60 protein-coding genes (2 of these 60 cut by a window edge) are annotated in these 54,319 nt (G+C 64.3%); 30 read left to right on the top strand and 30 right to left on the bottom strand.

Features of this window, described 5'->3' with window-relative positions; translation table 11 throughout:
• Positions 1 to 899, top strand: the 3' portion of a protein-coding gene (gene polA / locus C84B14_RS02545; protein WP_353221722.1) for a DNA polymerase I. The gene continues 1,834 nt to the left of window position 1, outside the view; only the last 899 of its 2,733 coding nucleotides appear in the window; the start codon falls outside the window, past its left edge; its stop codon occupies positions 897 to 899.
• A 958-nt stretch (positions 900 to 1,857) separates the two neighbouring features.
• On the opposite strand, the gene C84B14_RS02540 is transcribed toward polA, so the two are convergent.
• Positions 1,858 to 2,058 carry a hypothetical protein gene (locus C84B14_RS02540; RefSeq protein ID WP_348766220.1) on the bottom strand — a complete coding sequence of 67 codons (201 nt, stop codon included), beginning with the start codon at positions 2,056 to 2,058 and terminating at the stop codon, positions 1,858 to 1,860.
• Positions 2,059 to 2,127: 69 nt separating this feature from the next.
• Positions 2,128 to 2,742 (bottom strand): ribosome biogenesis GTP-binding protein YihA/YsxC, encoded by a 615-nt coding sequence (gene yihA / locus C84B14_RS02535; RefSeq protein WP_348766221.1) that lies wholly within the window; start codon positions 2,740 to 2,742, stop codon positions 2,128 to 2,130.
• 175 nt (positions 2,743 to 2,917) lie between these two features.
• Between yihA and C84B14_RS02530 the strand changes: the two genes are divergently transcribed.
• A complete protein-coding gene (locus tag C84B14_RS02530; protein ID WP_353221721.1) occupies positions 2,918 to 3,832 on the top strand; it encodes a c-type cytochrome in 915 nt (304 codons plus the stop codon).
• A 39-nt stretch (positions 3,833 to 3,871) separates the two neighbouring features.
• A complete protein-coding gene (locus C84B14_RS02525; protein WP_353221720.1) occupies positions 3,872 to 4,516 on the top strand; it encodes a thiol:disulfide interchange protein DsbA/DsbL in 645 nt (214 codons plus the stop codon).
• Between the two features lie 582 nt (positions 4,517 to 5,098).
• Here the strand turns inward: C84B14_RS02525 and C84B14_RS02520 are convergent.
• On the bottom strand, positions 5,099 to 6,322 hold the full coding sequence (locus C84B14_RS02520) for a L,D-transpeptidase family protein (RefSeq protein WP_353221719.1): 1,224 nt from the start codon (positions 6,320 to 6,322) through the stop codon (positions 5,099 to 5,101).
• Between the two features lie 4 nt (positions 6,323 to 6,326).
• Entirely contained in the window at positions 6,327 to 7,271 is a 945-nt protein-coding gene (locus C84B14_RS02515; RefSeq protein WP_353221718.1) for a L,D-transpeptidase Cds6 family protein, read from the bottom strand.
• A gap of 212 nt (positions 7,272 to 7,483) precedes the next feature.
• Here C84B14_RS02515 and C84B14_RS02510 point away from each other — a divergent pair, with 212 nt between their 5' ends.
• From C84B14_RS02510 to mtnA, 4 genes are read left to right on the top strand one after another with little or no spacing between them, the layout of a single operon-like run.
• Complete coding sequence (locus C84B14_RS02510) at positions 7,484 to 8,971, top strand: mannose-1-phosphate guanylyltransferase/mannose-6-phosphate isomerase (RefSeq protein WP_353221717.1); 1,488 nt, start codon at positions 7,484 to 7,486, stop codon at positions 8,969 to 8,971.
• Positions 8,972 to 8,975: 4 nt separating this feature from the next.
• Positions 8,976 to 10,331 (top strand): phosphohexomutase domain-containing protein, encoded by a 1,356-nt coding sequence (locus C84B14_RS02505; RefSeq protein WP_353221716.1) that lies wholly within the window; start codon positions 8,976 to 8,978, stop codon positions 10,329 to 10,331.
• 36 nt (positions 10,332 to 10,367) lie between these two features.
• On the top strand, positions 10,368 to 10,703 hold the full coding sequence (locus tag C84B14_RS02500; RefSeq protein WP_353221715.1) for an NIPSNAP family protein: 336 nt from the start codon (positions 10,368 to 10,370) through the stop codon (positions 10,701 to 10,703).
• Complete coding sequence (mtnA, locus tag C84B14_RS02495; protein WP_353221714.1) at positions 10,700 to 11,737, top strand: S-methyl-5-thioribose-1-phosphate isomerase; 1,038 nt, start codon at positions 10,700 to 10,702, stop codon at positions 11,735 to 11,737. The genes C84B14_RS02500 and mtnA overlap by 4 nt, the downstream gene beginning before the upstream one ends.
• A 39-nt stretch (positions 11,738 to 11,776) precedes the next feature.
• Here mtnA and C84B14_RS02490 read toward each other — a convergent pair whose 3' ends face one another.
• The 9 genes from C84B14_RS02490 to C84B14_RS02450 form a co-directional block, all read right to left on the bottom strand.
• Positions 11,777 to 12,166 (bottom strand): nuclear transport factor 2 family protein, encoded by a 390-nt coding sequence (locus C84B14_RS02490; RefSeq protein ID WP_353221713.1) that lies wholly within the window; start codon positions 12,164 to 12,166, stop codon positions 11,777 to 11,779.
• 78 nt (positions 12,167 to 12,244) lie between these two features.
• The gene (locus tag C84B14_RS02485) at positions 12,245 to 12,604 is read right to left on the bottom strand and encodes a MerR family transcriptional regulator (protein ID WP_353221712.1); all 360 of its coding nucleotides are present in this window, start codon (positions 12,602 to 12,604) and stop codon (positions 12,245 to 12,247) included.
• Positions 12,605 to 12,653: 49 nt separating this feature from the next.
• A complete protein-coding gene (locus C84B14_RS02480) occupies positions 12,654 to 13,217 on the bottom strand; it encodes a 1,2-dihydroxy-3-keto-5-methylthiopentene dioxygenase (protein ID WP_348766232.1) in 564 nt (187 codons plus the stop codon).
• A 51-nt stretch (positions 13,218 to 13,268) separates the two neighbouring features.
• Positions 13,269 to 14,015: an acireductone synthase gene (gene mtnC / locus C84B14_RS02475; RefSeq protein WP_353221711.1), complete on the bottom strand. Its 747-nt coding sequence runs from the start codon at positions 14,013 to 14,015 to the stop codon at positions 13,269 to 13,271.
• Positions 14,012 to 14,635, bottom strand: coding sequence for a methylthioribulose 1-phosphate dehydratase (locus C84B14_RS02470; RefSeq protein WP_353221710.1), 624 nt, complete (start codon positions 14,633 to 14,635; stop codon positions 14,012 to 14,014). The genes mtnC and C84B14_RS02470 overlap by 4 nt, the downstream gene beginning before the upstream one ends.
• A gap of 613 nt (positions 14,636 to 15,248) precedes the next feature.
• On the bottom strand, positions 15,249 to 15,866 hold the full coding sequence (locus C84B14_RS02465; RefSeq protein WP_353221709.1) for a glutathione S-transferase family protein: 618 nt from the start codon (positions 15,864 to 15,866) through the stop codon (positions 15,249 to 15,251).
• Between the two features lie 49 nt (positions 15,867 to 15,915).
• The gene (locus C84B14_RS02460) at positions 15,916 to 16,980 is read right to left on the bottom strand and encodes a phosphotransferase family protein (protein ID WP_353221708.1); all 1,065 of its coding nucleotides are present in this window, start codon (positions 16,978 to 16,980) and stop codon (positions 15,916 to 15,918) included.
• A gap of 34 nt (positions 16,981 to 17,014) precedes the next feature.
• The gene (locus C84B14_RS02455) at positions 17,015 to 17,710 is read right to left on the bottom strand and encodes a TetR/AcrR family transcriptional regulator (RefSeq protein ID WP_353221707.1); all 696 of its coding nucleotides are present in this window, start codon (positions 17,708 to 17,710) and stop codon (positions 17,015 to 17,017) included.
• 16 nt (positions 17,711 to 17,726) lie between these two features.
• Positions 17,727 to 18,428 carry a histidine phosphatase family protein gene (locus tag C84B14_RS02450; RefSeq protein WP_353221706.1) on the bottom strand — a complete coding sequence of 234 codons (702 nt, stop codon included), beginning with the start codon at positions 18,426 to 18,428 and terminating at the stop codon, positions 17,727 to 17,729.
• Positions 18,429 to 18,543: 115 nt separating this feature from the next.
• Between C84B14_RS02450 and C84B14_RS02445 the strand changes: the two genes are divergently transcribed.
• Together C84B14_RS02445 and C84B14_RS02440 are read left to right on the top strand one after the other, a co-directional pair.
• Complete coding sequence (locus tag C84B14_RS02445; protein ID WP_353221705.1) at positions 18,544 to 19,365, top strand: SDR family oxidoreductase; 822 nt, start codon at positions 18,544 to 18,546, stop codon at positions 19,363 to 19,365.
• A gap of 34 nt (positions 19,366 to 19,399) precedes the next feature.
• Complete coding sequence (locus C84B14_RS02440) at positions 19,400 to 20,461, top strand: saccharopine dehydrogenase family protein (RefSeq protein ID WP_348767583.1); 1,062 nt, start codon at positions 19,400 to 19,402, stop codon at positions 20,459 to 20,461.
• Here C84B14_RS02440 and C84B14_RS02435 read toward each other — a convergent pair.
• Entirely contained in the window at positions 20,453 to 21,268 is an 816-nt protein-coding gene (locus C84B14_RS02435) for a M90 family metallopeptidase (protein WP_353221704.1), read from the bottom strand. The two genes, C84B14_RS02440 and C84B14_RS02435, sit on opposite strands and share 9 nt — an antisense overlap.
• A gap of 68 nt (positions 21,269 to 21,336) precedes the next feature.
• Between C84B14_RS02435 and C84B14_RS02430 the strand changes: the two genes are divergently transcribed.
• Entirely contained in the window at positions 21,337 to 21,939 is a 603-nt protein-coding gene (locus C84B14_RS02430; RefSeq protein ID WP_353221703.1) for a hypothetical protein, read from the top strand.
• 22 nt (positions 21,940 to 21,961) lie between these two features.
• Here the strand turns inward: C84B14_RS02430 and C84B14_RS02425 are convergent, their stop codons facing one another.
• Entirely contained in the window at positions 21,962 to 22,852 is an 891-nt protein-coding gene (locus C84B14_RS02425; protein WP_348767580.1) for a 5'-nucleotidase, read from the bottom strand.
• A gap of 375 nt (positions 22,853 to 23,227) precedes the next feature.
• Here C84B14_RS02425 and C84B14_RS02420 point away from each other — a divergent pair, with 375 nt between their 5' ends.
• From C84B14_RS02420 to C84B14_RS02395, 6 genes are all read left to right on the top strand, one after another.
• Positions 23,228 to 24,631, top strand: coding sequence for a DcaP family trimeric outer membrane transporter (locus C84B14_RS02420; RefSeq protein WP_348767579.1), 1,404 nt, complete (start codon positions 23,228 to 23,230; stop codon positions 24,629 to 24,631).
• 128 nt (positions 24,632 to 24,759) lie between these two features.
• Positions 24,760 to 26,562, top strand: a complete 1,803-nt coding sequence (locus C84B14_RS02415; protein ID WP_353221702.1) for a tetratricopeptide repeat-containing sulfotransferase family protein — start codon at positions 24,760 to 24,762, stop codon at positions 26,560 to 26,562.
• Positions 26,563 to 26,601: 39 nt separating this feature from the next.
• Positions 26,602 to 27,609 carry a ligase-associated DNA damage response exonuclease gene (locus C84B14_RS02410; protein ID WP_353221701.1) on the top strand — a complete coding sequence of 336 codons (1,008 nt, stop codon included), beginning with the start codon at positions 26,602 to 26,604 and terminating at the stop codon, positions 27,607 to 27,609.
• Between the two features lie 239 nt (positions 27,610 to 27,848).
• Entirely contained in the window at positions 27,849 to 29,339 is a 1,491-nt protein-coding gene (locus C84B14_RS02405; protein ID WP_353221700.1) for a patatin-like phospholipase family protein, read from the top strand.
• The gene (locus C84B14_RS02400; RefSeq protein WP_353221699.1) at positions 29,336 to 30,373 is read left to right on the top strand and encodes an ion transporter; all 1,038 of its coding nucleotides are present in this window, start codon (positions 29,336 to 29,338) and stop codon (positions 30,371 to 30,373) included. Before C84B14_RS02405 ends, C84B14_RS02400 begins: the two co-directional genes overlap by 4 nt.
• 34 nt (positions 30,374 to 30,407) lie before the next feature.
• Complete coding sequence (locus C84B14_RS02395; protein ID WP_353221698.1) at positions 30,408 to 31,511, top strand: DUF302 domain-containing protein; 1,104 nt, start codon at positions 30,408 to 30,410, stop codon at positions 31,509 to 31,511.
• A gap of 30 nt (positions 31,512 to 31,541) precedes the next feature.
• Here the strand turns inward: C84B14_RS02395 and C84B14_RS02390 are convergent, their stop codons facing one another.
• The 3 genes from C84B14_RS02390 to C84B14_RS02380 form a co-directional block, all read right to left on the bottom strand.
• Positions 31,542 to 32,513: a D-Ala-D-Ala carboxypeptidase family metallohydrolase gene (locus C84B14_RS02390; RefSeq protein ID WP_353221697.1), complete on the bottom strand. Its 972-nt coding sequence runs from the start codon at positions 32,511 to 32,513 to the stop codon at positions 31,542 to 31,544.
• Complete coding sequence (locus C84B14_RS02385) at positions 32,510 to 34,315, bottom strand: L,D-transpeptidase family protein (RefSeq protein ID WP_353221696.1); 1,806 nt, start codon at positions 34,313 to 34,315, stop codon at positions 32,510 to 32,512. The genes C84B14_RS02390 and C84B14_RS02385 overlap by 4 nt, the downstream gene beginning before the upstream one ends.
• Positions 34,316 to 34,406: 91 nt before the next feature.
• On the bottom strand, positions 34,407 to 34,994 hold the full coding sequence (locus C84B14_RS02380; RefSeq protein ID WP_353221695.1) for an LON peptidase substrate-binding domain-containing protein: 588 nt from the start codon (positions 34,992 to 34,994) through the stop codon (positions 34,407 to 34,409).
• A 133-nt stretch (positions 34,995 to 35,127) separates the two neighbouring features.
• Here C84B14_RS02380 and C84B14_RS02375 point away from each other — a divergent pair, with 133 nt between their 5' ends.
• The 8 genes from C84B14_RS02375 to C84B14_RS02340 all read left to right on the top strand — a co-directional run bounded on the left by C84B14_RS02375 (position 35,128) and on the right by C84B14_RS02340 (position 41,546).
• Complete coding sequence (locus tag C84B14_RS02375; protein WP_353221694.1) at positions 35,128 to 35,586, top strand: PaaI family thioesterase; 459 nt, start codon at positions 35,128 to 35,130, stop codon at positions 35,584 to 35,586.
• Positions 35,583 to 36,038, top strand: coding sequence for a PaaI family thioesterase (locus tag C84B14_RS02370; protein WP_353221693.1), 456 nt, complete (start codon positions 35,583 to 35,585; stop codon positions 36,036 to 36,038). The genes C84B14_RS02375 and C84B14_RS02370 overlap by 4 nt, the downstream gene beginning before the upstream one ends.
• A gap of 314 nt (positions 36,039 to 36,352) precedes the next feature.
• Entirely contained in the window at positions 36,353 to 37,246 is an 894-nt protein-coding gene (gene tesB / locus C84B14_RS02365; protein WP_348766993.1) for an acyl-CoA thioesterase II, read from the top strand.
• Positions 37,247 to 37,357: 111 nt separating this feature from the next.
• Positions 37,358 to 38,404: a glycerophosphodiester phosphodiesterase gene (gene glpQ / locus C84B14_RS02360; RefSeq protein ID WP_353221692.1), complete on the top strand. Its 1,047-nt coding sequence runs from the start codon at positions 37,358 to 37,360 to the stop codon at positions 38,402 to 38,404.
• 91 nt (positions 38,405 to 38,495) lie between these two features.
• Positions 38,496 to 39,128, top strand: coding sequence for a YbfB/YjiJ family MFS transporter (locus tag C84B14_RS02355; protein WP_353221691.1), 633 nt, complete (start codon positions 38,496 to 38,498; stop codon positions 39,126 to 39,128).
• Positions 39,125 to 39,655, top strand: a complete 531-nt coding sequence (locus C84B14_RS02350) for a YbfB/YjiJ family MFS transporter (RefSeq protein ID WP_353221690.1) — start codon at positions 39,125 to 39,127, stop codon at positions 39,653 to 39,655. Before C84B14_RS02355 ends, C84B14_RS02350 begins: the two co-directional genes overlap by 4 nt.
• A complete protein-coding gene (locus C84B14_RS02345; RefSeq protein WP_353221689.1) occupies positions 39,656 to 40,885 on the top strand; it encodes a YbfB/YjiJ family MFS transporter in 1,230 nt (409 codons plus the stop codon).
• A 43-nt stretch (positions 40,886 to 40,928) separates the two neighbouring features.
• Positions 40,929 to 41,546, top strand: a complete 618-nt coding sequence (locus C84B14_RS02340) for a LysE family translocator (protein WP_353221688.1) — start codon at positions 40,929 to 40,931, stop codon at positions 41,544 to 41,546.
• A 31-nt stretch (positions 41,547 to 41,577) separates the two neighbouring features.
• Here the strand turns inward: C84B14_RS02340 and C84B14_RS02335 are convergent, their stop codons facing one another.
• The 6 genes from C84B14_RS02335 to C84B14_RS02310 form a co-directional block, all read right to left on the bottom strand.
• Positions 41,578 to 41,904: a hypothetical protein gene (locus tag C84B14_RS02335; protein ID WP_353221687.1), complete on the bottom strand. Its 327-nt coding sequence runs from the start codon at positions 41,902 to 41,904 to the stop codon at positions 41,578 to 41,580.
• On the bottom strand, positions 41,901 to 42,242 hold the full coding sequence (locus C84B14_RS02330) for a hypothetical protein (RefSeq protein ID WP_353221686.1): 342 nt from the start codon (positions 42,240 to 42,242) through the stop codon (positions 41,901 to 41,903). Before C84B14_RS02330 ends, C84B14_RS02335 begins: the two co-directional genes overlap by 4 nt.
• Positions 42,235 to 43,635, bottom strand: a complete 1,401-nt coding sequence (locus C84B14_RS02325; RefSeq protein WP_353221685.1) for a WS/DGAT/MGAT family O-acyltransferase — start codon at positions 43,633 to 43,635, stop codon at positions 42,235 to 42,237. The genes C84B14_RS02330 and C84B14_RS02325 overlap by 8 nt, the downstream gene beginning before the upstream one ends.
• A 116-nt stretch (positions 43,636 to 43,751) precedes the next feature.
• Positions 43,752 to 44,129: a DUF2237 family protein gene (locus tag C84B14_RS02320; protein WP_353221684.1), complete on the bottom strand. Its 378-nt coding sequence runs from the start codon at positions 44,127 to 44,129 to the stop codon at positions 43,752 to 43,754.
• Positions 44,126 to 44,539: a DUF4174 domain-containing protein gene (locus C84B14_RS02315; RefSeq protein WP_353221683.1), complete on the bottom strand. Its 414-nt coding sequence runs from the start codon at positions 44,537 to 44,539 to the stop codon at positions 44,126 to 44,128. Before C84B14_RS02315 ends, C84B14_RS02320 begins: the two co-directional genes overlap by 4 nt.
• Entirely contained in the window at positions 44,529 to 45,338 is an 810-nt protein-coding gene (locus C84B14_RS02310) for a phytanoyl-CoA dioxygenase family protein (protein ID WP_353221682.1), read from the bottom strand. Before C84B14_RS02310 ends, C84B14_RS02315 begins: the two co-directional genes overlap by 11 nt.
• 49 nt (positions 45,339 to 45,387) lie before the next feature.
• On the opposite strand from C84B14_RS02310, the gene C84B14_RS02305 reads away from it, so the two are divergent.
• The gene (locus C84B14_RS02305) at positions 45,388 to 45,840 is read left to right on the top strand and encodes a DUF4442 domain-containing protein (protein ID WP_348766983.1); all 453 of its coding nucleotides are present in this window, start codon (positions 45,388 to 45,390) and stop codon (positions 45,838 to 45,840) included.
• A gap of 62 nt (positions 45,841 to 45,902) precedes the next feature.
• Positions 45,903 to 46,424, top strand: a complete 522-nt coding sequence (gene msrB / locus C84B14_RS02300) for a peptide-methionine (R)-S-oxide reductase MsrB (protein WP_353221681.1) — start codon at positions 45,903 to 45,905, stop codon at positions 46,422 to 46,424.
• Between the two features lie 136 nt (positions 46,425 to 46,560).
• Here msrB and C84B14_RS02295 read toward each other — a convergent pair whose 3' ends face one another.
• On the bottom strand, positions 46,561 to 47,040 hold the full coding sequence (locus tag C84B14_RS02295; protein ID WP_353221680.1) for a DUF2147 domain-containing protein: 480 nt from the start codon (positions 47,038 to 47,040) through the stop codon (positions 46,561 to 46,563).
• Between the two features lie 157 nt (positions 47,041 to 47,197).
• Between C84B14_RS02295 and C84B14_RS02290 the strand changes: the two genes are divergently transcribed.
• Positions 47,198 to 47,950, top strand: a complete 753-nt coding sequence (locus C84B14_RS02290; protein WP_348766980.1) for an NYN domain-containing protein — start codon at positions 47,198 to 47,200, stop codon at positions 47,948 to 47,950.
• A gap of 74 nt (positions 47,951 to 48,024) precedes the next feature.
• On the opposite strand, the gene C84B14_RS02285 is transcribed toward C84B14_RS02290, so the two are convergent.
• Together C84B14_RS02285 and C84B14_RS02280 are read right to left on the bottom strand one after the other, a co-directional pair.
• The gene (locus tag C84B14_RS02285; RefSeq protein WP_353221679.1) at positions 48,025 to 48,879 is read right to left on the bottom strand and encodes a superoxide dismutase family protein; all 855 of its coding nucleotides are present in this window, start codon (positions 48,877 to 48,879) and stop codon (positions 48,025 to 48,027) included.
• A 59-nt stretch (positions 48,880 to 48,938) separates the two neighbouring features.
• Entirely contained in the window at positions 48,939 to 49,325 is a 387-nt protein-coding gene (locus C84B14_RS02280) for a DUF3015 family protein (protein WP_353221678.1), read from the bottom strand.
• Between the two features lie 157 nt (positions 49,326 to 49,482).
• On the opposite strand from C84B14_RS02280, the gene C84B14_RS02275 reads away from it, so the two are divergent.
• Entirely contained in the window at positions 49,483 to 50,382 is a 900-nt protein-coding gene (locus tag C84B14_RS02275) for a haloalkane dehalogenase (protein ID WP_353221677.1), read from the top strand.
• A 15-nt stretch (positions 50,383 to 50,397) separates the two neighbouring features.
• On the opposite strand, the gene C84B14_RS02270 is transcribed toward C84B14_RS02275, so the two are convergent.
• Complete coding sequence (locus C84B14_RS02270) at positions 50,398 to 51,129, bottom strand: ParA family protein (RefSeq protein ID WP_353221676.1); 732 nt, start codon at positions 51,127 to 51,129, stop codon at positions 50,398 to 50,400.
• 103 nt (positions 51,130 to 51,232) lie between these two features.
• Here C84B14_RS02270 and C84B14_RS02265 point away from each other — a divergent pair, with 103 nt between their 5' ends.
• Together C84B14_RS02265 and C84B14_RS02260 are read left to right on the top strand one after the other, a co-directional pair.
• Positions 51,233 to 51,724, top strand: coding sequence for a metallophosphoesterase family protein (locus C84B14_RS02265; protein WP_353221675.1), 492 nt, complete (start codon positions 51,233 to 51,235; stop codon positions 51,722 to 51,724).
• A 54-nt stretch (positions 51,725 to 51,778) separates the two neighbouring features.
• On the top strand, positions 51,779 to 52,576 hold the full coding sequence (locus tag C84B14_RS02260; RefSeq protein WP_353221674.1) for a crotonase/enoyl-CoA hydratase family protein: 798 nt from the start codon (positions 51,779 to 51,781) through the stop codon (positions 52,574 to 52,576).
• Between the two features lie 137 nt (positions 52,577 to 52,713).
• On the opposite strand, the gene C84B14_RS02255 is transcribed toward C84B14_RS02260, so the two are convergent.
• Positions 52,714 to 53,340 (bottom strand): PEGA domain-containing protein, encoded by a 627-nt coding sequence (locus C84B14_RS02255; protein ID WP_353221673.1) that lies wholly within the window; start codon positions 53,338 to 53,340, stop codon positions 52,714 to 52,716.
• A 195-nt stretch (positions 53,341 to 53,535) separates the two neighbouring features.
• Positions 53,536 to 54,319: the 3' end of a S9 family peptidase gene (locus C84B14_RS02250; protein ID WP_353221672.1), read on the bottom strand. It continues 1,427 nt past the right edge of the window; 784 of the gene's 2,211 nt are visible here — the last part of the coding sequence; the start codon falls outside the window, past its right edge; it ends in the stop codon at positions 53,536 to 53,538.

The raw sequence follows: 54,319 nt of genomic DNA, 5'->3' as shown, positions 1-54,319 counted from the left end.
GGCGAGAGTTGTCCAAGCTGCGCTCGACCTATGCCGAGAAGCTGCCCACCCAGATCAATCCGAAGACCGGGCGGATCCATACCTCCTATCATCAGGCGGTCGCCGCGACCGGTCGGCTGTCGTCGTCGGATCCGAACCTGCAGAACATCCCGATCCGCACCGAGGCCGGGCGGCGTATTCGGGAGGCGTTCATCGCGCCCGAAGGCCAGCAGATCCTGGCGGTCGACTATTCGCAGATCGAACTGCGCATCATGGCGCATCTGTCCGGCGACCCGGGGCTGCTGGCGGCCTTCAACGAAGAGCGCGATATCCATTCGGCGACGGCTTCGGAAGTATTCGACACGCCGCTGGCCGATGTCAGCACCAATCAGCGCCGCGCGGCCAAGGCGATCAACTTCGGCCTGATGTACGGCATGTCGGCATTCGGCCTGGCCAAGCAGCTGGAAACCTCGCGCGAGGAAGCCGGCGCCTATATCGACCGTTTCTTTGAACGCTTTGCCGGCGTGCGTCGCTATATGGACGAAACCCGCAAGCTCGCCAAGGCCGAGGGCTATGTGGAAACGCTCTACGGACGCCGGCTGTATCTGCCCGAAATCAACGCCCGCAACGGCGCGCGCCGCCAGGGCGCGGAACGCGCGGCGATCAACGCGCCGCTACAGGGCACAGCGGCCGATCTGATCAAGAAAGCCATGATCGATGTGGACGCCTGGCTGCAGCAAACCGGCGAGCCGGCCCGCATGATCATGCAAGTGCACGACGAGCTGGTCTTCGAAGTGCCCACCGAGCAGGCCGAGCGGCTGGGCAAGGCGATCAGTGAGCGAATGGGCCGGGTGGCAGAACTGGACGTGCCGCTGCTCGCCGAGGCGGGTATCGCGGCCAATTGGCAACAGGCGCACTGAGGCCCGATCGCGATTTGAAAATTTTTTGCGAAAAGCGGGAACTCGCCGGGAAACCCCCGGTCTTATTTCCCGTGAGCATTGCGATGCTCGACCGCTTTTCTCCCTGAGCGGTAACCAATATCCGGTTTCCCCCCCAAGAACCGGAATACTTGCCCCGACGGCGTTCCCCCCGCCGTCGGGGTTTTTTCTTTGTGCTCAAGCCCGCGTACGAATATCCCCATGCCGGATTTTTGATCCGGCACCAAGACAGCTGACCGCGTCAGCTGTTCTCAACGCCGGCGAAAAATAACGACCGGCATCTATCCGTCGTGTCTTTCGGTGGCTTCGCGGCCGTTGGTCGTGGCGTGCGTGCTTTCGCACAGACGTTATCAACCCGAAAAATCATCGATTGGATAATCTTTTCTTGGGCCGGATTGATAATAGCGCTGAACAAGATACCGGGCGGGCGAAAAAAAATTGCCCGGGCCGGGAACCTGTTTGCGTTCCTGCGGGTCTGACCCTCTACAAGCGCAATGCTTGACCGCTTTTCTCCCTGAGCGGTAACCGAATCCGGTTTCCCCCCAAGAACCGGTCTATTGCCCCGACAGGCTTCCCCCAGCCGTCGGGGTTTTTTTTGCGCGCATTCAGCAGGTTGGCTCTCCCCAGAGCGGTCCGCTGTCGCGACGCAAAATTTTTTTTCAACTTTTTTGGAACAAACCGCTTGGCCGCCGGTCTGACCTTATGCAAGCGCTATACTTGCCCGCTTTTCTCCCTGAGCGGTAATACGATCCGGTTCCCCCCAAGGCTGGATCGGTCGCCCCGGCGGTATTCCCCCTGCCGCCGGGGCTTTTTTTATTCCCTGAGCAATCAAACTCTTGTTGTGGCTATTTTATGCCACAGAAAAACCGGCGCGTCGATTAAAACGGCCGGTTTTCCGATGAGCGGTAGTCACCGCGCGAAATGCGCGTATCCGTCTGCTTCAGCTGCGCGGTACCACCATGCGCCGATTGAGATCCTCTCGTACGCTCAGAAGGATCAGCTCATGAAACAGGGACTTGATTGCCGGCGAGCGTTCGCCGCCGCAGTCCCAGGCCAGCTGCACGTGGCCGGAATCGATATCGATGATCTCCAACTGGGGGCGGCCCTCTCGATCGAGCCAGGCCCGAATGTCATATCCCATGTGTCAGCCCTCCTTAAGGATGCACTTCGAGCATACATGAGAATGATTCTTATTTACACGCGTGTATTGCTAATCCACCACCTGCTCATTTACGCCATCGGCAAATGCCGCGATAGCCGAGCGGGCTTCGTCGATGCCCAGGCGCTTGGTGGCCGAAAACAGCTGTGCGCTGGCATCGGGCATATCGCGCGCAACCTGGCGTAACGTATTGACCTGCTGGTTGCGCGACAGTTTGTCGGCCTTGGTCAGCAGCAGATGAAAGCCCAGCCCCTGCGTCTCGCCCCAGCCGATCAGCTGGCGATCGAATTCCAGCAGCGGGCGGCGTGCGTCCATGATCAGCACGACGCCGGCCAGCGTCGTGCGGTTGGCCAGATAGCCTTCGATGAGAGATTGCCAGGCGGCCTTGACCGCGGGCGGAACCTTGGCGAAGCCATAGCCGGGCAGATCGGCGAAACGCAGCCGCTCGCTGGTAAAGAAGTTGATCGCCTGGGTGCGGCCCGGCGTCTTGCTCGTACGTGCCAGACCGGTTCGCTCGCAGAGCGCATTGAGCGCGCTGGACTTGCCGGCATTGGAGCGGCCGGCAAACGCGATCTCCGCGCCGGCCGGCTCGGGGAAGGCGCGCGGGTTGGGGGCCGAGCATACAAAGCGCATCGCTTTGAAATCGGCGGGCGTAATGCTTGTCATGAAGGACGAACCGGCAGGAAAAAAGTGAAGGAATGTCAGCCGCGGCCGCGCACAAGACTGTGGCGTACGCAGCGGGTGGTATACAATAAAAGACTATATCCAGTGGGCAGCCAGAATCCGATCGAGTTCGGATAGCGCCATTGTGCTGCCGTTTTGCGTCGGAGACGACTACGACATGACCAAGCGCCTTTTTGTGTTGTTCGGCTTGATGATCTGTGCCGGGGCCGTCGCTGCCGAGCCGTTGGTTGACGGTGATGTCGAGGCCGGCAAGACCCGCTCTGCCCAGTGTGCGGCCTGCCATGGCCCGCAGGGCAACATGGAGTCGGCCCAGTTTCCGAAGCTTGCCGGCCAGGGCGCGCCCTATATCTATGAACAGCTCAAGCTGTTCAAGTCCGGTGAGCGCCAGAACGCGATCATGGCCGGTCAGGCTGCCGGCCTGAGCGACGAGGACATGAAGAATCTGGCCGTCTACTACGCTGCGCAGCAGACCCGACCGGGCGCTGCCGATGTGTCGACCGCGCCGGCCGGTGCCATCCTCTATCACGCGGGCGATGCCGAAAACGGCGTACCGGCCTGCTCCGGCTGCCACGGCCCGAGCGGGCTGGGCAACGAAGCCGCGAAGTTTCCGCGTCTTTCCGGTCAGTCCCCGCAATATATCGCCACCCAGCTCAAGGCCTATCGTAGCGGTGATCGTTCGGGCTATCGCAATGCCACCATCATGAATGGCGTGGCCGAAAATCTCAGCGATGACGACATCCAGGCACTGGCCTCCTATGTGGCCGGTCTGGGCCCGGCAACCGGCGACAAGAAAGGCGGTGGGCACGGCGCACTGATGCAGCATGCCGGTGGCCCTGCCGGCGCCGCAGCAGGCCAGGCGATGACCGGCGGCGACGCGGAAAGCGAAGCCTCGCCGGAGGATGTCGAGGCCAGCGAACAGCAGTCGCAGGACGCCGACGCAGCGGCCAAGCAGGAAGCCGGCGCCGCTGCCGGCGACGAGGCCGCAAGCACCGACGACGGCGCGGACGACAAAGAGGCCGATGCCGGCGAAGACGACGGCGCTGCCAGCGAAGCAAACGACAACGCGCAGTAACCGTCGGGTTTCGCTGCGCCGGAAAGAGGTCGGGCACGAATGAAGATGTGGCGTATTGCGGCGGGCTTGGCCCTGCTACTGATCGTGGGCGTGGTGCACGCCCAGGGGCTGATGATTTCGCGCTATGTGGAAGGCGAGCATTACCTCGCCGCCAAGCAGCCGATCGCCCCGCCCGACGACGGCAAGATCCACGTCACCGAGTTCTTTCTTTACAGCTGTCCGCACTGTTATCACCTCGAGTCGGATCTCAACGACTGGCGCGCCCAGCTGGGCGACGACGTGGAATTCTCGCGCGTGCCGGTATTGTTCAGCGCCGGCGGTGAGCCCTATGCGCGTCTGTATTACACCGCCGAAAAGCTCGGCGTGCTGGAACAGGTGCACGACAAGATCTTTGCTGCCATCCATGAGCAGGGGCGGCGGTTGCTCAGCGAGTCGGCCATGCGCGATTTCATGGTGTCTCAGGGCGTCGACGGCGAGCGTTTCACCCAGGTGTATGAAAGCGACGAGATCACGCAAAAGCTGCGTGAAGCCGCCCAGGCCATGCAGGCTTATCCGGTGACGGCGACCCCGGCCATTACGGTTGCAGGCCGCTACTACATCACCGGACGTACGGCAGGCAGCAACGATCGTATGCTTGAGGTCGCGGATTACCTGATCGCACAGCAGCGCAAGGCGCGTCGGTAAGCCACGCGGCAGTCGCCGGCAACCGTTGCCGAAGCTGTCGGCTGACGCGGGCATTGTCCCGATCCCGGTCGCATCGATACCGTCGCGCTCGGCGGCCAACAGCGCTTGGCCCACCCAGCATCCGATGACACGGACGCGTTCAACGCAGGCGCGTGAGCGCCAGAGTGTGTGCCGCGCCATGGATTGAAGGCTCGATTGCTGCCCGACCTCAGCCTTCGGTCTAAAACTGTTTGATTACAAGCTTGCCTGCGTTATCCGCTGCTGGCCGTGCGGCAGTTCTTGCGCTTGGCTCGGCGACCGGGCAGCGTGCCGGCAGAGACGACGTCAGCGAGAGCTTATTGCTCGCGCACCAGAACAGCTGACGTAGCCAGCCGTTTCCAACATCATCGAGAGAAAGGCCGGCCCCTGTGCGTCATTTCTTTTAATGGCTTTGCAACCCGGTGGCCGGGCCGCGCCTGCTATCGCATACCCGAGCTATCAATCCGACAAATCATCGATTGAAGAATCTATTTCGGGCCCGCTTCATAACCTCGGACCGGCCACGAGAGGCCGTTCACACCTGCAGGCGGGGTATGGCGGGGGTCAGTCCTGTTCGGTTTCCAGCACGATCTGCCACTCGCCATCGTCGCTTTGGTGCCAGTACTGCACCTTGCGGTCTTCGGCGTGGTAGTTGTTGCTGGTATAGGCCTGGTTGAACATCACCTTCATCATTCGATCCTCGCCGGGATAGCGCATGATGCTGATATCGCTCAAATCCACCTCGATCTTTGTCTTGGTGGCGTTGATGCGTTTCTTTTCGATGGCGAAGTCTTTCTTGTCCAGGCCCTTGTCGCTGACAAAGCTCGGCGCGTAATAGGCAAGATAGGATTTCGTATCGATCGCCTGCCAGCTATGCCGCCAGGATTCGATCGTGGCCAGCATCGCGCTGCGCTGCTGCTCGACTTCGGCGGCCGATACCCAGTTTAGGCCGGTGGTCATGATCACCGGCGTCTTGCCAACGGTCACCTGCTCGCGAATCGATTCGAAGTCGTCGTTGGCGATCACCACACAGCCTTCGCTGGCACGCGGGGTGCGCGAATAGGTGGTACGCGGCACGCCGTGCAGCCAGATACCGTAGCCGGTGCGTCCATGCAGCCGATCGAGCGCGTTCGGATAATTCACGGGCAGGGCGCCCACGCCGTAGAGCTCGGGCAGCTTGTTGTCGTCGATATAGCGGGTGATGTGGTAAATGCCGATGGGCGTGCGCATGTCGCCCTCGACCTGTTTGCCGGCGCCGCCGCGACCGATGGTGGTATAGAAGTCGGACACCAGCCGGGGCACGCCCTGTTCGTTCTCGAACAGATAGAGGCGGTTGTTCGACAGGTCAACCACGACCACGTTGTCGTACTCCGGCGATAGCTGCAGGATCACGTCCGGGACCTTGCCGTCGGTGGCCGCGGATACCCGGTGCGCCCAGCGGCTCTTGGCTTCGTCGAGCAGGGCATCGCGCTGATCGCGCATCTTTTCGCTGATCGCCGGGTCGATGCTGCGCCCGGTGCGCGCCACCATCAGTTCGCCGTAGACGAGCTGGGCAAGGCGAAAATTCGGGCGCGCCTCGATCAGATCGGACAGATCGTTGATGGCACTGTCGTAGTCGCCCTTCTGGGCCAGATTGAGCACGGCCAGCAGCTGGGCCTCGGCGCTGGAGTGCACCTTGCCACCGCTGCGCGCGGCCTGGGTTTCGGTACCGGCCGCGAAGGCGCTTGCCGATAGCATCAGCCCGCATGCGATCAACAAAAAGCTATGAATGGCGTGGCGTACCGACATGACGCTAGTTCGTCCCCGTGGTTTCGCGCAGGATGCGCCAGCCCGCCGGGGTGCGGGTGAGCACCATCTGCTTGTCGACCCGGTCGCTATAGCGGGGCGATTCGTATTCCTGGGTGAAATCGATCTGCACCGCGCCATTGGCCAGACGCGTGATCGAAGGGTCCTCGATACGGATATGAATATCCTCGGGCTTGTTCAGGCGTGCCTGGCGTAATTCGAGCCATTCCTGCCGAGTCATGCCGTCCCCCGGGTCGTACTCATCCGCATAGAAATCGGTGTAGGCGTCGAAATCCTGCGCCGACCATGCCTGCGCCCAGGCACGCACGGTCTGGATGATGCTGCGGCTGGCCTGATCGCTGATCGTGTCGCTGTTGGAATTCGGCGTCGCGGGCCGCTTCGCAGGCGCCGGCGTCGGCGCATTCCCCGGCGCGACCGACTCCTGTGCATAATATAGACGATCGAGCATGGTCAGCGGTAGCTTGGTGTCGTCGTCGTCGGTGCCCAGCGCCTTGCGATAGGCCAGTTCGGCCAGGGCGGTATACACATCGCCCAAGTTGCGGTGCGCGGTCGCATAGGCCGGCTGTGTGGCCAGCGCCTTTTCCAGCCACTTGCGGGCCTTGTCGTATTCGCCCTGGTCGGCATAGAGCACGGCCAGGTTGTTGGCCGGCTCCACACGCAGGGGGTAATCCGCCGCGAGCTTTTCGTATTCGGCGATCGCTTTCTCGACATGCCCCTGGCCGGCGCGCGCGCGCGCATGCATGAAGCGCGCATCGCGGTTGCCGGGATGGGCTTCCAGATAGGTCTGGGACAGGCGCGCCGCGGCATCGAACTTGCCGGTATCGATTTCTTGCTGGAGCTCGTCGAGCGTGACCGCCGTGGCTGCCGCCGACACGAAAAGCAGCGCACCCAGCAGGGCCGCGAACGGCTTTGTCGCTATGCGTCGTGTCACGAGTGCATCGTCCTGTCCTGCTGAGAAGCGTAAGAGCGCACGCCAGCGTACGATTCGCCCGGTCGTGGTCTCGACTTCAAGAAATTATACTAGACGCCGCGCCCGCGCTCGCATCGCGCGCGGCTAACGCATCATTTTTGTTATAAAACCCGCGGCGCGCCGGCTTTAGCCGCGCTCCCTATTCACTATTACGGCGCACCTGGAGAAACCTGATGCTGATTCCCGTTTTGCTCGCAGGCGGCATCGGTACCCGATTGTGGCCGCTGTCGCGCGAGAGCCGGCCTAAACAGTTTCTGGCCCTCAACGGCGAAGCCAGCCTACTCGAACAGACGCTGGCGCGCGCAGCGCGGCTGGGCGAGGTCGGCCCGGCGCTGTTGATCGGCAACGTCGAGCACCGCTTCGTGATGGCCGAGCAACTGCGGGCGAGCGGGATGCGAGGTCAGGTCATCCTCGAGCCTTCGCGGCGCGATACCGCGCCCGCGGTCGCCGCTGCCGCGTTTCAGGCGCTGGCCGAACACGGCGACAACGCGGAACTGCTGGTCATGCCGACCGATCATGCCGTGGCCGACGCCCGGGCGTTCGAACAGGCGGTCGAGCGCGCGCGCGCCCGGGCCGCGCGGGGCGGAATGACGCTGTTCGGCGTACGCCCGGCCCGGCCCGAGCCCGGGTTCGGCTATATTCAAGCCGGCGAGACCCTCGACGAAGGCGTGCGTCGCGTACAGACGTTCGTGGAAAAGCCCGACCGGGCCCGTGCGGCCGTTTATCTCGAAAATCCCGACTATTACTGGAACAGCGGCATGTTCCTGTTCAGAGCGCGCGATTACCTGGCGTCACTCGCGCGCCAGGCGCCGGCGATTCATGCAGCCGCGAAGGCCGCCCATGCCGGGGCGCATATCGATATCGACTTTCTGCGCCTGGACGAAGGCGAATTCGAACAAAGCCCGTCGAAATCGATCGACTATGCGGTGATGGAAGGCGCGGACGATGCGGTGATGGTCGAGCTTGACGCCGGCTGGAGCGACCTGGGCAGCTGGTCGGCGGTGGCCGACGCCGCGGGGGCCGACGCGCAGGGCAACAGCGTGCAGGGCGATGTGGTCATCGAAGACAGCCAGGGCTGTATTTTGCACAGTCAGGATCGGCTGCTGGCCACGATCGGGCTGCGCGACACCATCGTCATCGAAACGGCAGACGCGGTGCTGGTGGCCGATCGCGGCAGCGAACAACGCATCCGCGAGCTCGTCACGCGTCTCACGGACAGCGGCCGCGAAGAGGCGACCGCCTATCGCAAGGCCTACCGGCCCTGGGGCAGCTACGAACAGATCGCCGTGGGCGAGCGTTTTCAGGTCAAGCATATTCGCGTGACGCCGGGCGGCCGGCTGTCGCTGCAGAAGCATCATCATCGAGCGGAACACTGGATCGTGGTCCACGGCACCGCCAAGATTACCTGCGACGGACGCGAAAGCCTGCTCACCGAAAACGAATCCACCTTCATCCCGCTGGGTGCCGTGCATCGGCTGGAAAACCCGGGCAAGGTCGATCTCGACCTGATCGAGGTGCAGTCGGGCAGCTACCTCGGCGAAGACGATATCGTAAGATTCGACGACGTCTACGGCCGTAGCGACAGTGAACCGCAGGATGGGAACACGGTCCCAGGCACCGCGGCTGCCGCCGATTCCACCCTGCACGCAACCAAGGAGTGACCCGATGGGCCAGTATTATCCGTTCTTCAAGGCCTATGACGTACGTGCCAAGGTGCCGGACGAGCTTGATGCCGGGCTGGCCAGGCGTATCGGCCGGGCCTTCGTGGCCGAGCTGGGGGCCAAGACGGTGGTGGTAGGCCGCGACATGCGCCTGTCCAGCGAGGAACTCGCCGATGCGCTCATCGATGGCCTGACCGAAGGCGGCGCGGATGTGCTGGATATCGGCCTGTGCGGCACCGAAGAAGTGTATTACGGCACGTTTTCCCAAAACGCGGACGGCGGCATCATGGTGACCGCCAGCCACAACCCCAAGGATTACAACGGTCTGAAGTTCGTGCGCGAACAGGCGCGGCCGATTTCCAGCGATACCGGCCTGTTCGATATCGAAAAGCGCGCCTACGACAACGACTTTGCCGCGTCGGCGCAAACCGGCGAACGCCGGCCGCTGGATCAGCGCGACGACTATGTCCGCTTTCTGCTCGATCAGATCAAACCCGAGCAGATGAAGCCGCTCAAAATCGTGGCCAACCCCGGTAACGGCTGTGCCGGGCTGGTCGCAGCCGCGCTCGAAGGTCATCTGCCGTTCGATATCGTGCGCGTGCATTTCGAGCCCGACGGCCATCTGCCCAACGGTATTCCCAACCCGCTGCTGCCCGAAAATCGTGAGGCCACGGCCACCGCGGTGCGCGAGCACCATGCCGACTTCGGCGTGGCCTGGGACGGCGACTTCGACCGCTGTTTTTTCTTCGACGAGCGCGGCGAATTCATCGAGGGCTACTACATCGTCGGCCTGATAGCCGAAATGCTGCTCAAGATGAACCCCGGCCAGGCGATCGTGCACGACCCGCGCCTGACCTGGAACACCCTGGCCCAGGTCGAAGAGAACGGCGGCAGGCCCGTGCAATCGAAGTCCGGCCACTCGTTCATGAAACAGACCATGCGTGAGGTCGATGCCCTCTACGGCGGCGAAATGAGCGCGCATCATTATTTCCGCGATTTTTCCTATGCCGACAACGGCCATCTGCCCTGGCTGGTACTGGCGCAGCTGATTTCGGAAACCGGCAAGCCGTTGTCGACGCTGGTCGAAGAGCGCATCGCCGCCTTCCCGGCCTCGGGCGAGATCAATCGCGAGATCGGCGACCCCGATGCCGCGCTCGCGGATCTGGAATCGCATTACGGCGCCGCCGCGCAAGCCGTCGAACACGTCGACGGCCTGTCGATGGACTTTGGCGACTGGCGCTTCAATCTGCGCAAGTCCAATACCGAGCCGGTGGTGCGGCTCAACGTCGAGGCCCGCGGCGATATCGAACTGATGCGCGCCAAGACCGACGAACTGCTCGAACGGCTCGGCCAGCACTGAATTTGGCCCTTATCCGTTCTCGATAGGAGTTAGGCGATGGTGACCTGCTATCTGCGTTACGAGATCGACCCGCGCCAAACGCGCGAGTTCGAGCACTATGCGCGTCTATGGATACCGCTGGTCGAGCGTTTCGGCGGCCGCCATCACGGCTATTTCCTGCCGCACGAGGGGGCCAACGATATCGCCGTTGCGCTGTTTAGCTTCGCGAGCCTGGCCGACTACGAGACTTACAGAGAGCGCGCCGCGTCGGATGCCGACTGTCAGGCTGCCTTTGCCTATGCCCGGCAAACGGGCTGTATCCGGCGCTATGAGCGCAGCTTCATGCGGCCGGTATTCGATGGCCCATCCACCGCCGACACATTCGTTGTATGAAAGATCGTGACTGTCTGGCCCTGCGCGTACGCAGCGGCCGGTTGATGCTGCTGGACCAGTCGCGCCTGCCGCACGTGCAGGACTGGTTCGCGGTAGATGATGTCGCCACCCTGGTCGAGGCGATTCATGCGCTGCGAACCCGCGGCGCGCCCATGATCGCCATTGCGGCCGCGCTGCTGGTCGCGGTACGCGTGGAGGCGGGCGACGACCGCGATACCGTGGGCCAGGCGATCGCGCGTCTGCGCGAGGCGCGGCCGACCGCGGTGAACCTCATGCATGCGATGGATGCGCTGGCGCTTGCGCTCGACGCCGACGATTGGCGGGCCGCCGTCGTGACAAGTGCCGAGGCCCTGTTCGACGATGATCGCGCCCTGTGCGACGCCATGGCCGAGCGCGGCGCGGCGCTGATCGGCCCCGGCGAACGTATTCTCACCCACTGCAATACCGGCGGGCTGGCCACGGCCGGGATCGGCACGGCGCTGGGCGTGATACGCCGTGCCCACGAGCGTGACCCGGGTATTTCGGTCTGGGTGGATGAAACCCGCCCGCTGTTGCAGGGCGGGCGCCTGACCGCCTGGGAGCTGGGCGAGCTGGGTATCGACTACCGGCTGATCACCGACAGCATGGCCGCCAGTTTCATGGCGGCCGGCGAAGTCGATCGGGTGCTGGTCGGCGCCGATCGCATCGCCGCGAACGGCGATTTCGCCAACAAGATCGGCACCTACGGGCTCGCGGTGCTGGCCCACCATCACGATATCCCGTTTGCGGTGGTCGCCCCGCACACCACGGTCGACTCCGGCTGTGCCAGCGGCGCCCAGATCCCTATCGAACAGCGCAACGCGGCGGAAGTACGCGGCGTGACCGGCGCGGCCGGCGAGCTGGCCTGGGCGCCGGCCAATGCCGCCGTGGCCAATCCGGCCTTCGACGTCACGCCGGCGGCGCTGATCGATCACTGGATTCTGGATACCGGCGTGTTTGATCGACTCGAGGTCGAGGCCGGCGTGTTCCAGTTCGGTGGGGCCGCGGTGGGCTGAAAAAGGCTGTCCGCGACGCCTGCAAGGACAGGGCGCCGCTCAGTCATCGTGATATGCCGCGGGGAGGGCGGCCGTGTCCTCGAACATCTTGTAGCGTGTGATCCGGCCGTCTGCGATCTCGCAGACCAGGGCCCATTCGCATTCGAACACCCGCTCGCTGCGACGTACGCGATGGCGCATGCGTCCGTGTGCGAACACGATATTGTCGTTTTCGGCCCAGTGATAGAACTCGAACGCCTCGGTCTCGAACAGTTCGCCGAGGGTGCCCAGAAACGTGCGTACACCGCTCGGACCGTGGAATACGCCGTAGATCGGCACCGTTTGCGGGCCCTGGGCTTCGAAGACGGCCTTGTCGTGAACCTGTATTAGCGCGCCATCGATATCGGCATTGGCCACGCAGGCGAAGAACTGGCGGACGGGGTGGGTCATGGTGATGCTCCAAAACGCTTGAGAACAATCACGGTACGACTTGGAGTGAACTCCAGGTCAAGCGCGTGATGCCGAGCGCTAGAGCGGCCCTTCCTGACCCTGATACCAGGCGATCTTGGTGCGGATGAGGCTCAAACTATCCTGTGCCCGGGCCAGTCGCTGTTCGAGTGCCGCGGCGTGGTCTTCGAGCAGCGCCCGGCGGCGTGCCGCGGTGGCCGCGCCCTGATGACGCAGCTGCGCATACTCGCGGATCTGAGCCAGCGGCATGCCCGTGTCCTTGAGCCGGGTCACGAACGCAATCCAGTCCAGATCGCGTGTGTCGAACACCCGATGCCCGCTGGCATTGCGCGCGATCCGGCGCAGCACGCCGATCTTTTCGTAATAGCGCAGCGTGTCGGCCGAGACCCCGCTACGGCTCGCGAATTCGCTGATATTCAAGACGGCTGTATAAAAACGGGCGCCGCAGCTCGACAGCGCCCGCGGGCGGTCAGCCCTGGCCGAGCATCTGTTCGCCGGCGGGGCGGAAGTCCTTGGCGATTTCCGTGCCGGTGAAGTTGGCCACCCAGCCTTCCTGGTTGTTGAACAGGCGGATGACCTTGAAATGCGGCTTGTCGCCCATGTCGAACCAGTGCGGCGTACCCGCCGGCACGCTGATCAGGTCGTCGGCTTCGCAGAGCGTGGCATAGACGCGATCGCCGATATGCAGGGTGAAAAGCCCGGCCCCGTCGACGAAGAAGCGGACCTCGTCTTCGCTATGCGTATGCTCATCCAGAAACTTGGCCCGCATGGCGTCTTTCTGCGGATGTTCCGGGTGCAGGCCGATCACGTCCCAGGTGGCATAGCCGAACTGGGCCTGCAGGCGTTCGATATCGCTCGCATAAGCCGCGCCGATCTGTTCTGCATCGGCATCGGCCGGCAGTTCGTGCTCGGCCGGCCAGCGTTCGAACAAGACGCCCACCTTTTCCAGTTCGGCAGCGATCTTGTCTGCGTCGGCCGTATCGATCAGCGGCTGTTGGGTATCGTTTTCGTTGTAGACGGTCAGTCGACTCATCGGTTTGCTCCTGTGTGCTGTGGCGCGCCGGCGCGGGGCACGCGACCCGGCTCAGACCAGTTCGATATCCTCGAACGATGCCACCACCGGGTGTCTTTCGCTCATTCTAGCCTTTTCCTGGGTATTTTCATCGCGGGCCACCCAGCAGGTCTGCAGGCCGGCGTTGGCGGCCGCATCCAGCTCTTCGCCCACGTCGGACAAGAACAGCAGCGAGGCCGGCAGTTCCCCCAGTTCGGCGGCGATCGCCTTGTAACTACGCATCTTCTTCTTGGCCCCGATGCGGGTATCGAAATAGCCGGAAAACAGATCGCTCAGGTCGCCGTGGTCGCTGTAGGTGAACAACAGCTTCTGCGCGGCGACGGAGCCGGAGGAATACACGTACAGCGCGCGTCGATCGTCGGCCCAGGCCTGCAGCGTGGCCACCGCGTCCTCGTAGACATGGCCGGTGAAATCGCCGTCGGTATAGCCTTTTTCCCAGACCAGCCCCTGCAGCGTCTTGAGCGGCGTGGCCTTGCGGTCTGCATCCATCCATTTCTCGAGGATCGTGATCACCCGGTCGAGATCCGCCTCCGGTTCCTCGGCTTCGGTGCGTACGTCGTCGATCAGGGCCGCGACCGCAGGCTCCTGGGCATGCGCGCGTACGAACGGCGGCAGATAGTCACGCGCGTAGGGGAACAATACGTCGTGCACGAAGGCGATATCCGAGGTTGTGCCTTCGATATCGGTGATGACGGCGCGTACGTCCGGCGTTGGCTCTTCCAGGCGCAGCCGGTCGTGATCGCCCATGAATTCGCTCATCGTGTGGTCTCCAGTTGTCGGCGCTGCAGTTCGCAGGCGAGCAGAAATTCCCAGCCTTCCAGATGCCGGCGTGCGCTGGCCAGGTCGGCGCCCCAGGCATAGATGCCGTGCCCGCGCACCAGAAAGCCGAACGCCGGGGCGGCCTCTTCGAAGCGTGCCTCGAGCGCCGCCGCCAGCGTTTCCATGTCCTGGCTGTTATCGAGCACGGGCAGATCGATCGCGGCCTCGTGGGTCAGGTTGCCGGTAATGCTTTTTTGCATTTCATAGCCTTCGAAACGCAGCCGCTGCGGCGTGTCGATACGCGAGAGCAGGGTATTGGCGATCGAATGCACGTGCAGCACCGCGCCAATGGCGGGATCGCGCCGATACAGGGCCAGATGCAGCCCGGTCTCGGCCGAGGGTTTGCCCTCGGCCAGCAGCTCGCCATGAATGGTCATGGGCAGCAGTTCGGCCGGCGTCAGCGCAGTCTTATCCACGCCGGAGGCCGTGATCAGCACGCGTTCGCCGTCCAGACGCCGCGAGAAATTACCGCCCGTGGCCGGGCAATAGCCGCGCGATGCGAACCAGCGTACGGTCTCGCAGAGCGCCTGTGCGGCAGCGGTGGTAGCGGCGGCGTCCATTCGTAGGCGTCTCGATTCGTGCCTGAATCGCGCATGCTAGCGCTGTGGCCGCGGCCTCGCCAATGCCGGGATGCGCCGATAACCCGAGCGTTGGTGCCTTTCGGGTTCGGAGTCAACGGGACCGGTGAAGTTAGATCTCGGGTTTTGCACAGTCGCGCAAGTGAGTTTGACCGGCTTTAAGCGGACAAGAACCCAGCAGTGTGAAACCGACGGTCCGACAAACTCGTGACTGCTGAACGACGTGCGGCTTGAATCGGTCGCTGTCTGAATCAACTGAGAGGGTGAGTTTTGGCTTGGGGTTTCGCGCCGCTGCGCGAGTGACTTTCATTTGCTTGTCCAGGTAAGTAACCAAAGCAAAAGACACCCTGTCTTGCGCCGGCGCTGCGCGCCGATGCCCTGCGCGGCTCCGGCCGAACGCGGGCCAGCCGGAAACTCGCTTCGCTCAAACATCCGGCCGGCCCTAGGCAATTAACAAGGCCGCGTTCGGCCTCCGCTGCTCGGCGCTACGCCCAAGGGGCCAATACAGACAAGTTCGCTGGCGCTCGCTCAAGGTCACCACTTTTGTAGATCGGCTTAGCGAAGCGTAAGCCGACAAGAACGCCGCCAACCCGTATCAGGCCTTGGCACTCGCCCGTGCCGACACCGCATCGTGCCAACGCTTGAGGTGCGTGTGATCCTCGCCGATACGCAGCTTGACCACGCGAGCGAAGTCGACGGTGCACAGGGCGGTGATATCGGCTACCGAGTAGGAATCGCCGGCGATGTACTCGTTGTTGGCCAGGTGTTCGTTGAGAAAGCCGAACATCTTGCCGGCGCGTTCGAGGCTGATTTCGCCGAATTCCTGGGAGCACTTCTCGCGATCGGCGAAGGCGCCGGTGATGTTGCGAAAAGCCATGGCCACGGGGAACAGGAAATTCAGCTCCATGCGCCGGTTCCACATCTCGATGATGGCCTTGTCTTCAGCGCCGGTGCCCATCAGCGGCGGCTCGGGATGCGTTTCTTCGAAATAACGGCTGATCGCCATCGATTCGGCGATACAGACGCCGTTGTCCAGCTCCAGCGTGGGCACGCCGCCGAGCGGGTTCTTGCGCTTGTATTCGTCGCTGAGGTTTTCGGCGGCGACGAGGTCGAGGTCGATGATCTCGATATCGTTGAAATCGATGCCTTTCTCGGCCATGAATACGCGCACGCGGCGTGGGTTGGGGGCGCGGTCGCTCTGGTAAAGCTTCATATCGATACTCGCGGTGGGATCGTTGTTGTGATTACGCCGGGTAACCGTATCAGGCCGCGCGGATCACGCGTTCGCACTGCTCGTGCAGCACGTTCACGGCATGGCCGAAGGTGGCAAAGCGTTTGTCGCGGGTCTTGCCTTCGACATAGCGCTTGTAGATCTGCTGCAGGATGACCGCCAGGCGGAACAGGCCGAAGACCTGGTAGAAGGGCCAGTCGTCGATGGCGTGGCCGGTCTTTTCGCGATAGCGATCGAGCATTTCGTCGCGGGTGAGCATGCCCGGCAGATGGGTCGGGCCCATACGGATATCGCGCATGGGCTGCGGATCGTCGGCCTGGACCCAGTAGGCCATGGAGCAGGCGAAATCCATCACCGGATCGCCCAGGGTGGCCATTTCCCAGTCGAGCACGCCGATGATGTCGTTGAGTTTTTCGTCGAAGACGACGTTATCGAGCTTGTAGTCGTTATGGATGATCGCACGCCGGGTGACGTCGGGTATGCGTGCCTCGAGCCATTGCATGAGCGCTTCGCAATCGGGCACATCGTCGGTGCGGGCATTGCGGTAGCGCTTGTTCCAGCCGGTGATCTGGCGCTCGATATAGCCCTCGGGCTTGCCGAAATCAGCCATGCCGGCGGCGTCGACGTCGGTGGTGTGCAGCTGGGCCTGGACGTCGAGCAGCTGCTCGCACAGCCGGGTGGCTTCGGCAGGACTCAGCTCAACGCCCTCGGGCAGATCGCGGCGTACGATCACTCCGCGCAGGCGCTGCATCACATAGAATTCGGCACCGATCACGGCTTCGTCGGTACAGTGCACGATCGGCTCCGGCGCGTATTCGTAGACGCCGTGCAGGCGTGAAAGCACGCCGTATTCCCGCCCCATGTCGTGGGCGGATTTCACCTGGCTGCCGAAGGGCGGGCGGCGCAGAACGTATTCGTTGCCGTCGACGGCGAGTAGGTAGGTAAGATTCGAGGCGCCACCGGGGAACTGGCGGATGGTCATCTCGCCGTGTTCGGGTACCAGCACCGGCGCGTGCTCGCGACACCACGCGGTCAGTGCGGCGGCGTCGATGCCTTCGCCCTCGCGAATATCGCGGGCCTGGTCCAATGCGCTCATCCGAATCTCCTCAGCTGTGCGTTGTTGTAGTCGTTCACGCGCGGGTCGCCAAAAGGGCCTCGGTCGCGGCGGTCACGGTATCGGCATAGGCAGCCACGTCGAGCCCGCGCTCGCCGTGCTTGTGGCGTTTGAGATACCAGTCCTGAAGCATGGCTTTGACGAGGCCGGCGGCAATATCGGCGTTCATCTCGCCGTAGTGGCCGTCGGCCTGCCCCTGGCGGATGATGTCGGCGAAGATCTGTTCGGAATTGCGTTCGGCCGCGACCGCCTGGCGGCGCTCGTCCGAGGCCAGGTGATGGGCTTCCATGTACAGAAAGAAAAACCATTCGCGCAGCGCTTCGGTGGTCAGCAGGTGCGCTTCGATGGCGGTGGCGAGCCGGCTGCGGCTGTCGTCGATGTCTTCCAGCGCGCTGGCCATGACCCGCCGGAGCGTGCGCGAAACCCAGGCCTGAATAAGGCGCGCGAGCTCGTCCTTGCTACCGATATAGGCATACAGACCGCCCAGCGACAGGCCGCTCTCGCGGGCCAGCTCGCGTAGCGTCATCGCGGCAAAGCCTTTGCGGTTGGCTAGCCGCAGGGTGGCCTCGATAATACGGGTGAGATTGTCGGTGGCTGCCTGCGCGCTGCGCACGGCAATCGCGCCTTCGCGGGCCTCGACGATCTGGGCACAGAGGCTGCGGCTGTCCAGATGGTGGCGTGCGGTAAAGCTTTCGAGCGAGGGTCGTTCCATGGCGTAACCTTCGGCGCTAGCGAAACGTCACCAGGCCGTCGTCCCCGGCGGCGCGCAGCGCAGCGATATCGTTGAAGCCGAGCATGCGCCAGCCATCGCGGGTCGAGCGCAGTTCTGCGACCGCGGCGTTGTAGATGCTCCAGTTGAGTTCGATGGCCTTGTCGTCCGGCGCGCCGGTCGCGGTGGCAATGGATATCGCGATCGGCCCGCCCGAGCTGCACAGACCGATACGGGCATCCCGGGGGTATTCGTTGCGCAGCCGCGCCAGCGCTGTCTGGACCCGTGCCTTGAAGGCCTGCCAGGATTCGCAGCCGTCGTGGTCGTGCGCGGTGCCGGCCAGCCAGTGTCGGGTGACCTGTTCGAACACCTTCTGGAACAGTCGCCGATCGGTCTTCAGCTGGTCGCGTGCGGCGCCGAGCTCCGGATTTTCTTCGAAAACGCGGGGCGTGTAGGCAGCAAAGATGGCGTCCGCGTCGTACTCGTTGAACGCCGGGTCCGTATGTATGGCGGGCGCTGTTTCGTAGCCGGCATTAACCAGTTCGGCGGTGCGCTGCTGGCGTTGCAGATCGCCAGCGAGCATGACGTCGAAGTGTTGCCCGGCCGCGGCCAGGTGGCGGCCGACCAGGCGCGCCTGACGTTCGCCGGTTTCGGACAGGCGGTCGTAGTTGGCCGCGCCGAAACTGGCCTGACCATGACGGATGAGTACGAGCTGGGTCATGGCGCGACTATAGGCAGGCGATGTTCGAACGGTCAATGTATAACGGACGTTCGTTATATTTTCGCTATGCTGTAAGCGAGCGCACCTTCGGCACGCCACGGCTGGCAGGCTATCCATGATTCAGAAAACACGCAATTCCGATGTTGTCCGGCGTATCGCCATCACCGGGGCCGGCAGTGGCCTGGGCCGCGAGCTGGCGCTGCGCTATGCCCGCGAAGGCTGGCGGGTGGCGGTCACCGATATCCAGGAGGGGCGTGCCCGTCAGGTGGCCGGCGAGGTCAATAGTGCCGGCGGCGAGGCCATCGCACAGACCTTGGATACCCGTGAGCCAGAGCATTTCGATGCCCTGCTCGAACGCATTCGCGAAGAATGGGGCGGATTGGACGTGTTCGTGAACAACGCCGGTGTATCCAATGCCGGCAGCGTGGTCGATACGCCGCTCGACGACTGGGACTGGATGCTGGATATCAATCTCATGGGCGCGGTACGCGGGGCACGCGCCGCGCTGCCCATGCTGCGCGAAAGCCGGGGCCATCTGGTCAATATCGCCTCGTTTGCGGCAATCGCCAATGCGCCTGGCATGGCCGCCTACAACGCCGCCAAGGCCGGGGTGCTGTCGCTGTCGGAATCGATCCGCGGCGAGGAATACGACCATGGCGTGGGCGTGACCGTGGCCTGTCCGGCGTTTTTCGCGACCAATCTGCTCGACTCGTTTCGCGGTACCCACGATCGCCAGCGCGCAATGGTGGAAAAACTCATGCGCCGTGCGCGTGTCAGTGCTGCAGACGTGGCCGATGACATTTATGATGCGGTGCGCGAGAACCGGTTCCTGGTGATCTCGCACCGCGATTCGCGTTGGCAGTATCGTTTCAAGCGGCTGTCGCCGGAACGCTTTTTCTTCGCTGTCCGCAAGGCGACGCGCTCGTTTACCGGCTGATCTGCGGCCCGCTGCCGCACGCAAGAGACCGACGATGACCCAACCGACGTTCATGATCTACGGCGCCTATGGCTATACCGGCGAGCTGATTGCCCGCCAGGCCGTCGCCGAGGGGTTGATGCCCGTGCTGGCGGGCCGCCGCGCCGAGGCACTTGCGCCGCTGGCAGACGAGCTGGGGTTGGATTACCGCGACTTCGGCCTGCACGAGGCCGCTGATATTGCGCCGCATCTGGATGGTATCGACGTGCTGCTGCATTGCGCCGGGCCGTTCTCGGCCACCGCCCCGCAAGCCATGGCGGCCTGTATTTCCGCGGGCGTGCACTATCTGGATATTACCGGCGAGATCAGCATCTTCGAGCATTCCTTCAGCCGTCACGATCATGCCGCGAAGGCCGGCGTCGTGATCTGCTGTGGGGTGGGTTTCGACGTCGTGCCGACCGACTGTATTGCCGCCTACCTCGCCGAGGCCATGCCGGACGCGGTCGAACTGGCGCTGGGTTTCGATTCACGCTCGGGGTTTTCGCCGGGTACGGCCAAGACCTCGGTCGAAGGGCTCGCCGATGGCGGCAAGATCCGGCGCAATGGTCGCATCACCACCGTGCCCTTGGCCGCCAGCGTGCGCGAGATCGATTTCGGCGATGGCCCGAAACAGGCGATGACCATCCCCTGGGGTGATATTTCGACCGCCTGGCATACCACCGGTATCGACGATATCGAAGTCTATATGCCGATGTCGCCGAAGCGTATCAAGCAGGTGCAGCGCCTGAACTGGGTCAGGCCGTTGCTGGGCCTGTCGCCGGTGCAGAGCTTTCTCAAGAAGCGGGCCGCGAGAATTGCGGGCCCGGACGAATCGCGACGCGAGCAGGCCACCACCCACGTCTGGGGCGAAGTGGTCAACGCCCGTGGCGAGCACCGGGTTGCGCGGGTACACGTCGCCAACGGCTACAACGTAACCGTGCATGCCAGCCTGGCGATTGTGAAGCAGTTGCTGGCCGAAGCGCCGGCCGGGGGCAGCTATACGCCTTCGCGGCTCGCCGGCAAGGCGCTGGTCGAGCGCCTGCCAGGCAGCTCGAGCGTCGAAATCAGCTCAGAATAAGTCTTCGAACGCGGGTGGCTGGCGCGCGGTATCGATATCGAAGTATGCCGCCATCGTGCGATAAAGCTCGCTGTGATGACTGGCCAGTTCGGCGCCGCGCTGAAAAAAGGCTTCCACGGCGACGGCGAAGAATTCGGCCAGGTTCTGGGCGCCGTAGATATCGATGACCGGCGAGCCCTGCTCGCGCAGCTGCTCGAAAGCTTCGCCGAACACATGCGTCCAGCGGTCGGCGTCGGCCATGGGTGGCGCGCCTTCCTGGGCCGGGGCGGCGAAATCCAGCAAATGGGCGAATTCGTGCAGCACAACGTTGTGGGGGGCGCCGGCCAGCGCGGCTTCCACATCGGTCCACGACAGCACCACCCGGCTGTCGTCCCAGGCTTCGCCTGAGGCCAGCAACGGCAGGTCATCGACGAGGCCGTTTTCATCCGGTTCGGTCTGGTGGATGTAGAAGGCGTCGGGATAGATCAGCACCTCGCCGGGCAAGGCAAACGTGCCGGGCGTTGCGCCCAGACACAGCAGGCTGGCCTGGCCGGCAATGGCCAGACGCATGTCGTGCGTGACGTCCAGGCCCTGGCAGCCGATAAAGCGTACGTCGGTTACGAGCCGCGCCGCCAGCCGTGGCAGGCGTTCGAGCTGGCGGGCATCGAGCAGGCCACGCCAGGGCAGCAGTGCCAACAGCCGGGCGCGCTCGCCTTCGTTCAGGCGGGCCGGGGCGCGCACGAGCAAGCGCAGGCGGGGATAGGCGATAATACCGGCCGCTGCGATGAGGCTGCCGACAAGCACGGTGATCGCGGCGACCGTATTCATACGGTATCGATCCGAGCGCCCGCGGCGGTTCGGCAGGCTATCGATTGCATAAGGATGGAAAAACCCCGGTGAGCTGGTCCCAAATCGCGCTGAGCATATTCTCGACCGTCACGTCGTTCATCATCTGGTCGTTTCTGGTCTATGTATTCTACGTGCTGCGCAATCGCAGCCTTGAGCACAAGCTCAAGCAATTGATTCAGCCCGAGCGCAGCGTGCCCGACGAAGATCGGGTGCATATCGTGTGTGCCAACGCCACCGCTGTACGGGTGACGGTACGCGATGTGCGCCTGATCACCGACGACGACGTGCACGTCAGCCTGGCCTATATCGGCGATACCGGCGATGTCGTGAGGCCGCGCCGGCCCAACGACATCATCGCCCGGCGGCGCAATCCGGTGATCACGCGGCATGAAAAGGCCGGGCTGATCGAGCGCAATTTCGTGGAGTTGCCGGCACAGAGCGCGGGTATGTGGGCGCTGACCGCCGATCAGGTGGAAAACCCGAAGTGGCACTTCGTGGAATGCCTGCTGGTGATCGACTATCCCACCCTGCTGAACACCCGCAAGCTCATGGTGGTCTACGCCAAGCAGGCGATCGTCGACAGCATCAACGACGATTTCAACCGCTATATCGTCGATGCCTGTCGTCGCATTCAACAAGGGCGCGCTTGATCAAGAGGACGCCAGCCGTACGCTATTCATTAGCTACGCCATGCGGTACATGGCCGGCGGCCACGCGCTGCGAGGCGCTGCCGATATGGGTTGCCTGATCGTCGAAGAAAATATCGGCGCCGAAGGCTTCCAGGAACTCGGCCTTGGTCATACCCCCCAGGAACAGCGCTTCGTCGATACGGATATGCCAGGCCCGTAGCGTACGGATCACGCGTTCATGAGCGGGCGCGCTGCGTGACGTGACCAGCGCGGTGCGAATCGGGCAATGGGCCGGGTCGAATTCGGCCTGAATCCGGGTCAGCGCCTCCAGGAATGCCTTGAACGGCCCGCCCGGCAGCGGTTCACCCGCTGAGCTGACTTCGCTGGCGGCAAACGCTTCCAGCCCCTGTTCCTTGAAGATGCGTTCGGCGTCGTCGGAAAACAGCACCGCGTCGCCGTCGAAGGCGATCTTGAGTTCGCCGTCTTCGTGCGCAAGTGAATGGCCCGGCACGATGGTGGCCGCCGCACAGCCGGCCTTGAGGGCAGCGCGTACGTCGTCCGGGTCGGCAGACAGAAACAGATCGGCGCCGAACGCATTCACATAGCGATAGGGGGAACTGCCGCTGGTAAACGCCGCTCGGCTTATCGGCAGTTTGTGATGGGCGATGGAATTAAACACCCGCAGGCCCGTATCGGCGCTGTTGCGCGACAGCAGGATGACCTCTACGCGCTCGCTACCTGCCTCGTTCAGGGCCAGCAGCTTGCGTACCAGGCCGAAGGCGACGCCCGGCTCCAGTACGTCTTCCTCGTGTTCAATCTGGTAGTTGCAGTAGGCCTCGCGGCCGTCGGTTTCGAAGACGCGATGGCTTTGCTCGAGATCGAACAGCGCGCGCGAGGAAATGCCGATGACCAGTTTTTCGGGGTGCGTGTCCATGCGTTCAAGTGTAGCGCCATTGCGCGCGCTCAGCGCGCACGACGTGCTCCAGATCGGTGCGTGTAACCGTCTGAGACTAAAGTCCCGGTGCGTTCCAAAACCGCGACCCGGGTGCCCGTAGGGCGCGCGTCGCTGCTGCCGAGGGGCCGCACAAGCCTTGCTTCATCGAAAATAATAAGGAAATGTTAATTTTTAATTGCGTTTTCTTGCGTGGTTGGCAGGCGCCTTGCTTGCTGTGGCGGCTGGCGCCGTGTTCGCGCCCGCCCGGCAGTGGCTTGGCAAAACCCTGTGTTTGTAGGGTAACGTACAGCTCTAGCCGGATCGTGGTGGGACACGGTCAGGGGGATCTAGCTTTTTATCTCAGGGAGAAACGAGATGGGGACGAGTACGTTCAAATCCAGCACGGTTCGTGCGTCTGTGCGTGGTGCGATCGGCACCGCCGTTGCGGTACCACTGCTGTTTTCGGCCATGCCGGCCATGGCCCAGAGCCAACAAGAGCAGATGCAGCAGCTGCGTGACCAGATCCAGCAGATGCAGCAGCGCTTTGACGAGCTGCAGGCACAGCAGGAAGAAATGAAGCAGACGCAGGCATCGCCGCGTTCGGACAAGCAGCTGGTGCGCAAGTCCGAAGACAGCGATGGCTTCATGGTGGGCAACACCAACGTGAAGATCGACGGCTACTTCAAGTTCGATGCCATCTACGATTTCGAAGACGACCACGGCGCCTCGCTCGGCCCGTCCGATGCCATCGGCACGCTGGATAGCAAGGGTACCGATCGCCCCGGCGACGCGGACCTGGGTGCCACCATCAAACAGACGCGCCTGCGCCTGCACACCACCACGCCGACCGAATACGGCGACGTGGGCGGCTATATCGAAATGGATCTCTACGGTCAGCCGTACGACTCCAGCTTTGACGGCAGCGTCGGCCCGCGCGTGCGTCGTGCCTATCTGACCTTCGGCAACTGGTTGATCGGTCGCGACTGGTCCACTTTCTCCGACTTCAACTACGGCACCACGCTCAACTTCTACGGCCCGCAGGCCCAGCTGTTCGAACGCCAGGCCCAGGTGCGCTACACCATGGATGCCGGTGACAACACCAGCGTCGATTTCTCGCTGGAGAATCCGGGCGGCGGCACCGTGATCGCTGGCGACGACGCCGATCCGGATTTCCGTGGCCTCGAAGACGGCACGGGGACGGAAAACACCCTGCCGGACATGGTGATTCGTCTGAAGAACTCGAACGGCCCGTTCAGCGTGCAGGCCGCCGCCATCGGCCGTTATCTCAAGGCCGACGTGAACGACGTCACTGGCACCGGCGATTCCGACGAGGATTCCGTGGTCGGCTACGGCCTGAACCTCGGTGGCTCGCTGACCCTGCCCACCAAGACCACGCTCATGGTCTCCAGCGTCTACGGCAAGGGCATCGGCAAGTACGCCTATCTGCCGGCCGGCGGTGCGGATGCCTATGTCACCAGCGACGGCGATCTGGAAGCGATCGAGCGTTACGGCTTCATCGGCACCATCTCGCAGGAGCTCACCTCGACGCTCACGACGAACCTCATCTACGGCAAGGCCTACTCCGAGAACCCGGATGACTTCGTTGGCAGCACCGACGGCCTGCACGACAACTCGTCGTCGGCGCACGTGAACCTGCTCTATACGCCGGTGGACCCGCTGACGCTGGGTATCGAGTACAACCGGGTCGAATACGAAAGGCAGAGCGGTACCGACGCCACCGCCCAGAACGTACAGTTCTCCACGATCTACAACTTCTAGATCGCGGCTGTATGACGCGCCCGGCACTCGTGCCGGGCGCCTTGAAGCCCCGGTTCGCCGGGGCTTTTTTGTGCCCCGCGTTTGTGAACGCGGCGGCGAGGCGTTTCGCCACAGGTTAGGATGATCCGATGACCCGCCGTGCTGCATCCCGAACCCATGCCGGCCCCAGGGCCCAGGCTAGCGCGCTGGCCGAGGGCGTGGCCCTGCATCGAGCCGGTCGGCTGGCAGAGGCCGAAGGCTGTTATCGACGCATCAAACGGCGCGACCCCGACTACGCCGAAGCACTGCGCATGCGAGCGCTCGTCGCCCATCAGCAGCGCGAGCCCGACAGCGCGGTCAAGCTGTTGCGCCGCGCCGTCGAACACCAGCCCAGCAACCCGGTTTACCACCACAGCCTGGGCGGTCTGCTGCGGGCGCTGGGCGATTCCACGGGCGCGATCGCGGCCTTTCGGCGGGCCTGGGCGCTGCAGCCCGACCGGGCAGAAAACGGCCTCGATCTGGGCGATGCGCTGGCCCAGGCCGGCGACAGCGAGGCCGCACTGGCGGTCTACGCAGAGGTCTGCCGTGCCCGGCCGGCGTTGCTGGCCCCCTATCTGCGCAGCGCAAACCTGATGTTCGAGCGCGGCGACCCCGAGGGCGCCGCGGCCCGCCTGCGCGAGGCTGAAAGCCGGGCAGCGGCGGATGGCACGACCCAGGGCGAACTCGCCGCGGCATGGGCGGCGATCGGCGCCTACGAACAGGCCGCCAAGCTCTACACCGAGCGCCTGGCACAGGCGCCGGATGACGCACAGGCCAGGGCCGGGCTGGGCAGTGCCTGCCAGAGCCTGGGCCAATTCGAGGCGGCCACGGCGCATTTCGAGCAGGCGCTGGATCTCGACGCGGGTCTGGGCTGGGTCTATGCCGCGCTGATGAGCAATCGACGCTACGTCTTTTCCGACGCTCGCCTGGCCACCATGCAACGCCTTGTCGCCGATCCGGATCTGGACGCGCGTGCACGCAGCCAGCTGCACTTCGCGCTCGGCCAGCATTTCGATGCGGGCAAGGCAGCCGCACAGGCCTTTGCCCACTTCGAGGCCGGCAACCGGTTGCATGCGCGTCGTGAACCCTTCGATCGCAGCGTGTTCGATGCCCGTATCGAGCGCATCCTGAGCCGTTGCTCGCGCGACTTTTTCCAAGCCCACGATGGCATGGGCCACGACAGCGAACGGCCGCTGCTGATCGTGGGCATGCCGCGCTCGGGTACGAGCCTGGTCGAACAGATCGTGGCCAGCCATCCGCAGGCCCATGGCGCTGGTGAACTCAACGATATCCGGCGCATGGTGCGCGAACTGCCGGTGATCACCGGCAGCGATAAACGCTACCCCGAATGCCTCGATCGACTGACCCCGCAAGCGGCGACAATGCTTGCACAGCGCTATCTCGGCGGGCTCGAAGCCCGCGCGCCGGCGGCGGTTCGTGTGACCGACAAGATGCCCTTCAACATGCTGTGGCTGGGTTTGATCGCCTTGATCCTGCCCAACGCCCGGGTGATCTATTGTCGGCGCGACGCGATGGACAACGCGCTCTCCTGTTATTTCCAGCTGTTCAGCCGCGGCCTGCGTTTTGCCTACGATCTGGGCCATGTCGGCCACGTCTATCGTCAGCACGAGCGACTGATGGCGCACTGGTGCGAACACCTGCCGCTGTCCATGCTCACCGTGGACTACGAAGATCTGGTGCGCGAGCCGGAAAGTCAGAGCCGGCGGCTGATCGAGTTCACCGGACTGGACTGGGACGAGCGCTGCCTGGATTTTCATCGGCATGCACGCGGTGTACGTACCGCCAGTGTCTGGCAGGTGCGCCAGCCCGTGTATCAATCCTCGTTGGCCCGCTGGAAGACTTACGAACCGTGGCTCGCCCCACTGCGCGAAAGCCTGGCAGGCTCTGCCTAGCACGGCGTACGAGCGCGCGCACCAACAAAGAGGACCGCGATGGCCGCCGTAATCGAACCCACTGACAAGGGCCTGTACTGCGCGGCAGGGGATTTCCATATCGACCCGTGGCGGCCGGTCGAGCGGGCGCTGATTACCCATGCCCATGCCGACCATGCCCGCAGCGGCCACGGCCACTACTGGGCCACCGCACAGAGCGCGCCCATCCTTTACAAGCGCCTGGGCCGCGGTATCGAACTCACGCCTATCGAGTACGGCGACGAACTCAGCTTTGGCGAAGCCCGCGTATCGTTTCACCCGGCCGGACATGTGCTGGGCTCGGCCCAGATCCGTGTAGAAGTCGACGGCGAGGTCTGGGTGGCCTCGGGCGACTACAAGCGCGATCGCGATCCTACCTGCACGGATTTCGAAGTCGTGCCCTGCGATACCTTCATCACCGAGGCTACGTTCGCGCTGCCCGTGTATCGCTGGGCCGACACCGCCGACGTGGCGGCCGATATACGTGCCTGGTGGCAGGCAAACGCGAATGCCGGCAAGACCAGCGTGTTGTTTTCGTACTCGCTGGGCAAGGCCCAGCGTCTGCTCGCCGAACTGGCACGCCTGACCGACGAAACGGTCTATCTGCACGGCGCGCTGGTGCCCTTGACCGAGATCTATCGCGAGGCCGGCGTTGCCATGCTACCCACCGAGCCGGTGAGCGCCCAGGATCGCAAGGCCGATTTCGCCGGCGCGCTGGTCATGGCGCCGCCGTCGGCGGCCGGCTCGCGCTGGATGCGGCGCTTCAAACACCACGAAACCGGTTTTGCCTCGGGCTGGATGCGTATTCGCGGCAATCGCCGCCGACGCGGCTACGACCGCGGCTTCGTGCTCTCCGATCACGCCGACTGGCCGGGGCTGATCCGTACCATCGAGCAAACCGGTGCCCGCCGCGTGTTGGCCACCCATGGCCGCACCGACGTGCTCGTGGCTTATCTGCGCGAGCGCGGCATCGATGCCGCGCCGCTGGTCACCGAATACGCTGACAGTCTCGAGGCCGAGGACGGTTGAGACCGGCGTTCTCGATCTGCCGATGTTCGGTACGGGTACGTTATGCTGGCCAGATTGTCAGACATGATCGAAAAGGCGAGACGCATGTCTCAAAACACGGCTGCCACCAGGCGCAATGCAAGGCCGACACGCGTTTCGCCGGCGCGTGCCTGCATCGCTGACGCTCAGCAAGGCCCGGCGCTGCCCAGGCTGGGCGATCGTATGGGCGTGGCCATACAGCCGGTCGGGCCCGGGCGGTAATGAGTAGCGCACTGGGGGCAGACACGTCGAGTCCGGTGGGCGCCGATGCCGCAGCCGATCGCGACGAGCGCGAGCGCCTGCAGCTGCAGCGCATGGAACGGGCGCTGGTACGCGCCTGGCTGGCCGCACCCTCGACGGTCGCGCAATCCGACTACGAATGCCTGCGCTATGCCCTGGGCATGGCCCGCCTGCATGTATTTCGTATTCCCGGCACGCGGCGCGATATCCACGTCGATGCCGCGCGCATCATGCCGCTGCGTGCCTGGCTTCTGGAACATCTTTACGATCGGCTGCGCGGCTCGGCGACCGCCGAACAGAAGCTGTTGTACTGCCACGAAGCGGTGGCCGAGGCGCGCAGCCGTTGTATCGAGCTGCGCCGCCAACTGCTGGCCGACCACGGCGAGGAGTGTGACGGCGCCGCGCTCGACCGCGAGGCCGGCAAGCGCTCGCTGGTGATCGTGGCCGGCGGCGGGGGCGGCTCCGGCTATGTCTATGCCGGCGCCTTCGCGCGTCTGATGGAAGACGGGCTGATCCCGGACTATATGGTGGGCAATTCCATCGGCGCGATTCTGGGCCTGTTTCGTGCACAGCGCCGGCATGCCGACGTATCCGACTATCTGGATTTTGCCCGCAAGCTCAAGAACGCCGATATCTTCACGGCCGCGCGACGGCGCAGCGAATTCTGTCTGCCCGGCCTGCTGCATCTGCACCTGCGGGCATTGCATCAACGCATGTCCACCGGCGATCTGCGCCGGCCGCTGCGTCTGGATGAAATGGAGATTCCGCTGGATCTGGTGGTGGCCGGTATTCGTCGACGGCCCTACGAACGCCTGCCCTCGGACGTGCGCGCACCCAACGAAGGCGCCGAACGCTGGCTGCCCATGTGGATGCGGGTCGCCGCGCGTTTTGCCCGCCTGCTGCAGTTCTTCAGCGCCGACGTGGTGGAGCCGATCGTGCTCGGACGCGATACCGACACCCGCCAGGTGCATGCCGTGGATGCGGCCGGATTTTCGGCGGCCGTGCCCAGTATTCTGCAATACGAGCCGGGGCCCGGCGCAGGCGTGACCCGTGAGATATTTGCCGAGCTCATGGCCACCCGAGAACTGGCCGCGATCGTCGACGGTGGCATGGCAGACAACGTGCCGGCACGGGCAGCCTGGCGCGGTGTGGCCGCCGGGCGTGCGGCGACCCGCAATGCCTATTATCTGGCCTTCGATTGTTTCTTTCCTCGCGTCGACGCCAAGAATTTATGGCTATGGCCGATCACCCAGACCGTACAGATGCAGATGCGGGTCAACCGTGTCTATGCCGACACCATGGTGCGCTTCGATCACACGCTGTCGCCGTTGAATATCGTGCCCAGCCCCGACGCCCTCGATCTGTCGGTGGGCTGGGGCTACCAGGAAATGGAGACCCGTATGCCCGAGGTGCGTGAAATGCTGCGCACGGTGAGCCTGTTCGCGCACGAGCGCGAGGCACGCCCCTCGTGAGCGATCACGATCACCCCGATACGCCGCGGCCGTTTGCGATCGTCAGCGGCGATCGCACGTGGAGCGAGCGGCTCTTTCTGCTCTGGGATCTGGCCATCATTGGCCTGGTATCGCTCAATCTCGCGCTCATCATCTTCGATGCGCTGTTTGCGATCGGCCCGCTGGCCGGCGTGTTCGAGGCCACTGCGCCGGGGCTGCACGGCTGGTATGAAACCTCGGTGCACGAAAACTTCGTGGCCATCGATCTGGTGTTCGTCGCGATTTTCCTGGCCGACGTGCTCGCCGGCTGGGCGATCGCCATCGTCCAGAAGCGCTATTACCGCTGGTATTTCTACCCGTTCGCGCGCTGGTACGACGTGCTCGGCTGCATTCCGGTAGCCGGGTTTCGCTTTTTGCGCGTACTGCGCGTTATCACCATTCTCATGCGCCTGCAGCGGCTGGGCGTGATCGATATCCGCAACTGGGCGGTCTACAAGACCTTCATGGTCTACTACGACATCGTGGTCGAAGAAATCTCCGACCGGGTGGTCATCAAGGTGCTCTCCGGCGCCCAGGAAGAGCTGGAAAGCGGCGGCCAGGAGCTGTCCCATCGGGTGGTGCGCGAAGTCATCCAGCCGCGCCAGCAGCGTCTGGTGAATGCCACCAGCACCCATATCGAAAACGCGATCATGGCCGCCTACAAGGCCAATCGCGACGAACTACAGGCCTATGTGGCCAACGTGGTCAACCGCGGCGTGAACAACAACAGCGCGCTGCGCAATCTCGAACGCGTGCCCATGCTGGGCAGCTTCGTGACCCATGCGCTCGACGAGGCCATTACCGAAACGGTGAACAACATTCTCGACGAAGCCGTCGAAGGACTGTCGTCCCAGGATTTCGATGCCCTGGTCCAGAACATCACCGACAGCGTGGTCACCCGCCTGCTGGCCGACGATATCGGCCAGAATTCGGAGCTACGCGACGCGGTGATCGAGATCCTCGATCTGGTCAAGGAACAGGTGGCGGTGCAGCGCTGGCGCGAGCATTTCGAGTAGGATCGAGTCTGGATTCGCGATCTGTGGGGTTTTCATGACGCGTGCATCGCTGACAACAGCGCGACGTTTCGGCCTGATCGGCCTGCTGATTCTCGTGGCTGTGGTCATGTCGGCCTGTGAATGGAGCGAGCTGCTCGACGGCGAGGAAGACAGCGACGAAAACGACGCCACGCCGCCGGCCGCCGAAACCAATGTTCCCGGCCTGAGTCTGGCGGTATCGACGCGCGGCTTCGATGCCACCCGTTCGGCGCTGCTCGATGCCATCGCCGAGCGCGCCAACCTGAGTGCGCGTACCGAAGTCGATCACCAGGCCAATGCCCGCAACGCAAACCTGAGCCTGCGCCCGACCACGGTATTGTTCGTGGCCGACGCCAACCGCGAAAGCGCGCTGATCGCCGCCGATGCGCGAGTGGCGTTGGATCTGCCAGCACGCGTGCTCGTTTATCGCGATCGCGACGACGATATTGGCGTGGCCTTCAGCAACGCGGCCTATCTGGCCGCGCGCTACGACCTCGACGGGGTCGAAAACGGCACGCTGGACGCCCTCGATGACGATCTCGAAGCCGTTGTTCGTGCCGCTGCCAACGCCGATCTGGACGCGAATGCCGGCGCGGCCGGTATTGCCGAAGGCGAAGGCATCGAAAGCGTGACCAGTAGCGACGATTTCACGACCGTGGTCAATCGCTTGAACAGCGCCATTCAGTCGCGCGAAGCGCTCACCCAGGTGGATACAATCGACTTTGCCAGCCGCTCGCTGGGGCGCGACGTTGGGCCGAGCACGCTGTTCATTTTCGGCAACCCGAATGCGGGCACGCCGCTGATGCGCTCGAATCAGACCATCGGTATCGATCTGCCCCAGAAAATGCTGGTCGCCCAGGCCGACGACGGTACGGTTACGGTCTACTACAACCGCCCGGCCTTCATCGCCGCTCGCCACGATATCGATGATCGCGACGACCGTATCGACGCCATCGCCGATCTGCTGGCCCAGATCGCCGGCGAAGCCGCGGGCACGTCGGCCGGCACGAACGAGAGCGTGGGTGAAGCCAACACGCCGGCCGGCGGCACGACCCAGCTCGGCGACGATAGCGTAGCGCGACCGGCGAACGACTTGTCCGCGACCGAAGACGGCGCCTGAAAGAGCGCTGAAACCGAGAACAGCCCCGGCTTACCAGCGTACCCGCGTGCCGCGTACGTCGATATGCACGAAGGGGCCGTGGCGGGAATTGGCCGGGTATACGCTCATACCACCGGCCAGCGACGGCTTTGCGGCCACCACGGTTTCCACCAGATCGGCCAGCCAGCGTGCATCGGCGCTGTCCACAACGCCGTCTTCGTTGAGATCGTCCATGCGGCCGTCGCCGTTCGCGTCCACGAAGATATCGGCGGCGCTGCCGAACAGGTGCTGGCTATAGACCGTGGTGTTGCCGATATCGGCGTTGTACCAGGGCGTGCGATAGCCGCTCATCACCGTAATGGTGTCGAGATCGAAACCGGCATCGGCGAGCGCGGCGTGTAGCCGTTCGAGTTTTTCCAGCAGCCGCGGGCGCACGAGCACGTATTTGGGCCAGTGCTCGGGCTGTTGATGACACAGGAACTGGCCGAGGGTGAAATGCTCGGATAGGGCCACATCCTGATTGGCGCGGGTGACCTGGATCAGGCCGTCGGGCGGCGCGGAGCTGGCCCGGCCGCGCAGGCCGTGCGGCTCGTAACGCCCGATACGATAGCCGTCGAGCGCCGATTGGCGGGCATCGTAGGGTTTTTTCACGAACACGTTGAGCCGTTGCCGGCTCATGTTGTCGCGGTTGTATATCACCAGCGGATACAGGCCGGGCTCGTTCGGCGCCTGCCAGCGCCAGCGAGCGGCCGACACGGTTTCGAGTACGCCCGCGCCCGATGTCTGCAGGACCAGCTCCGCGCCCGGGGGCAAGTCCCGGGCGGCGATGTCGATACGCTCGCCCGGCATCGCGAACGCGGCCCGGAGCGAGGGCGGCTGTGGCGTGCCGTCGATGGCCAGCGCGAATTGCGCTTCGCTGCGCTGCTCGCCCATAGCCAGGCTGTCGTCGAGCACCAGACGCGCCTGGGCGGCCGACGCGCACAGCGCCAGGCAGAACATCAGCGCTGCGAGGCTAGGCTTCAACTGGCTTCGGCCCGCGCGAGGGTATTGTCGGGCACGCTGCGATCGACCTGGCGCATGGCTTTTTCCACGCGCGGATCGTTGTCGTAGACGTCGGCACGGAAATTCACGCCTGCCTCATCGACGAAGGCGGTCCAGTAGGCCAGATAGACCGGGATCGATTCCTCGAGATCCACCCGCTGGCGATCCTCTTCGTGGAGCGCGCTGTCGATACGGGCGGTATCCCAGTCGGGTTTGCCGGCCAGCACGAACGCCGCCAGCTGGTCCGGATGCTGGACGCGTACGCAGCCGTGGCTGAAATCGCGTTCGTTGCGGGAGAACAGCTGTTCTGCCGGGCTGTCGTGCAGATAGACCGCGTACTGGTTGGGAAACATGAACTTCACCAAGCCCAGCGCGTTGTGGCTGCCGCCGCGCTGGCGCACGAAAAGCGTGCCGGCTTCGACCTTGTCGATGTTTTCGGAGGTGTTGGGCAATACCTCGGCGTCGGGCGTGAATTCGGCGACAATCTCGTAGTCTTTTTGGTCGAGATAACCGGGATTCTTGCGGACCTCGGGCACGATCTCGTCGGCGGCGATGCTGGTCGGCACGTTCCAGTAGGGGCGAAAGACGACGTACTCCATGGCGTCGGAGAAAATCGGCGTGGCGCGGTCGTCGTAGGATTCGCCCACCACCACGCGCATTTCCAGCGCCGGCCGGCCGTTGTCGTAGGCCCGCAGGCGATATTCCGGGATATTGACCATCACGTAGCGCTCGCCCAGGTCGGCCGGCAGCCAGCGCCAGCGTTCCAGGTTGATCTCGATCTGGCGTACGCGTTGCTCGGCCGGTACGTTCAGCGCGGCCCGCGTGCCGGGGCCCACCTTGCCATCGATCTTGAGGCCGTGGCGGCGCTGGAAATGTTCGACCGCCTTTGCCAGCGGCGCGTCGTAGCGCGGCGAGCGGGTATCGCCGTCCTGGGGCGCGTCCATCGTTTCCAAGGCGTTCACGCCGTCTTCGACGTTGTCGCCCGTTTCGCTGCCCGGGGTGAGATCGCCGCTGGCCTGCAGGCGTTTTCGCAGCGTGGCCACACGCGCATCGCGCACGCCGGTTTCCAGCAGCGGTCCGTCGGGCACTTCGGGCCAGCCGCCCGCATCCACGATGGCACGATAGTCCGCCAGCGCTTTCACCAGGCGGGTATAGCCATCGTGGGGCGGGCGCAGCTCGGTCAGCGCGGCATCGACATCGCCGTCGCGCGTGGCCCGTTCAAGCGCGCCGGCATAGTCGACCGGTGGCAGGTCTTCGTACCAGCGCGGGCGCAGATCGCCTTCGCCAACGCGGCCCTGGTGCAGATCGACGGCATAGCGCACGAACGCCTGGCTCAAGCGAATATCGAGTGCGGCCACGGTGTCGGCATCCATCGGCCCGGGGGCGGTATCGGCCTGTTCGATACGCCGGGCCAGCGCGTCGTAACCATAGTCGGCGGTGACCAGCCCCTGGCGGCTGGCACGCGACAGGGCGTCCAGCAGGGTCTTGATTTCGTCGCGGGCGGCGCCCTGACTATCGAACCAGGCAGCGGCGTGGTCGTGGTGCTGGTAGTAGTCGACCACGGCATGGTCGACGGTGTCGTCCGATAAATCGGCCAGCGCGGTCTTGATCGCGGCTTTCTGGCCGGCGCCGGCCTGGGTATCGGCGCGCGCGCTTGACGTGTCGCTGTCGGCGGCTTCGTTCGAGGCGGGCGCGGGCAGCATCGCTTGATCGGGCGCACTGCTGCAACCGGCAACAGCCAGCGCGAAAAGGCCGGCTAACAGCCCGAGTTTAAAAGTATTCACGGCGTGTCCAATGGTCGTTCCCCTACGCGGGGATGCTACCGCAGCTGGCCTGTCGGCACATCCGGGGCAACCCGGAAGGCCTGGATGGTATCTAGCGGGTGTTCTCGATTTCGATCATCGGGCGAATACGACGCAGCCGTTCCAGCGGGTCGTTGGTGGCCAGCAGGTCGTGTTTGGTGGCGGCATCGAAAGGCAGCAGCTCGGTAAGGCGCGCCGACAGCCAGCTGGCCGAGTCGTAGCTGCGGCTTTCGGTGTCGTAGGGCAGGCCGACCTCGTCGATCAACGCCGCGGCAATCTGCTTGAGCGCCGAAAACTCGATCGGACAGGCGCTGTCGGCGTCTTCGTCGATGAATTCGACGCTGCCCCACCACAGGCCGTTGTCGGCCTGGCGCGTGGAGCGCACCTCGAAACGCGCCCGCCCATGCACGGTGATGCCGAGCGCGCCGTCGTCCAGGCGGTCGAAATCCACGATCTCGACCAGCGTGCCCACCGCATGCGGGCTGCTGAACTCGTGTTCGTTCTCGGGTGGGCGGGTAGCACAGATGCCAAAGCCGGTCTGGCCCTTCATGCACATGGCGACCATGTCGAGATAGCGCGGCTCGAATATACGCAGCGGCATGATGCCGCCGGGGAACAAGACCGTGCTCAAGGGAAATAGCGCGTAATCGGGATGGTCCATGGGCGCGTCGGTAAGGCTATTCGAAAATGAAGCAGCGAATGCTGGGGACAGAGTCATCTTACGCGCTCACAAGCGCGGGCGTGGCAACCGGATCGCGTGACAGGCTGGCGGGGGCCGGCTATCTTCTCGCGACATGTATGAACAACTCGACAAGCGCGACCCGGCGATACGCGCCGAAATCGCGGCCCGTTTCAACGGCGGGATTCCCTATAACCAGGCGATCGGGCTGCGTGTGGTAGATGTTGCCGGCGAGCGTATCGTCACGGCACTCGACTATCGCGAATGCTTCCTCGGCGATCCGGGCGCGGGGCTGTGGCATACCTCGGTGGGCCTGGCTGCCGCCGACAGCACCTGCGGTCTGGCTGTATTTCTGGCGCTGCCGGGGCTGGAAACGATCGCGACCCTGGACTTGCGCATGGATTATCTGCGCCCGGCGGTGGCCGAACAGAGGCTGTGGATCGAAGCCGAGTGCTATCACGTCACCCGCTGCGTGGGTTTCGTGCGGGCCACGCTGCATCAGGGCGAGCGCGAACGCGCGGTATCGCTCTGTACGGCCGCGTTCATGCGCACCGGCCGGCAGCTCAAGCCATGAGCGATAGCAACGAGTCGAAAACGGCGGTGATCCACGAAGATCTGGTCGCCGCGATCCCCTATGCGGCCTATCTGGATCTTCGGATCGAGCAGGCCGATGATGGCGAGGCAAGGGTCTATCGCATGCCCTATCGCGACGAACTGATCGGCAGTCCGCGCCTGCCGGCCCTGCATGGCGGCACGGTGGCCAGCCTGCTGGAGCTGGCCATGCAGTTCGAGGTGCTCATCGCCGAGGCCCAGACGCGTATCCCCTATCCGGTGGATTTCTCGATCGACTACTGGCGCTCGGCGGCGGCCGCGGACTGTCTTTGCCGGTGCCGGCTGATCCGTTCGGGGCGACGTATCGCCCAGGTACAGGCCGAGTGCTGGCAGGATGATCCGGATCGTCCGATCGCCTTTGCCCGTGCCGATTTCCTGTTGCGCGCCGTTGAGGGCGACAACCCGGCCGAGTAGGGCGTAGTCACGGCAGGCGGGCTTTGCGCAGTGGCCGTTTGAATTACACTAGGGCATTCAGGAATATCTGCATCACCTATGGCGGCCCCGAGGGGTCCGGCCTCGAAAGTGCTGCGACTGCGTTGCCGAGCTTGATCTGCCCATGAGGCAGGGCGCTGCGCTCGCACGCCTTGTCGCAAGGCATTTGAGAACTCGGACGCGAGCCGCGAGAGGTTGTGCAGAGATTGCTTAACAGCCATCGCGGCAGTCTTGCCGTATCGAATAAAAAGATGAATCGCTGCGGCGTCAGCGGTTCGCGAAGGAGCGTGTGCACGATGTCAGGGGATGGACAACGCCTGGTTCAGGATCTGCTTGATCAGCTCGATCTGGAGCCGCTGGAGCAACGGCTGTTTCGCGGCAGTTCGCGGGATATCGGCGGCAAGAGCGTGTTCGGCGGCCAGGTCGCGGGGCAGGCCATGGTTGCCGCCACGCGTACCGTGGATGCGTCCCAGCAGGCGCATTCCATGCACGGCTATTTTCTGCGCCCGGGCGATATGCAGGCGGCCATCGTCTACGAAGTCGACAATATTCGCGACGGCAGGAGCTTTGCCACCCGGCGCGTGCAGGCCATCCAGCACGGCCGGCCGATCTTCTCCATGCTGGCCTCGTTTCATATCGAGGAGTCCGGCTATACCCATCAGATGAGCATGCCCGACGTGGTGGGCCCGGAAGAGCTGGCCAGCCACGACGAGCTGCGCCGTGCCTGGGTCGATGCCCTGGATCGGGTGCCGGAATCGCTGCGCGAAGCGGTGGGGCGCGAGGTCGCGATCGACATGCGCGCGGTCAAACCCTGGAACATGCTCGATCCGGACAAGCGCGAGCCGGTGCAGCATGTCTGGTTCAAGGCCAAGGCGCCGCTGCCCGACGACCAGTCCGTGCACCGCGCGGTGCTGACCTATGCCAGCGATTTCAATCTGCTGGCGACATCGCTGTTCCCGCACGGGGTCTCGTTCTTCACCCCCGGCATGCAGATGGCCAGCATCGATCACGCGATCTGGTTCCATCGCGCGTTCCGGGTCGACGAGTGGCTGCTCTATGCCATGGACAGCCCTGGCGCCCAGGATTCGCGCGGCCTGTCGCGCGGGCTGATCTTCAATCGCGACGGCCATCTGGTGGCATCCGTGGCCCAGGAGGGGCTGATTCGCCAGCGCAAGCCGCGCGACGCCTAGGAAAGCTCTGCATAACCTCTCGCGGTCGCGCCGTGGCGGTTACGAAACTGTCATCGTGCCCAACTAGGCTTGAGCCTTCGACAATCGCTTGCGATATCTCGGGGGTTTGGCATGGTTCGAGCGCATGGGCTTCGTATCGTCATCGTTCTGGCCCTGATCGTGGCCGCCTTGCCGGTCGCCGCCTGGCCCGGCAGCGAGGCCCGTCACTTCAAGGCGGATCCGCATATGACAAAAAATCACAAGATCGTGATCGCACATCGCGGCGCCTCCGGCTATTTGCCCGAGCACACGCTGCCTGCCTATGCCATGGCCTATGCCCTGGGCGCAGACTATATCGAGCCCGATCTGGTGATGACCGCCGATCATCGCCTGATCTGCCTGCACGATATCCATCTGGAATCCACCACCGACGTCGAACGCCAGTTCCCTGCCCGCAAGCGCGCCGACGGGCGCTGGTATGCGGCGGATTTCACCCTCGATGAAATCCAGCAGCTCAACGTCACCGAACGGACCAAACCCGACGGCACCCGGGTGTTCCCGGGCCGGTTCAAGGCCGATGCCCAGGGTTTCAAGGTGCCCACCTTCGATGCCGTGGTGGAAATGGTGCAGTCGCTCAATCGCGAAAGCGGGCGCGATGTCGGCATCTACCCCGAAACCAAGGCGCCTGAGTTCCACGATGACGAAGGGCTGCCCATCGAACGCACGCTGCTCGACCGGCTGGCCGCCTACGGTTATGCCGGGCGCGATGCCAAGGTTTATATCCAGAGCTTCGGCTTCGATAACCTGCGCGAAATGCGCGAACAGATGGGCAGCGACCTGCCCATGATCCAGCTTATAAGCGACGCACCGGCCTACGATGAACTGGTTACCCCGGCCGGGCTCGCGACCATCGCGGAATACGCCGACGGCATCGGTCCGGACAAGCAGCGTATCGCCGATACGCACGGCGGCCTGGTGCAGCTCGCCCACGCACGCGGGCTGAAGGTACACCCTTACACCTTTCGCGCCGACCAACTGCCGGCCGGCACCCGCCGGCTCGAAGACGAGCTGCGCCGCTATTACTTCGAGTACGGCGTGGATGGCCTGTTCACCGACTTTACCGATATCGCGGTCGAGGTGATCCACCCGGGCTACCGGCCGCGTCTGTACCCGCGATAGTTCGCGTTCGTGCAGCCGCTGGGGCGGGCTGCCGGCAGCGGCCCGTGCTTTCGTGGCAAACTCGCGGCCCGAACCGCTGTATTGACCACCGATGCCCCAAATTTCTGCCACGCGTCTTGGCCTGGCCGGCGGCGTTTGTACGCTGCTCGGTATCGGCCTGGCCCGTTTCGCCTATACGCCGCTGATTCCGGCGCTGGTCGAAGCCGGCTGGTTTTCGTCGCATGCGGCAGCCTATCTGGGCGCGATCAACCTGCTCGGCTATCTCATCGGTGCGGCCACGGCCCATCGTGCCACCCTCATATGGAGCGTGCGCCCGGTGCTGGCCGCCTGTCTGGCGATCACCGTGGCCAGCCTCTATGCCTGTGCGCTGGACTGGGGCGTGCTCTGGTACGGCTTCTGGCGCCTGGCCTGTGGCATCACCGGGGCCATGATGGTGGTGGTCGGCGTACCGGCCGCGTTGTCGCGGGTGCCTTTGCAGGCGAAGGCGTATACCAGCTCGCTGGTGTTCACGGGTATCGGCCTGGGCATCATGGCCAGCGGTACGGTCGTGCCCTGGCTGGCCGGTTTCGGCGTGGGCGTCACATGGCTGGCGCTCGCGCTCGTGGCCACGGCACTCGCGAGCTGGGCCTGGTTTGCCGTGCTGGGTCGTCTGCCGCCGCTGGAGCGCAGCACGGGTGAAGAACACGTCGATGCCCGTCTGCCGGCGCTGCCCTGGGTCTGGTGATCGCAGCCTACAGTCTCGATGCCATGGGCTTTGTGCCGCATACGCTGTTCTGGGTGGATTACATCGCACGCGAACTGGGCGAAGGGCTGGCCACCGGCAGCGGCTACTGGGTGGTGTTCGGCCTGGGGGCGATGTGCGGGCCGGTGGTCGCCGGCGCACTGGCCGCGCGGCTGCGTTTCAAGCCGGCGCTGGCGCTCGCGCTTACAGTCAAGACGATTGCCGTGTGCCTGCCCGTGCTCTCGACGGGCTGGCTGGCGCTGGGACTGTCGTCGTTTCTGGTCGGAATGTTGGTACCGGGCGTGGTCACGCTCACCTCGGGCACGCTGTCCACCCTGGTCGCTCCGGAGCGCCAGCAGCAGGTCTGGGGCTGGGCCACGCTGGGGTTTGCCCTGACCCAGGCCGTCGCCGCCTACGGCATGTCCTGGGGCTATGAACAGCTGGGCAGCTATCGGCCGCTGTTCGCCATCGCGGCGGTTGCGCTGGCACTCGCCAGCCTGAATGCGATCGCGGCCGTGCGCCGGTCCTAGATGACCAACTCGCACGACATGCCGGGCGGGCTCTGGCGACTGCCGCTGGCCGGCGCGGTGGCGCTGTTGCTGGGCGTGGGCTTCGGGCGCTATGTGTTCACCCCGCTGATCACGCCGCTGGTGGAGAGCGGCTGGTTCACCGCCGAGCAGACCGCGCGCCTGGGCGCGATCAACCTGCTGGGGTATCTCATCGGCGCGGCGGGCGCCAACCGGTATGCCGGCTGGCTCGGCCCGCGCCGTGCGATCGCCAGCTGTCTGATTGCCTTGGTGATCAGCCTCGTAGCCTGTGCATGGCCCTGGGCAATGATCGTCTACGGCTTCTGGCGGCTGATCGCCGGTGCGGCGGCGGCGACGCTGACCATCGTGGTCACGCCGACGATCATGGCGCGGATGCCTGCTGCACGACGGCCGCTGGCCTCGGCGACGATCTTTACCGGCATCGGCGTGGGCACCATGGGCGTGAGCCTGCTCGTGCCGCGCCTGGCCAGCGCCGGCATCGGCGCGACCTGGCTGGCCACGGCCGGCGTGGGCGCCGTGCTGGCCTGGATCAGCTGGCTCGGCGTGTGGCGCCATCTGCCGGCCGAGGCCGCTCCGGGTGACGATACGGCGGCGGCCCCTGCGAGCGCGGGGCATACGCCCTGGGTGTTGATCGGTCTGGTGGTGGCCGCCTACGGGCTGAGCGCGGCCGGCTATGTGCCGCATTCGCTCTATTGGGTGGACTATATCGCCCGCGAACTGGGTCGCGGTCTTGAAGCGGGCAACCGCTACTGGCTGCTGCTGGGCCTGGGCGGCGTGATCGGCCCGGCCCTGGCCGGCATCACCGCACGCTGGCTCGGCTTCGAACGCGCGCTGGTCGCGGCCTTCGTGCTGATGACGCTGGCCACGGCCTTGCCGCTGGTGTTGACCGGTTTCACCGGGCTGGGCCTGTCGTCGCTGGTGGTGGGCGCGATGGTGCCGGCGATCATCACCCTGACCGCCGGCACCGTGCATGCGCTCTCGCCGGTCGCTCGCCAGCGCCAGATCTGGGGCTGGGCCACGCTGTCATTCGCGGCCACCCAGGCGGTCGGTGGGTTTGCCATGGCCCGGCTTTATGCGTTCGCCGGCAGTTATGCCACGACGATTGCTGCCGGTGCCGTGATCCTCGTCGTTGCCACGGGCTGCTCTCTGGCGGGCGCGATAGGGGCGCGGCGCAGGGCGCTCGCCGTGCGCGCCGATCGCTCCAAGGGTTGAAGACATGGTCGAACTCGGTACAACAACGCTATTTTCGTATTCGATGACCCATTGGGCCACGTTTTTTACGGCGGCTGTGTTGCTCAATATCACCCCGGGGCCCGATATGGCCTATGTGCTCGCGCATTCGCTGCGGCGTGGGCGTCGCGCCGGGTTTATAGCCATGGGTGGCGTGTGGCTCGGGGCGTTCGTACATGTCGTGCTGGCCGCGCTCGGTCTGTCGGCGCTGCTGGCCAGCTCGGCGCTGGCGTTTGCCCTGGTCAAGTACGTAGGCGCGCTTTATCTGCTGTGGCTGGGTATTCAGGCGTGGCGGGCCAGCGCCGATCCGATGCCGCAGGCAACGGCCGAGTCCGGGTCGGCCCGGTCGACGTTCGGCCGCGGCGTGCTGGTGGCCGCGCTCAACCCGAAGGTGGCCGTGTTCTTTCTGGCGTTTCTGCCGCAGTTCGTGGTGCCCGGCGCGGGGCCCGTGGGCGCCCAGCTGTTTCTGCACGGCTGTCTGATCATTGCAGTGGCGGCGTTGGTGGAGCCGCCGATGGTGTGGTTTGCGGCATCTGTCGCCCGGCGCATGCGTGCCAACGCGGCGATGCAGCGCTGGCTCGATCGTGCCCTCGGGTCGCTGTTTATCGCGCTGGGGCTGCGTCTGGCGACGGCGTCTCGCTAGGGCGTGTCGTCATATCTTATGACCACACGCCCTAGGACCTGGGCTTGCGGATACGCGGGCGAAAGCCGGCCGGCTTGTCGGCCAGCCAGGTAACGAACTGGGCAATATCGGGGTGGGCCAGCAGGGCGTCGCGCGAGTTGTAGGTTTCGGCCAGCTCCTTTTCGCCCAGCACCGCATGGATATGACTGTGGCAGGGGCGACAGACGTGCAGGATCGCGCCCAGGCGCTCTTCGCGGTCGAAGCGCCGGCGAATACGCTTGAGCCGGTGGGTACGCCGCGGAATCAGATGGTGGCGGGTCGTGCGTACGCCTTCGCGCCCACATAAAGCACAGCGAGGGGGATCGCCGGGCGTGCTCATCCCTGCGGGGCGCCACGTCGCAGGCGACGGCGCAGCAGCGCGATCACCGTGTAGCCGATATGCGCGAGCCACAGCAGCGCCCCTGCCGGTAGCGTGGCCAGCGTGAGCCAGCCGAATACGCCGGCGCTATACAGCGCCTCGCCGATATCCATGCCCCACAGCGGGCAGGGATAGGCGCCGGACTCGTCGACCCGACACCCCAGCGCGTTGCCCAGCTGGCCAGCCGCCACCGCGATGACGACCGGCGCAATCGCAAACAGCAGGATGCCGGCCTGGACACCGAAAAACGTCCACAGGCCGCGCCGGGCGCAGGCGCTGTGTATGCCCCGATCAGCCATCGCGGGCGGCGCGGCTGTCTTTCTGCCCTGGGGAGTCGCCCGGTTCCAGCGCGTCGAGCGCGTCGCTTAGATACTGGAGCATGTGCTGCATGCTCGGCACCGACCGTCGACACGCCAGCAGGCCGAACTCGAGCGAGTCGCGATAGCTGGCCAGGCTGATATTGAGCGCCTGACCGTCGAGCACGATCGAGACCGGGTACATGCCCTCGAGTTGGGCATCGCCGTAATACAGGGTCTCGCCCGGCCCCGGCACGTTTGAAATCACCACGTTGAAGGCCTGGTGACGCGGTGCGATTCCGGTGAGCAGGTTGATACCTGCCGGTGTGGACAGGGCAGCTGTGAAACCCAGGATCTGTTCGCTGGTCATGTCCTTGTAGCGGCGCTTCCAGTGTTCCACCGAGTGCTGGATGGCGGCGAGCCGTTCCACCGGGCCGACCACGTCGGTGGCCAGGCTGGCAAAGATCATCGCCACCTTGTTGCCGGTGCCGCTGTCGGCGGTATGCAGTGATACCGGCAGCATGGCGACCAGCGGCTCGTCGGGCAGGGCGTCGCGGGAGAGCAGATACGCACGCAGCGCGCTGGCACACATGGCCAGCACGATATCGTTGACCGTCGCGTCGTAGTGCTTGGCAAGCTTTTTGATCCGGCTCAGCGAATATGACTGGGCCGCGAAGCGTCGCGAGCCGCTGATCCGCCGGTTGAGCATGCAGGTCGGCGCCTGTTTGAAGGCGGTGAAATCGGGCTCTTCACGGGCCTGTTGCCAGGCCGAGAATACCTGCTGGCCCACCCGCGGCATGGCTGCCATCTGGCGAGCCGTGGCGGCTGCCGCCTTCCACGTACCCTGCCAGGGCGACGGCCGGTTGCGCCGTGACCGCTCGTCGTCGCTTTCGGGCAACTGCCAGGGCACGCACAGCCCGCCCGGCGACGGCTGATCGTTGAGCGAACGTCGCATCACGCGCATGGCGCTGATGCCGTCCATGAGCGAATGGTGAAACTTGGTATAAACGGCGAATCGATTGTCGGTCACGCCTTCGATGAAGTAGGTCTCCCACATCGGCCGGGAGCGATCGAGAAGGGCGCCGTGCAGCATCGACACCAGGGCCAGCAGGTCGCGGATCGCCCCCGGAGCGGGCAGGGCGAGGTGGCGCACGTGGTATTCCATATCGAAGCTGTCGTCGGCGACCCAGAACGGCTGGCCGAACCGATACTTCAGACGTCGATTGAAGGGTACCTGTACGTCGGTGAAGCTGCGTGCCTTGGTGACCACCTCGCGCACATAGTCCGGCCCCGCATCCTCGGGGATGGAAAACAGCTGCAGGCCGCCCACGTGCATGGGCTGATGTCGCCCCTCCAGATGCAGGAATATCTGGTCGACAGGATTGAGCAGCTGCATGAGGGGCTCCGGATGGTCAGGCGTTCGCCGGGTCGGCACGCCCAAAGCACGAGACTAGCGCTTGCACCATGGCGGCGCATAGGCCTGATCGCCGCGAATGCACCGGAGGACGCGGTTCAAGACAGATCGATGGCATGCGCCTTGAGCGCAGACAGCTCGACGATCTCAAGCGCGGCTTCATCGGTCGCGGTCAGCGCCACCCGGGGTGCCACCCCGGCTTCGAGGGCCTGTGCCCAGCGGGCGGCGCACAGGCACCAGCGGTCGCCGGCCTTGAGCCCGGGGAAGTCGAATTCGGGACGCGGGGTGGACAGATCGTTGCCACGGCGGGCAGAGAATTCGAGAAATTCGTCGCTGACAACCGCACAGACCACGTGCCGGCCGATATCCGAAGGGCCGGTGCGACAGTAGCCATCGCGATAGAAGCCGGTGGTCGGTGCGTCACAGCAGCCGGCCAGCGGCTCGCCGAGTACGTTGCGTGCGTGAGTCGATGTCATTGTTGTTGCTGCATCTCCTGTTGGCGCATGGGCATGCTGTCGATTTCGTCGAAGAAGGCATGGATATCGAGCGATTCGCTCTGGCGTGCCTTCACGCCGCCATCCTTGCCCACCAGCACTGCCTGAAACCCGCCGCCGTCGTGCAAGGCGGTGATCGAAGCGCGCTCGACAGGCTTGGACAGATTGCTGTGCAGGGCGTCGGGGCTGACCACGAACCAGGCGATATCGCGCTCGGCGATGCCGACCGTGTTGGAAAGCTCGTCGGCCGTTTCGCGGCCGGCCGTATCGGTGGGCGTGAATACCGCGACCACGCGATAATCCCATTGCAGGTCGTCGAGCGTGGCGGCCGCGGCACTGCCGGCGCCGATGAGCGTGGAACACAGGCTGGCCATAACGAATCTACGTAGCATGCTCGGCACTCCTTACGGTGATGGGGGCAAGCCGGGCCGAACGGGTATCCGGCATCGGCGCGTTGTCCGCGCCGTAGTAGGTGGTCACCACCGACAGCTTGCGTTCGTCGGTGGTGTTGGCGCCGGCGGCATGAAATACCCCGGCATCGAAGAACAGCACGTCGCCGGGTGCCAGCTCTGCGGTAACCGCCGATTCGATGAGCTCGGCGTTGTCGGGCCGGTCTTCGCGCAGGAACTGGGCGCTATCCAGCCGCTCGGCCTCGATCGGCAGGTGCTGGGTCGCCGGCAGCAGCCGCATGCAGCCGTTGGCCCGGGTTTCGTCGCCCAGGGCCAGCCAGGCATTGACCAGGCGCGGCGTTTCGAACGACCAGTAGCGCAGGTCGCGATGCCAGGCCGTGGCCGTTGAATAGCGCGGCGACTTGGTCATGACGCAGTTGTGGTGATTGCGGCTCAGATACACCGTTTCGCTTTCCAGCAGCTGAGCCAAGATCGCGCTCAAACGCCCATCGGCTGCCCAGTCGGCAAACACCGGGTCGCGGTCGTAGGCCTGGCGCAGGCGCCGCGGCGTGTCGCCGCCCGTGGCCGCGCGACTGGCCGGCGCACCCGGATAGGCCACATCGGCTTCATATTCGATCGGTGCGATATGCGCGTCGACGTGCTCGAGCGTGACCCGGCGCAGCGCATTGACGCGCTCGGCGGCCGCGAGTCCACGCATGATCAGGTAGCCGTCGCGCAGAAAAAGCTCGCGCTGGGCCGTCGTCAGTGCGGGCGCTGGCGGGGTGTCGATCGTGGTGCTCATGGTCATGGCTTAAACTTGCGGCCTGCATCCTGATACGCAAGGAACATTAATGAAGTTGCCCGATATTCGATCGATTTATGCCCTGCCGGGCGGGCGGCGTCTGATCTCGCGCGGTATCGGTTTCGTGGCCCCCTATTCGGGCAGCATCGGTGCGCGGGTGGAGTCGCTGTCGGACGGCCAGGCGCGTCTGCGCATGCCGGACAAGCGCGCCAACCGCAATCATCTCAACAGTATTCATGCCTGCGCGCTGTCCACGCTGGCTGAAACCACGGCCGGGTTGTCGGTGCTCTACAGCCTGCCGGCGGACATGCGCGGTATTGCCGTATATCTGGGCGTGGACTATCACGCCAAGGCCCGCGGCCCGATCGTGGCCTCGGCGCGCTGGGCGGTGCCGGCCTCGGGCGAGCAGGTGGAACGCGATATCGAAGTGCTCATGCACGATCGCGATGATGTGCTGGTGGCTGCGGCGATCGTGCGTTATCGGCTGGGCCCGCGTCGCTGAGTTCATCTGCTACATCGTCTACGGCGTAATACAGTCAGAATTGTTCAATACGTGGTCAGAAGATGAAACGACGTGTGTTTATCGGTGGTGCGGTGTTCAGCGCGCTGGGTGTGACCGCGCTCGGCCGGGTATTGGCCGACGACGAGGCCCCCAGCGGCGCGAGCGCCGGCAAGGCGGCTTCTGCGAGCGAGGTGTCAACGCTGAACAAGACCGAGGCCGAATGGCGTGAGCAGCTCTCGCCGGAAGCATTTCGCGTGCTGCGCAAGGAGGCCACCGAGCCGGCCGGCTCGAGCGAGCTCAATGACGTGAAAGCCAAGGGCGAGTTCGTCTGTGCCGGCTGCGAGCTGCCGCTGTTCAAAAGCGAGTGGAAGTTCGAGTCGGGCACCGGCTGGCCGAGTTTCTACAACTACATCGACGGTCATCTGGGCTTCAAGACCGATTACAAGCTGATCATTCCGCGCAAGGAATACCACTGTGCGCGCTGCGGCGGGCATCAGGGCCATGTCTTCAACGACGGGCCCAAGCCCACCGGCAAGCGCTACTGCAACAACGGCGTTGCGCTGAAGTTCGTGGCTGCCGCCTAGGGGCGCGAAACGACAGAAGCCCTGGCTGTTGCAGGGCTTCTGTGCGGCCGTCGACCGATCGTTATTCGTTGGGGGGTGCCCGCGCCGGGCGCGCCCGGCGCGGGCAATGCGACGTCATATCTCATGACGACACGCCCTAGTTCGAGGCGGCGCTCTTCTCGAGCAGGTCCTGGTGCACGTTTTCGGCGTCGGAGTCGACGCGTTTCCAGGTCTGCGACTTGCCGATCAGGCTGATGCCGATAAAGCCGCGGGCCTCAAGGGTGTCCGGGCCGGTCTGGGTGGCCTTGGCCTTGTAGGTCTTGCCGTTGTTCGGATCGTAGATCGTGCCGTTTTCGAATTCGCCATTGCCGACGTATTCGAGGCCGTCGAGGATATTCAACCCCAGCAGACGGCGATCGCGCTTGGATTCATCGGGATTGTTCTTGTCGTAGCGCTTGTCACCGCTCTTGGAGCCGACGATCTTGCCTTTCCAGACGTCGCCTTCTTCATAGAGCTGGACATAGCCGCCGCTGGCGGTTTCCCAGACGCCGGCCGCATCTTCTGCTTTCTTTTCCGCGGCAAAGCCGGTGCCCGAGGCCACCAGCAGTGCGCTGGCCAATAGAGCCTGTTTGAACATCGATTCATCTCCTCATTGCATGATTTCGACTGTATAGCATGCCCGAAACAACCGAACCGTGGATGAATCGGCGTACAAGACAAGCCCCTCTATGCCCCGCTAGACTGCGCCTACATTTCGAGCGCGGCCAGCGTGACGCGCTCCAGCCAGGAAGCCCATGTCCGGGGAAGCACTCATCGCCGTTTTCATCGATTTCGAGAATCTCGCCCTCGGGGTGAAGGACCTGCCGGGCGGCGAGTTCGACATGGGCCTGATCCACAAGCGCGTACTCGAAAAGGGCCGGCTGGTGTTCAAGCGTGCCTACTGCGACTGGGGCCAGTATCGCGGCCAGATGAAATCGTTCCATTCCATGGGCATCGAGATGATCGATATCCCGCAGACGCGTATTTCGGGCAAGAACAGCGCCGATATCCGCATGGTCGTGGACGCGCTGGATCTGTGCTATTCCAAGGACCATATCGACACGTTCGTGCTGGTGTCGGGCGATTCCGACTTCTCGCCGCTGGTATCCAAGCTCAAGGAAAACAACAAGCGCGTGATCGGCTGCGGGGTGAAGTCCTCGACGTCGGAACTGCTGGTCGCCAACTGCGACGAATTCATTTACTACGACGATCTGGTGCGCAAGTCCGGCCGTGCGCGCAAGCGCAAGGCGGAATCGGACCAAAAGCAGGACAAGGGCGCGCAGGCGCGTGAACAGCTGCTGGAAATCGTGTCGTCGCTGGAGTCGGACTACGATCCGGTCTGGGGATCGCTGGTCAAACAGACCATCAAGCGCGTCTACCCGGGCTTCAACGAAAGCTACTACGGCTTCAAAAGCTTTACCGATCTGCTCCAGTCCGCGGAAAAGAACGGCCAGATCAAGCTCGAATACGACGCCGAGCGCGGCAATTACAAGGTCGCGGTGAGCTGATTCGCGACCAATAAAAACCCGGCGCCGCGTACGACGCCGGGTTTCGGTTCAGGCCGGTTGGCCCGAGTACCGCGTTACATGGACGATTCGCTGCGATTGGCCTCGCTGTCGTTCATGCTCGAGCCGGTGGCGCTCTCGGCATCCGACATGCCGGCATCGCTGCTGTCGGCGTTCGTGTTCATGCCCTCGCTGTCGGGCTCGGCAATACCGATTACGCCACAGGCCTGACGCGAACCGGCTGCGCCGATCGGCGGCTGGCTCGGATCATTGGGTTTTTCGTGGATGATCACGCCGCGGCCGATCAGCGCCTTGGCGCCGGTCAACGAGGCGCCGTCGAGCATGCCTTCGTCGGAGGCGGTACCGTCTTCGCCGACGTCGAGATCACCCAGGTCGCCGGTGATACGGTCGATATCGGCCGGCGGGTTCTTCGAGCTGCCCTGCAGGTTGTAGTGCGTGCCTGCGGATTTGCCATCGCCCGACGAGCAATCGCCGTACAAGTGAATATGGTAGCCATGCTTGCCGGGCTCGAGCCCTTCGGCTTCGGTGGTATAGGCCAGGCCGCCGTCCTGCGGGGTGAACCGGATCGTCGCCGATACGCCATCGTTGCCGTCGGTGCCGTGCAGTACGGCAACTGCTGCCTGCGGCATGTCTTCGCTGGCCGACCCGGCAGTGCTGCCCTCGGCGGGGCTGTTGCGATGGCCGTCCAGCATCGTGTCGTCGCCCATCTTCGATTCGTTGCCCGTCTGGGGCGCGGTTTCGGTGGCCGTATCGTTGCTGTTCTGGCTGGCCGTATTGGTCTGGGCGTCGGCGCTGGTGTTCGCGCTATCGACGGCAGCGGCGTCGTCGTTCTGATCGTCATTGTTGCCACATGCGGTCAGGCTCATGGCCAGCAGCATGGCGGCAGAAACGGAGACTACGGATTTCATCATGGACCGTCCTTTGCGTGGGAGTGTCGGGAGTGAGCGAGTGGCGTTCATGAAAAACACCTTCAGCCGTGGCGTGCGTGCAGCCGTGCGACGATCGCTTCGGCATCGTGGGCATCGGTAAACAGATTGTCGTAATTAGCCTGCATCCAGCGGCCCAGCTCGGTGCTGCGGGTGTCCATCAGACGGGCCAGCGAATCGATGTTTTCGCCCTGACCGGTGGCAGCCTCGCGACGTAGCGGATCGCGCTGGGAATCGACGAAGGCCACGGTCTGTTGGTAGCGCGGCGTGTTCGGCTCGGTAACCGAGGCGTCGGTCGTGCCGCGGCTACTGGCCAGCACGCCCTTGGCGACCGATCGCGTGGCATCGGCGGCGACGTCGGTCGTGCTGATCGCGGCCGAACAGCCACCCAGCATCAGTGCGGTGATGGCCACGCATGCGGCAGGCAGCAAAGACTTGCCACCGGTCGGTGTGCGGTTGAATCTGACAAACAAGGATAGCCCCTTACCGTTATCGTTATGCGGTCACGCTATCGTCTGGGCGAAGCCAGCACAATAGGGGATTACCGCCAGACCGGCGCTTCGCCCGCGCCATGTTTACGGAGCCCGCATGACACGCTCGGTTTGTCGCACGCCCGATGCCTGCTTTGCAGGCCTGTCCGGATTTGACTACCGGCCCCGCTATGTCGAGGTAGACGGCCTGCGCATGGCGTACGTCGAAGCCGGCCCGGCCGCGGCCCCGCCGGTCGTGCTGTTGCACGGCGAACCGAGCTGGTCGTATCTGTATCGTCACATGATGGCGCCGCTGGCGGCTGCGGGTTATCGCGTGCTGGCCCCGGATCTGATCGGCTGCGGCCGTTCCGACAAGCCGGCTGCCGTGGCCGACTACAGCTACGCTCGCCACGTGGCGTGGACCTGGGCCTGGTTCGAGCAGCTGGGGCTTGCCGACGTGACCCTGTTTTGCCAGGACTGGGGATCGCTGATCGGCCTCAGACTGGTCGCCGAGCATGCCGATACCTTCGCACGGGTTTTCGTGGGCAACGGTTTTCTGCCCACCGGCGACGAAACCATGCCGATGCTGTTCTCGGCCTGGCGTGCCTTTGCCCGCTACAGCCCGGTGTTCCCGGTAGGCGCAATCCTGCAGGCAGGCAGCCGGCGCTGGCTGTCTCGCGCCGAGCGTGCCGCATACAACGCCCCGTTTCCGGACAAACGCTATACCGCCGGCATTCGTGCCTTTCCACAGCTCGTACCGATCACGCCAGACGATCCCGCCACGCCAGACAACCGGGTGGCCTGGCAATCGCTGGCGCGTTTTTCACGCCCGTTTCATACCTGCTTCGCCGACGGCGATCCGATTACCCGGGGTGCGGATCGCGCACTGCGCCGGCGCGTTGCGGGCGCGGCCGATGCCGCGCACACCTCGATTCAGGGTGCCCGGCATTTTCTACAGGAAGATCAGGGCGAAGCGATCGTCGAATTCATGCTCGCCCAAATGGGCCCACCGGGTTGAGCCTAGTCGGTATGTTCAGCTGATCTCTTCGTACAGCGCACGATACTGTTCCGCCGCCCTGCTGCGCGGCGCATAGACGCTGATCGGTGCCCGATGCGCGCCCATCTGTTCGACGTGCGTGCTGTAGTCGATGAACGTCTTGGGCGCTTTTTTCATCGTCGCCGGCGGCGATTCGATCATCTCGCGATGCATCTTGCGGCGCCGATCGGCCATCGAGAAAAACGGAATCACCCGCGTCTTGCCGACCTTTTTGTCTTCGACGTGTTCGAGTACCTCGTCGAGCGCGCGCAGCGACAGCGGCGTAGGTACCACCGGCACCAGAACCCGATCGGCGGCGCGCAGCACCGAGGTGGCCAGCGCGCCGATGCCCGGCGGGCAGTCGAGCACGAGCAGCGAATAGCTTTCCGAGAAGGGGTCGATCAGGCTTTCGAGCACCTTGCGCGGCTGCTTGGCGGCATGAATCTGGGCATCCCAGTCCCGGTAGCCGCGATCGCCGGGCAGGATCGAAAGTCGTTCGTAGGCGGTGGGCTTGATATAGCGCCCGAGTGGTTCCTTGCCGGAAACCACCTGCTTGGCCGAAATCTCGGGCGATTCGTCGATGCCGTAATACCAGCTTGCCGCCCCCTGCGGGTCCAGATCCCAGAGCAGCACATGCTTGCCCGACTGGGCCGCTTCGTAGGCAAGATTCACGGCGGCGGCAGTCTTGCCGACACCGCCTTTAAGGCTGTAGAGCGCGATTGTTTTCATGCGCCGGAGTTTAATCAGAAAACGAGACGCGCATCTATCGTGCGCCGCTGAAATCGGCAAGTGAACGCATTGACCGACGAGCACGACCGGTTAAGCTCGCCCAATGCGTATAGCCCTGATCGCCGATACCCACGGCCATCTCGATCCCCGCGTGGCCGATGCCGTTCGCGGTGCCGACGTGCTGGTGCATGCCGGCGACGTCGGCGACGGTATCGAAGCGGCCATGGCGCCGCTGGCGGCACGGATCGTGATCGTGACGGGCAATAACGACCCCGTCGATGCGCCGTGGCCGGAAAGCCAAGTACTCGATTTGCCGGGCGGTTCGCTTGTCGTGGTTCATGGCCACCAGTGGCCAGCCAAAACCCGCCATCGTAAGCTGCGGGATCGTTTTCCCGAGGCCCGTGCCATCGTGTGCGGGCACAGCCACCGGCGCCTGGAGGACACCGACCAGACGCCCTGGGTGCTCAACCCCGGCGCGGCCGGGCGCTCGCGGGCCTATGGTGGGCCCGGCTGGATCGAGCTGATCGCCGACTCGGATCGCTGGCAGGTGCGAACACAGTCGTTCGAGCCACCGACGCGACGGCGCTCACGATGATTGCCCGGTCGTAGACGAAGCAAGCGCCCGGCCATGCCCCCAACGGAGGCGAATATGTCTTCTCGCTGTGTGACCCTGGACGACGACGATCAGGTTTGCGTCATTACGATCAATCGCCCTGAGCGTCGCAATGCGGTCGATGGAGAGGTGGCCGCGGCCCTGCACGATGCGTTTGCCGCGTTCGAAGCCGACGAGGACCGGGCCGTTGCTGTACTGACCGGCGCGGGCGGCCATTTCTGTGCCGGTGCCGACCTCGAAGCCATGGGCGATGCCGATCGGCGCAATGTGGTCGATGCGCACGGCGCCGGCCCGGGGCCGATGGGTCCGACCCGGATGTGGCTGGATAAGCCGGTGATTGCAGCGGTGCCGGGTTATGCCGTGGCCGGGGGCCTGGAGCTTGCCCTGTGGTGCGATATCCGCGTGATCGAGGATGCGACCGTATTCGGCGTGTTCTGCCGCCGCTGGGGCGTGCCGTTGATCGATGGCGGCACCGTACGGCTGCCGCGTCTGATCGGCCAGGCGCGTGCGCTGGACATGATGCTGACCGGCCGTGCGGTCGCCGCCGAGGAGGCCATGCAGATCGGCCTGGCCAGTCGCCGTGTCGGCAACGGAGAGTCGCTGGCTGCGGCGCTGGAACTGGCCCATGAAATCGCCCGCTTCCCGCAGCAGTGTCTGCGCGCCGATCGGCGCTCGCTGTATGCGCAGTGGGATCTCACGCTGGACGACGCCCTGCGTAACGAAGGCGCCGGCGGCTATCCGATCGTCTTCGCCGAAGCACTGGCCGGCGCCTCACGCTTTGTTGACGGTGCCGGCCGTCACGGCCGTTTTGATGGGGGTGATGACGCGTCCTGACAGCATGTCGATAGCCGGTGCGAGCTGCATTCAACGCGTGGATGCGTGTATCTCGCGACCCCCCGGCCTCTGGTGCTTGAAAACGGGCGTCGGCCCGCCGCTTGGAGCGGGCCGACGTGAGCGTGGCTGCGGGTCGTCTAGAACCGTGCTGTCACCGCGTTTGCGCCGGCCACGGGGTTCGAGTGGTCCAGCAGCGTGCCGGCAAGCTGATTGACGCGGGGTGTGTCGTTGCTATCGATATCCAGCGCCGCGAGCAGGCTCGAAAACGATTCGTCATCGGCCGGTTGGGAAGTGGCCGCGGCCGAGCGCAGCGCCCCGTAGCTGACCACCACGAAACGCTCGATCGACTGCTTTCTATCCAGCACGCCGGCATTGTCGTTCGGCGGCAGCGTCACGAAGTATTGATCGGGGCTGTATTCGTAGACGGCGCCCGATGCAAAATCGGTCGTCGAACCGAACAGGCCGCCGATGAGTATGTTGCCGAAAAACCACGGATCCGTTTTTGTGGTCATCGACTGGGAAACGGTGCGATAACCGTCCATTTCGAAAGATACCGTTTGATCGTCTTTCTTATCCAAGCGCGCGCTAACCGGAGTCTGGCCGATGACTTTCCCGGCCACGCGCACCGTCGCCCCCTCCGGTTCGGAGTCGAAAGATACGTTTTGGTCTGTACCGCTGGCAATCGTTGCGCAGCCGCTCGACAAGCTGGCTGCCAACAGTAAAGTAGCCGCAGTCGAAGCCCCCTTAATCATTCCAAACGCCATGAAGTCCCCCAAATGGTTTGTTGTTATGGCGTGGAAATATTAGCGCATAACGCGCGGCAAACACGCTCAGCAAGCGGGGTGGATCGGGATTTTTAACGGGATCTCGCGCTCTTCGACCAAATCCTCGTCGACAGCGGCTCTCTCGCAGCAAATTGCCGCGGAGGATGGATCGGATTAAGAATGTGCGGAAGGCGGTCAGTAGACCTCGTTGGCGCGCACCGGGTCGCTGGCGTCGGCTTCGTTCGTGCCCGAGTATTCGCCCTTGTTGAAGGCATCGAGAACGAACGCATAGATCATCGCCGTCTCTTCGAGCGCGGTGAAACGTCCCGGCAGGCCGCCGTGGCCGGCGGCCATATGGGTCTTGAGCAGCAGCGCGTTGGTGTCGGTCTTGTAGGCACGCAGCTTGGCGACCCATTTGGCCGGTTCCCAGTAGGTCACCCGCGGGTCGGATACGCCGGCAATCGCCAGAATCGGGGGATAGGCCTGCGCCTCGACGTTCTGATAGGGGCAGTAGCTGCGAATGGTCTCGAAGGCGGCCACGTCATCACGCGGATTGCCCCATTCCGGCCATTCCGGCGGCGTGAGCGGCAGGCTGTCGTCCATCATGGTATTGAGCACGTCCACAAAGGGCACGTCGGCGATGGCCGCGCCCCAGAGCTCGGGCCGCTGGTTAAGCACCGCGCCCACCAGCATGCCGCCGGCGCTGCCGCCGTGGGGCACGATCCGCCCGGCTGCGCTGTAGCCGGTGGCCGCCAGATGTTCGGCCACGGCGATGAAGTCGCTGAAGGTGTTGGGTTTATGCGCCAGCTTGCCGTTGGCATACCAGCGGTAGCCACATTCCTTGCCGCCGCGGACATGGGCCGTGGCGTGCACGAAGCCGCGATCGATCAGGGAAAAACGGCTGGAAGAAAAAGCCGCCGCTTCGGATATGCCGTAGGCCCCGTAGCCGTGCAGCAGACAGGGGGCCGTGCCGTCGATC

It is taken from the genome of Salinisphaera sp. C84B14 (assembly GCF_040361435.1).
Classification (GTDB): Bacteria; Pseudomonadota; Gammaproteobacteria; order Nevskiales; family Salinisphaeraceae; genus Salinisphaera.
This window is presented reverse-complemented; position numbering and strand designations above follow the sequence as displayed.

What these genes read in the sequence shown, in the direction of transcription:
- C84B14_RS02540 (WP_348766220.1), bottom strand. Translation starts at nt 2,058, where the DNA reads ATGGGATATGACATTCGGGCCTGGCTCGATCGAGAGGGCCGCCCCCAG.
- yihA (WP_348766221.1), bottom strand. Translation starts at nt 2,742, where the DNA reads ATGACAAGCATTACGCCCGCCGATTTCAAAGCGATGCGCTTTGTATGC.
- C84B14_RS02530 (WP_353221721.1), top strand. Translation starts at nt 2,918, where the DNA reads ATGACCAAGCGCCTTTTTGTGTTGTTCGGCTTGATGATCTGTGCCGGG.
- C84B14_RS02525 (WP_353221720.1), top strand. Translation starts at nt 3,872, where the DNA reads ATGAAGATGTGGCGTATTGCGGCGGGCTTGGCCCTGCTACTGATCGTG.
- C84B14_RS02520 (WP_353221719.1), bottom strand. Translation starts at nt 6,322, where the DNA reads ATGTCGGTACGCCACGCCATTCATAGCTTTTTGTTGATCGCATGCGGG.
- C84B14_RS02510 (WP_353221717.1), top strand. Translation starts at nt 7,484, where the DNA reads ATGCTGATTCCCGTTTTGCTCGCAGGCGGCATCGGTACCCGATTGTGG.
- C84B14_RS02505 (WP_353221716.1), top strand. Translation starts at nt 8,976, where the DNA reads ATGGGCCAGTATTATCCGTTCTTCAAGGCCTATGACGTACGTGCCAAG.
- C84B14_RS02500 (WP_353221715.1), top strand. Translation starts at nt 10,368, where the DNA reads ATGGTGACCTGCTATCTGCGTTACGAGATCGACCCGCGCCAAACGCGC.
- mtnA (WP_353221714.1), top strand. Translation starts at nt 10,700, where the DNA reads ATGAAAGATCGTGACTGTCTGGCCCTGCGCGTACGCAGCGGCCGGTTG.
- C84B14_RS02490 (WP_353221713.1), bottom strand. Translation starts at nt 12,166, where the DNA reads ATGACCCACCCCGTCCGCCAGTTCTTCGCCTGCGTGGCCAATGCCGAT.
- C84B14_RS02480 (WP_348766232.1), bottom strand. Translation starts at nt 13,217, where the DNA reads ATGAGTCGACTGACCGTCTACAACGAAAACGATACCCAACAGCCGCTG.
- mtnC (WP_353221711.1), bottom strand. Translation starts at nt 14,015, where the DNA reads ATGAGCGAATTCATGGGCGATCACGACCGGCTGCGCCTGGAAGAGCCA.
- C84B14_RS02470 (WP_353221710.1), bottom strand. Translation starts at nt 14,635, where the DNA reads ATGGACGCCGCCGCTACCACCGCTGCCGCACAGGCGCTCTGCGAGACC.
- C84B14_RS02465 (WP_353221709.1), bottom strand. Translation starts at nt 15,866, where the DNA reads ATGAAGCTTTACCAGAGCGACCGCGCCCCCAACCCACGCCGCGTGCGC.
- C84B14_RS02460 (WP_353221708.1), bottom strand. Translation starts at nt 16,980, where the DNA reads ATGAGCGCATTGGACCAGGCCCGCGATATTCGCGAGGGCGAAGGCATC.
- C84B14_RS02455 (WP_353221707.1), bottom strand. Translation starts at nt 17,710, where the DNA reads ATGGAACGACCCTCGCTCGAAAGCTTTACCGCACGCCACCATCTGGAC.
- C84B14_RS02450 (WP_353221706.1), bottom strand. Translation starts at nt 18,428, where the DNA reads ATGACCCAGCTCGTACTCATCCGTCATGGTCAGGCCAGTTTCGGCGCG.
- C84B14_RS02445 (WP_353221705.1), top strand. Translation starts at nt 18,544, where the DNA reads ATGATTCAGAAAACACGCAATTCCGATGTTGTCCGGCGTATCGCCATC.
- C84B14_RS02440 (WP_348767583.1), top strand. Translation starts at nt 19,400, where the DNA reads ATGACCCAACCGACGTTCATGATCTACGGCGCCTATGGCTATACCGGC.
- C84B14_RS02435 (WP_353221704.1), bottom strand. Translation starts at nt 21,268, where the DNA reads ATGAATACGGTCGCCGCGATCACCGTGCTTGTCGGCAGCCTCATCGCA.
- C84B14_RS02425 (WP_348767580.1), bottom strand. Translation starts at nt 22,852, where the DNA reads ATGGACACGCACCCCGAAAAACTGGTCATCGGCATTTCCTCGCGCGCG.
- C84B14_RS02420 (WP_348767579.1), top strand. Translation starts at nt 23,228, where the DNA reads ATGGGGACGAGTACGTTCAAATCCAGCACGGTTCGTGCGTCTGTGCGT.
- C84B14_RS02415 (WP_353221702.1), top strand. Translation starts at nt 24,760, where the DNA reads ATGACCCGCCGTGCTGCATCCCGAACCCATGCCGGCCCCAGGGCCCAG.
- C84B14_RS02410 (WP_353221701.1), top strand. Translation starts at nt 26,602, where the DNA reads ATGGCCGCCGTAATCGAACCCACTGACAAGGGCCTGTACTGCGCGGCA.
- C84B14_RS02405 (WP_353221700.1), top strand. Translation starts at nt 27,849, where the DNA reads ATGAGTAGCGCACTGGGGGCAGACACGTCGAGTCCGGTGGGCGCCGAT.
- C84B14_RS02395 (WP_353221698.1), top strand. Translation starts at nt 30,408, where the DNA reads ATGACGCGTGCATCGCTGACAACAGCGCGACGTTTCGGCCTGATCGGC.
- C84B14_RS02380 (WP_353221695.1), bottom strand. Translation starts at nt 34,994, where the DNA reads ATGGACCATCCCGATTACGCGCTATTTCCCTTGAGCACGGTCTTGTTC.
- C84B14_RS02375 (WP_353221694.1), top strand. Translation starts at nt 35,128, where the DNA reads ATGTATGAACAACTCGACAAGCGCGACCCGGCGATACGCGCCGAAATC.
- C84B14_RS02370 (WP_353221693.1), top strand. Translation starts at nt 35,583, where the DNA reads ATGAGCGATAGCAACGAGTCGAAAACGGCGGTGATCCACGAAGATCTG.
- tesB (WP_348766993.1), top strand. Translation starts at nt 36,353, where the DNA reads ATGTCAGGGGATGGACAACGCCTGGTTCAGGATCTGCTTGATCAGCTC.
- glpQ (WP_353221692.1), top strand. Translation starts at nt 37,358, where the DNA reads ATGGTTCGAGCGCATGGGCTTCGTATCGTCATCGTTCTGGCCCTGATC.
- C84B14_RS02355 (WP_353221691.1), top strand. Translation starts at nt 38,496, where the DNA reads ATGCCCCAAATTTCTGCCACGCGTCTTGGCCTGGCCGGCGGCGTTTGT.
- C84B14_RS02345 (WP_353221689.1), top strand. Translation starts at nt 39,656, where the DNA reads ATGACCAACTCGCACGACATGCCGGGCGGGCTCTGGCGACTGCCGCTG.
- C84B14_RS02340 (WP_353221688.1), top strand. Translation starts at nt 40,929, where the DNA reads ATGACCCATTGGGCCACGTTTTTTACGGCGGCTGTGTTGCTCAATATC.
- C84B14_RS02335 (WP_353221687.1), bottom strand. Translation starts at nt 41,904, where the DNA reads ATGAGCACGCCCGGCGATCCCCCTCGCTGTGCTTTATGTGGGCGCGAA.
- C84B14_RS02330 (WP_353221686.1), bottom strand. Translation starts at nt 42,242, where the DNA reads ATGGCTGATCGGGGCATACACAGCGCCTGCGCCCGGCGCGGCCTGTGG.
- C84B14_RS02325 (WP_353221685.1), bottom strand. Translation starts at nt 43,635, where the DNA reads ATGCAGCTGCTCAATCCTGTCGACCAGATATTCCTGCATCTGGAGGGG.
- C84B14_RS02320 (WP_353221684.1), bottom strand. Translation starts at nt 44,129, where the DNA reads ATGACATCGACTCACGCACGCAACGTACTCGGCGAGCCGCTGGCCGGC.
- C84B14_RS02315 (WP_353221683.1), bottom strand. Translation starts at nt 44,539, where the DNA reads ATGCTACGTAGATTCGTTATGGCCAGCCTGTGTTCCACGCTCATCGGC.
- C84B14_RS02310 (WP_353221682.1), bottom strand. Translation starts at nt 45,338, where the DNA reads ATGAGCACCACGATCGACACCCCGCCAGCGCCCGCACTGACGACGGCC.
- C84B14_RS02305 (WP_348766983.1), top strand. Translation starts at nt 45,388, where the DNA reads ATGAAGTTGCCCGATATTCGATCGATTTATGCCCTGCCGGGCGGGCGG.
- msrB (WP_353221681.1), top strand. Translation starts at nt 45,903, where the DNA reads ATGAAACGACGTGTGTTTATCGGTGGTGCGGTGTTCAGCGCGCTGGGT.
- C84B14_RS02295 (WP_353221680.1), bottom strand. Translation starts at nt 47,040, where the DNA reads ATGTTCAAACAGGCTCTATTGGCCAGCGCACTGCTGGTGGCCTCGGGC.
- C84B14_RS02290 (WP_348766980.1), top strand. Translation starts at nt 47,198, where the DNA reads ATGTCCGGGGAAGCACTCATCGCCGTTTTCATCGATTTCGAGAATCTC.
- C84B14_RS02285 (WP_353221679.1), bottom strand. Translation starts at nt 48,879, where the DNA reads ATGATGAAATCCGTAGTCTCCGTTTCTGCCGCCATGCTGCTGGCCATG.
- C84B14_RS02275 (WP_353221677.1), top strand. Translation starts at nt 49,483, where the DNA reads ATGACACGCTCGGTTTGTCGCACGCCCGATGCCTGCTTTGCAGGCCTG.
- C84B14_RS02270 (WP_353221676.1), bottom strand. Translation starts at nt 51,129, where the DNA reads ATGAAAACAATCGCGCTCTACAGCCTTAAAGGCGGTGTCGGCAAGACT.
- C84B14_RS02265 (WP_353221675.1), top strand. Translation starts at nt 51,233, where the DNA reads ATGCGTATAGCCCTGATCGCCGATACCCACGGCCATCTCGATCCCCGC.
- C84B14_RS02260 (WP_353221674.1), top strand. Translation starts at nt 51,779, where the DNA reads ATGTCTTCTCGCTGTGTGACCCTGGACGACGACGATCAGGTTTGCGTC.
- C84B14_RS02255 (WP_353221673.1), bottom strand. Translation starts at nt 53,340, where the DNA reads ATGGCGTTTGGAATGATTAAGGGGGCTTCGACTGCGGCTACTTTACTG.